The sequence below is a fragment of the Sphaerisporangium sp. NPDC051017 genome, assembly GCF_040683095.1.
In the GTDB taxonomy this organism is placed as follows: Bacteria; Actinomycetota; Actinomycetes; order Streptosporangiales; family Streptosporangiaceae; genus Sphaerisporangium.
In genome coordinates this window covers 1-41030 of sequence record NZ_JBFBCI010000071.1, presented here as the reverse complement: position 1 = coordinate 41030, position 41030 = coordinate 1, and the positions used below count along the sequence as shown (strand labels likewise).

The 41030-nt window shown below is 68.8% G+C and carries 28 protein-coding genes, 3 tRNA genes and 3 pseudogenes; 17 read left to right on the top strand and 17 right to left on the bottom strand.

The features are described from left to right. Positions 1-45 precede the first annotated feature (45 nt). Both AB0M95_RS35525 and AB0M95_RS35520 read right to left on the bottom strand, forming a co-directional pair. Positions 46-1896 (bottom strand): ParB/RepB/Spo0J family partition protein, encoded by a 1851-nt coding sequence (locus tag AB0M95_RS35525; RefSeq protein WP_363774461.1) that lies wholly within the window; start codon positions 1894-1896, stop codon positions 46-48. Between the two features lie 369 nt (positions 1897-2265). Beyond that, positions 2266-2574, bottom strand: a complete 309-nt coding sequence (locus AB0M95_RS35520; protein ID WP_363774458.1) for a hypothetical protein — start codon at positions 2572-2574, stop codon at positions 2266-2268. A 1230-nt stretch (positions 2575-3804) separates the two neighbouring features. Here AB0M95_RS35520 and AB0M95_RS35515 point away from each other — a divergent pair. Together AB0M95_RS35515 and AB0M95_RS35510 are read left to right on the top strand one after the other, a co-directional pair. Beyond that, positions 3805-4557 carry a hypothetical protein gene (locus AB0M95_RS35515; RefSeq protein ID WP_363774455.1) on the top strand — a complete coding sequence of 251 codons (753 nt, stop codon included), beginning with the start codon at positions 3805-3807 and terminating at the stop codon, positions 4555-4557. A gap of 245 nt (positions 4558-4802) precedes the next feature. Then, positions 4803-6158, top strand: coding sequence for a site-specific integrase (locus AB0M95_RS35510; RefSeq protein WP_363774452.1), 1356 nt, complete (start codon positions 4803-4805; stop codon positions 6156-6158). A gap of 68 nt (positions 6159-6226) precedes the next feature. On the opposite strand, the gene AB0M95_RS35505 is transcribed toward AB0M95_RS35510, so the two are convergent. The 7 genes from AB0M95_RS35505 to tmk form a co-directional block, all read right to left on the bottom strand. Then, a tRNA-Thr gene (locus tag AB0M95_RS35505) sits at positions 6227-6300 on the bottom strand. A 238-nt stretch (positions 6301-6538) separates the two neighbouring features. After that, a complete protein-coding gene (locus tag AB0M95_RS35500; protein ID WP_363774449.1) occupies positions 6539-8077 on the bottom strand; it encodes an alpha/beta hydrolase in 1539 nt (512 codons plus the stop codon). A 131-nt stretch (positions 8078-8208) separates the two neighbouring features. Beyond that, a complete protein-coding gene (ricT, locus tag AB0M95_RS35495; protein WP_363774446.1) occupies positions 8209-9054 on the bottom strand; it encodes a regulatory iron-sulfur-containing complex subunit RicT in 846 nt (281 codons plus the stop codon). 259 nt (positions 9055-9313) lie between these two features. Further along, positions 9314-10975 (bottom strand): hypothetical protein, encoded by a 1662-nt coding sequence (locus tag AB0M95_RS35490; RefSeq protein ID WP_363774443.1) that lies wholly within the window; start codon positions 10973-10975, stop codon positions 9314-9316. Beyond that, positions 10972-11502 carry a SigE family RNA polymerase sigma factor gene (locus AB0M95_RS35485; RefSeq protein WP_358518930.1) on the bottom strand — a complete coding sequence of 177 codons (531 nt, stop codon included), beginning with the start codon at positions 11500-11502 and terminating at the stop codon, positions 10972-10974. Before AB0M95_RS35485 ends, AB0M95_RS35490 begins: the two co-directional genes overlap by 4 nt. 71 nt (positions 11503-11573) lie before the next feature. Then, on the bottom strand, positions 11574-12755 hold the full coding sequence (locus AB0M95_RS35480; RefSeq protein ID WP_358518933.1) for a DNA polymerase III subunit delta': 1182 nt from the start codon (positions 12753-12755) through the stop codon (positions 11574-11576). A gap of 9 nt (positions 12756-12764) precedes the next feature. Further along, positions 12765-14822, bottom strand: a complete 2058-nt coding sequence (gene tmk / locus AB0M95_RS35475; protein WP_363774439.1) for a dTMP kinase — start codon at positions 14820-14822, stop codon at positions 12765-12767. A gap of 357 nt (positions 14823-15179) precedes the next feature. Between tmk and efeU the strand changes: the two genes are divergently transcribed. The 3 genes from efeU to efeB are packed head-to-tail and all read left to right on the top strand — an operon-like array spanning position 15180 to position 18500. Next, entirely contained in the window at positions 15180-16031 is an 852-nt protein-coding gene (efeU, locus tag AB0M95_RS35470; RefSeq protein ID WP_363774436.1) for an iron uptake transporter permease EfeU, read from the top strand. 47 nt (positions 16032-16078) lie between these two features. Then, positions 16079-17218, top strand: a complete 1140-nt coding sequence (efeO, locus tag AB0M95_RS35465; RefSeq protein WP_363774434.1) for an iron uptake system protein EfeO — start codon at positions 16079-16081, stop codon at positions 17216-17218. Positions 17219-17249: 31 nt separating this feature from the next. Continuing rightward, the gene (gene efeB, locus AB0M95_RS35460) at positions 17250-18500 is read left to right on the top strand and encodes an iron uptake transporter deferrochelatase/peroxidase subunit (protein ID WP_363774431.1); all 1251 of its coding nucleotides are present in this window, start codon (positions 17250-17252) and stop codon (positions 18498-18500) included. Between the two features lie 242 nt (positions 18501-18742). Here the strand turns inward: efeB and topA are convergent, their stop codons facing one another. Then, positions 18743-21388 (bottom strand): type I DNA topoisomerase, encoded by a 2646-nt coding sequence (gene topA, locus AB0M95_RS35455; RefSeq protein WP_363774428.1) that lies wholly within the window; start codon positions 21386-21388, stop codon positions 18743-18745. Positions 21389-21630: 242 nt separating this feature from the next. Between topA and AB0M95_RS35450 the strand changes: the two genes are divergently transcribed. After that, on the top strand, positions 21631-21816 hold the full coding sequence (locus AB0M95_RS35450; protein WP_184609253.1) for a DUF5703 family protein: 186 nt from the start codon (positions 21631-21633) through the stop codon (positions 21814-21816). Between the two features lie 500 nt (positions 21817-22316). On the opposite strand, the gene AB0M95_RS35445 is transcribed toward AB0M95_RS35450, so the two are convergent. From AB0M95_RS35445 to AB0M95_RS35435, 3 genes are all read right to left on the bottom strand, one after another. Beyond that, entirely contained in the window at positions 22317-24077 is a 1761-nt protein-coding gene (locus tag AB0M95_RS35445; protein WP_363774425.1) for a chaplin, read from the bottom strand. Positions 24078-24684: 607 nt separating this feature from the next. Then, a complete protein-coding gene (locus tag AB0M95_RS35440; RefSeq protein ID WP_363774422.1) occupies positions 24685-25296 on the bottom strand; it encodes a hypothetical protein in 612 nt (203 codons plus the stop codon). 239 nt (positions 25297-25535) lie between these two features. Next, positions 25536-26834 carry a M20/M25/M40 family metallo-hydrolase gene (locus AB0M95_RS35435; protein ID WP_363774419.1) on the bottom strand — a complete coding sequence of 433 codons (1299 nt, stop codon included), beginning with the start codon at positions 26832-26834 and terminating at the stop codon, positions 25536-25538. A 340-nt stretch (positions 26835-27174) separates the two neighbouring features. Here AB0M95_RS35435 and AB0M95_RS35430 point away from each other — a divergent pair. The 3 genes from AB0M95_RS35430 (at position 27175) to AB0M95_RS35420 (ending at position 28624) form a co-directional block, all read left to right on the top strand. Beyond that, positions 27175-27263: transfer RNA gene (locus tag AB0M95_RS35430), tRNA-Leu, on the top strand. A 309-nt stretch (positions 27264-27572) separates the two neighbouring features. Continuing rightward, positions 27573-27839: a hypothetical protein gene (locus AB0M95_RS35425; protein ID WP_363774416.1), complete on the top strand. Its 267-nt coding sequence runs from the start codon at positions 27573-27575 to the stop codon at positions 27837-27839. Further along, entirely contained in the window at positions 27836-28624 is a 789-nt protein-coding gene (locus tag AB0M95_RS35420) for a hypothetical protein (RefSeq protein ID WP_363774413.1), read from the top strand. The genes AB0M95_RS35425 and AB0M95_RS35420 overlap by 4 nt, the downstream gene beginning before the upstream one ends. Before the next feature lie 304 nt (positions 28625-28928). On the opposite strand, the gene AB0M95_RS35415 is transcribed toward AB0M95_RS35420, so the two are convergent. Further along, positions 28929-29012, bottom strand: a tRNA-Leu gene (locus tag AB0M95_RS35415). A gap of 158 nt (positions 29013-29170) precedes the next feature. After that, positions 29171-30892 (bottom strand): hypothetical protein, encoded by a 1722-nt coding sequence (locus tag AB0M95_RS35410; protein WP_363774410.1) that lies wholly within the window; start codon positions 30890-30892, stop codon positions 29171-29173. Between the two features lie 252 nt (positions 30893-31144). On the opposite strand from AB0M95_RS35410, the gene AB0M95_RS35405 reads away from it, so the two are divergent. The 6 genes and pseudogenes from AB0M95_RS35405 to AB0M95_RS35380 all read left to right on the top strand — a co-directional run bounded on the left by AB0M95_RS35405 (position 31145) and on the right by AB0M95_RS35380 (position 39323). After that, complete coding sequence (locus AB0M95_RS35405; RefSeq protein WP_363774407.1) at positions 31145-32146, top strand: IS1380 family transposase; 1002 nt, start codon at positions 31145-31147, stop codon at positions 32144-32146. A 51-nt stretch (positions 32147-32197) separates the two neighbouring features. Next, positions 32198-33130, top strand: a pseudogene (locus AB0M95_RS35400) (IS3 family transposase); the annotation flags it as partial. 513 nt (positions 33131-33643) lie between these two features. Then, positions 33644-34330, top strand: coding sequence for a hypothetical protein (locus tag AB0M95_RS35395; RefSeq protein WP_363774404.1), 687 nt, complete (start codon positions 33644-33646; stop codon positions 34328-34330). Beyond that, complete coding sequence (locus tag AB0M95_RS35390; protein ID WP_363774401.1) at positions 34327-34932, top strand: hypothetical protein; 606 nt, start codon at positions 34327-34329, stop codon at positions 34930-34932. The genes AB0M95_RS35395 and AB0M95_RS35390 overlap by 4 nt, the downstream gene beginning before the upstream one ends. 419 nt (positions 34933-35351) lie before the next feature. Beyond that, entirely contained in the window at positions 35352-35774 is a 423-nt protein-coding gene (locus AB0M95_RS35385; RefSeq protein ID WP_363774464.1) for a substrate-binding domain-containing protein, read from the top strand. A 99-nt stretch (positions 35775-35873) separates the two neighbouring features. Further along, positions 35874-39323, top strand: coding sequence for a hypothetical protein (locus tag AB0M95_RS35380; protein ID WP_363774398.1), 3450 nt, complete (start codon positions 35874-35876; stop codon positions 39321-39323). 47 nt (positions 39324-39370) lie between these two features. Here the strand turns inward: AB0M95_RS35380 and AB0M95_RS35375 are convergent, their stop codons facing one another. Beyond that, entirely contained in the window at positions 39371-39631 is a 261-nt protein-coding gene (locus AB0M95_RS35375) for a hypothetical protein (protein ID WP_363774395.1), read from the bottom strand. A gap of 71 nt (positions 39632-39702) precedes the next feature. On the opposite strand from AB0M95_RS35375, the pseudogene AB0M95_RS35370 reads away from it, so the two are divergent. Both AB0M95_RS35370 and AB0M95_RS35365 read left to right on the top strand, forming a co-directional pair. Continuing rightward, positions 39703-39954 (top strand): annotated as a pseudogene (locus AB0M95_RS35370) (IS5/IS1182 family transposase); the annotation flags it as partial. A 124-nt stretch (positions 39955-40078) separates the two neighbouring features. Continuing rightward, positions 40079-40903: a TrmH family RNA methyltransferase gene (locus AB0M95_RS35365; RefSeq protein WP_363774392.1), complete on the top strand. Its 825-nt coding sequence runs from the start codon at positions 40079-40081 to the stop codon at positions 40901-40903. 29 nt (positions 40904-40932) lie between these two features. Here AB0M95_RS35365 and AB0M95_RS35360 read toward each other — a convergent pair. Continuing rightward, positions 40933-41030, bottom strand: a pseudogene (locus AB0M95_RS35360) (IS5/IS1182 family transposase); the annotation flags it as partial.

Sequence of the window (41030 nt, the reverse complement as noted above, 5' to 3'; positions counted from 1 at the left end):
CACGCACGCCCTGAACAGGGTCAATTACGTGATCGGCATGCTCAATTACGTGATTGCAACCGCCTCACCGCTGCGCAATTCCGTGATCGTCGACACGTCGGCGTAGATGTCGGCGGCGTCGAACTGCTCGGCGAGGTCGGCTATCTCCTCCTCCACGTGGGCGGCCAGGTGGACCTCCTGCGGATCCGCTGCGGCGTCCGCGGGACCGGATGCCGACGCCGGGCCGGCGGAGGCGTCCGGCTCGGCAACGGGGCCCGGTTCGGACTCCTGCGTCCCCTGCGGCGCCTGCTCGACGGCGTCGATCGGCTGGTCATCGTGCTCCTCGGGGTCCTGACCGGCTACCGCCGTCTCGGTACTGGTCTGGTCGGTGTCTGCTTCCTTGATGAGGTCCTCGGCGGGGTTGTCGCCGCGGTAGGGAACGCCGTCGGCAACGGCCTTCTCGATCGGGCTGGGTTCATAGCCGTGCTTGGCGCCGATGTCGGCGATGAACCGCAGCCACGCTCCGGCGTCCTCGCGGGTGCACGGGGAGTACTTGTCCTCGCGCCAGGTGTTGCGCCGCTCCCCGTCACCGGTGATCTCCCGCTCGTAGGCGGTCGCGATGGGGGCGAGCGCGATCATCCACAGGCCCGGCTGGGTGCTCTTGGCCACCGTCTCCGGGGTGGGGGAGCCGAAGGACTCGAACAGACGGGAGTGACGGGCGCCGCCCAGCGCGCGGCACAGCGGCTCGGGCATCGTGACGAGCTGCTCGGTGATGAACCGGGCGATCGTGGATGCCACGTTCCTGGGCGGGGTCTTGAGCATCAGGAACTCGTGCAGCCACTGCTGCCGGACCGTGCCGGCGGCGACCCACGCCTTGTTCCCTTCGACCACGATCTTGCGGTCGGTGTCCGGCTTGGCCTCCTGGGCGGCGGGCGCGACGATGGCGGGTTCGGGAGGGCTGGTGGTACCGGTCTCGGCGAACACGTGGCCGTACTTGACCGGGTCCAGGCAGTAGTGGTTCGGGGAGGCGTTCATCCATGAGCCGAGCGACGCGCCCCGGCCGGGGCAGTCCGCGTGGGCGTCGGAATCCATGATCTGGTCGCCGTCCACCAGGCGGCTCAGCAGCACGGCCCCCTCGGGCCGCTCGCTGGTGACCGTGATCCCGGCCCGCTCCAGCTCGGCCACCATCTTGGCGCGGCGAGCCTTGGCTTCCCGCTCGTCCAGCAGGCGCTGCACCGTGTACTTCAGCGGGCCGTACCGGTTACGGCGGATCACCTCCATCGCCTCGGAGTCGTCCTCGAAGGGCTTGAGCAGCGCCAGCTCCTCCAGCGTCCACTCGTAGTCCATCCCCGCGGCGATCTCCTTGGCCATGTAGTTGAGACCACCGGCCCGCACCCCGGCCTTCACCTCGCCAGCGGACAGGCCCGTGGCCTTGCGGATCTCGGCTCGCGTCATCCCCGCCTGCGCCGCCGAGAACAGCGCCTGCGCCTCCTCATGCACCGTCAGGCTCGTGCGGAACCTGCTGCTGATCAGCATGTGCAGGTACTGAAGACCCTCGTCATCGGCGGTGTCGGCGGAGAAGAAGTACGGCACCGCCGACAGCCCGACCTTCAGCGCGGCGTCCAGGCGGACATTGCCATCCACCACCCGGTACCCGCCACCGGGGTCGACCGTGATCTCCAGCGGAGTGATGATCCCCGCCGTGGCGACCGACCGGCAGAACGCCTGGTCGGCCTGCTTGTCCTGCCGGACGTTCCCTGGGTGGCAGACAAGCAGCTCGACCGGGATCATCGGCCGCTCGGTGTAGATGGAACCCTCGTTCCCTGGTCCGGCGACGTCCGCGTCCGTGACGACGGAAAGGTTGTGCCCGGCAACTGCGTCGTCCGGTGCGTCGGGATCGGCTGTGACTTCGATCATGTGCCCTCCACAGGCTCATCGCGCCGAGCTCGCCGGCCACCGCCCTGCTGCGGCGACCGGGGACACAGGGCTGGTCCCTGCCCGGCTCAAGGCGCCCGCGACGCACGCGGCCGGGAACGCAATCCGGCGGTCCCGGCACCGGCCAAGATGTTTCCGACGCAGGAGGAAAGATCTCTGGGCGGGCCGGGGCGAGCGCAGCGAGAGCCGGTTGCGGGCACGGCAAGGGTGGCGCAGCCTTGGGAGCGGGGCAGGAGCCCTGCGCTCACGGACGCGCGGCGCCTGCGGCAGGGGATCGCGGGGAAATGACGCTGGTGAAGGCGGGGAGGTTACGGCCCTGCGGGGCCTGCTGGGACTTCGTCCGGCTGGATGTCAGTCGTCTCGGGAGACGATCACGGGCTGGCGCTTGATGATGGCGAAGACCGGAGTGGAAGGCCCGACGTAGGCACCGGTGACGTTGTACTCGATCCACTCACCGGCCTCTTCTTCGTCCATGCCCCAGCCCAGAAGGACCCGCAGGCACAGAGCCAGGTCATACAGAGCGACGATCCGCCGGGAGTTACCGAACCAGCCCTCGGCCATCCCGATCAGAGCGTCCTCGAAACCGTCCGCCAGAAGCGCCTCACCGTCACTGCACTCGGCCAGCCGCCCCCGGATCTCCTCGAACGAGGAATCAGTCATGCGCGCCCCCGGCTTTCTTACGCCGGAGTCTGCGGCGCGGGCGACCGCCACAGCCCTGGGGGGCCATCGCCAGAGGCAGCCCGCTCTTCACGTCGCAAGGCTGACCGCTGGCGACCGCAGCCTTGAGCCGATCATGGAATTCCCTGGCCACGGCCCGGTCACGGAACGATCGAGTCCTTCTGCGGCCAGCTACCGTCCAGCGCACTCGGTGAACCAGACCTCTTGGGCCCTCGTGACTGCCGATCCAGTCACAGACCCAAATCTTGTAGGTGACCCCGCTCTGGTGCACGCGAGCGCGGCAAGTTTGGTGGCCGCCGGGTGATGCATTCATGCTGACAACAGCTCCTTCGTTCGATGAGGGTGCACTCTCTCGACGATGGCTTGCCGACCCTCACGCGCCGAGGCGGTCATTCAGAGGCTTGCGCCCCGGCTATCGCGTCACGTAGAGGGATCCCCGGTTCCAGATTTGCACCCTAGTAGATGTAATGAGAGCACTTTATACTCAGATATATGAACTGGTCAATGGAGGACTGCAATCCGGGTGACGGGGCGGCGGTGTCACACGGAGATGTGGCCCTGGCCGGTCACCGCTCCGGTCTCCGACGGGAGCGATCGCCGCACCAGGTGGGCATTTCCTGTGCGCTGCACCGCAGCGCGACCCACCACATAGCGACTGAGACGTCATCTAGGAAGCAGACCCACGCCCTGCCGAGACCGCGACGTCGAGACGCGACAGGGACGTCGGCAGTCGCCGCACGGCCTGTCGTGCTGACGGTTCATCGGCGGTCAACAGCCATCAACGTCGGGGCCAGAGGGCTCGGGCCGATCCGCCAACCAACGCAGAAGGCGAAAGGTCCGTTCGCTGCTCCGCTCCGATCCGTACATACGACGATCACGAGAATCGCGAGTTCAACCGCAGTGACCACAGCCGCAAGCGCCGGAAGCACCCAGGCAGACCCAACGGGAAGTGCGATGCCGGCACCACCCAGCCCCAAGACCCGACCGTAGCTGAGTCGGCGCTGTGGTTCATAAATGAGCGCGTCCGCCTGTCCCTTGCCGCGCGAGCTACCCATCTCGATGCTCCAGCTTGCGTCCAGGCACCGGAAATGAGCGGAAGGCTTCAGGGAGCGGGCCTGCCGTCGCGCGTCGGGCGAATGGCATGACGGCCACGGTAGGGCGTAGACTTCCCCTAGTCAATCCGAACAGGAACTTGTCGATATGCACAGTAACATGAGTGATGTGGTCGCCGACCAGATCCGTAAGCACCGGAGCCGACTCGGGTTGACGCGGGAAGACCTCGCTGCCGAGTGCGCCAAATTGGGCGCGGACCAGCTCACCTTCGCGGCCTTGACCAACATCGAGACTGGCCGCCGCGACGCCTCTGGTCGCCGTAGGCGGGATGTGACAATCGACGAACTGGAAGTCATCGCACATGCCCTTGCGGTGCCGATGCTGCTGCTGGTGTTCCCCCTAGGCGAACTTGACTTGGTCCCGGTTTCCGCCTATCACCAGAGAATTCACCCGCACTTGGCGTGGAAGTGCGCCACGGGCGATGAGCCGCCTACGCACGTACACACTGATGGAACGCCCTATGCCGACCGCTCCACGATAGGGGCAAATGGCACGAGCAGGCTGGAGGCCTGGCGCTCGACGACGCGCCCCATTAAGCTGCACCGCCGCTTGACCGACGAAATCAGTCAACTGCGAAAGGCGACCGGCCGGCTGACTTATTTCGAGCACATTGGTCAAAGCGACTCGGATGAGGCTCAGCACGTGGTGAGGCTGCGCCAGCACCACCTCATCGAGGTGGCCACCATCATCGAGGAACTACTGGAGTCAGGCATGAAAGCACCGGTCTTCGACACCGAGTTGGCCCGCGAACTCGTCGCCACAGGCGTGATCAGCAGGCCTCAGGCACTAATCACCGACGAAGCCGTTCTAGACCTCCTCAACCAAGAACCCCCTGCAACTCCTCCCATCTGACACTAGAGCAAATGACCCTGTGTGTGGCTCTGGAGACTCCGAAGCCATCAACCGGCTACTCCCTCAAAATCGGTCACAGCGGCCCTTGCCGCCTGTTCAATGGCCGCTTCCAGCCGCGCCTGACGCGAACCGGTGCACGTCCGCGCCGATTACCCGGCTACCGGTGAGCGTCCGTCGATATGACAAGAGCCAATTGGTGAAACCTTCAATGCAGATCGCCTCCCCCTAGATGAAAGGCACCCGAAATGACAGAAACTCCCGAACGGGAGCAGCGCAGCCGCAAGCCCAATGGAGAAAGCACCATCTACCTCGGCGCTGACGGCAAGTGGCACGGCCGGATCACGATGGGCACCAAGCTCGACGGTACCCCCGACCGGCGGCACGTCGAGCGCAAGACCGAGGTAGAAGTCGTCAAGGCGCTCAAGGAGCTGACCAAGAAGCGCGACACCGGGCAGGCTGGCAAGGCTGGCCGGGTACAGACCGTGGAGCAGTTCGGGACCTACTGGCTGGACACGGTGCTGCCGATTGCAGACCGGGCACCGCGGACGATTTCCGACTATCGGAGCAAATGCAAGAACTGGATATTCAAGTACATGGGGAAGGTCCGGCTGGACAAGGTCACCGCAGAACACCTGGAAAACCTCTACGCGGAGATGCTGAAGGACGGCCAATCCCCCGGGCATGTCCGCAAGGTCCACGCCGTCATCAGCTCCATGTTCACCGCTGCGGTTCGCCGTGGTGCGGTCGCCAAGAATCCGGCCGAGCTCGTCGAGGTGCCAAAGCTCGGCGACGTCGAGAAGGACGTCCTGACGCGGGAGGAAGCGCGGAAAGTCATTGCCGAGACCCAGCAGCGGCGCAACGCGGCCCGCTGGTCGGTCGGGCTGGCCACCGGCACCCGTCAAGGTGAGACACTCGGCCTGAGGTGGCAGTACATCAACCTCGACACCGGCGTAGCGAAGATCTGGTATCAGCTTCAGCGGCTCACCTGGCAACACGGCTGCGACAACCCGCAAGCCTGCGGAGCGGCCCACCACCGCGAGGCATGCCCGAAGGACTGCACCTCCCACCGGCACCGGCCGGAGTGCGCACCCGGCTGCTACAGGACCGGCCACGTGTGCCCCAAGCCGTGCCCGAAGAAGTGCACCGCGCACGCGAAGGTGTGTCCACAGCGCAAGGGCGGCGGGCTTGTGTTCCGCCCGATCAAGGAGAAGCGCCGCAAGACCATCCACCTGGCACCCGAGCTGGTGGAGATCTTGCGCAGGCACAAGGAGATCCAGGACGTCGAGCGGATGGTGGCCGGCAAGGAGTGGACGGATCACGATCTCGTCTTCTGCCAGCCCAACGGCCAGCCGATCGATCCTCGGGTGGACTGGGATGAGTGGGCCAGCATCGTGAAGGCCGCGGGCCTTCCCCATCACAAGCTCCACGCTCAGCGGCACACCGCGGCGACCTTGGCGCTGGAGGCCGGGATCGCGCTGGCGGTGGTTCAGGAGATGCTGGGGCACTCCGACATCCGCGTCACCCGCGGTTACAGTCACGTAGCGTCGCCGCTGGCTCAGGACGCCGCGCAGAAGATGGGGAAGGCCCTCTGGGGGAACTGAGACGGAAAATGAGACGGAAGATCAAAAAGGCGCCCCTTGGGATCAAGGGACGCCCTGGTGAAACTGTGAGCCGCCTAAGGGAATCGAACCCTTGACCTACGCATTACGAGTGCGTCGCTCTGGCCGACTGAGCTAAGGCGGCGGGCTGCGATGGTGACCGCAGCGTGTGGAAGTCTACAGGTTTTCGGTGGTTCTTGCGCCAGGGCGGGGTGGAGGCGTTCAGGTCAGGGTGGGGTGAGGCGACCAGGACGGGCGGCGTGGGTCGCGTGGCGTTGCGGTGGCCAGGATGGGTGGCCCGGGTCAAGTGCCCATCCAAGGGGGCCGGGTCAGGAGCCCCTCCAGGCCCGGCTTGGGTCGGGTGGCGCTGTGGGGCGGGTTGGTTACGTGGCCTTGGGGCAGAGGGTGCCGGACGCTGGTGGGGTTAGGGAGATCAAGTACTTGTCGACCGCCTGGTCTATGCAGGTGGAGCCGGTGCGGTACGCCGTGTGGCCGTCGCCGTCGTAGCTGAGGAGGACGCCCGAGGAGAGTTCCGAGGCCAGGGACTTGGCCCATTGGTACGGGGTGGCGGGGTCGCGCTGGGTGCCGACGACGAGGATGGGCGGGGCGCCGAGGGCACTCAGGGGTTTGTTGGTGCCGGTGGGCTTGACCGGCCAGTAGTCGCACGGCAGGGAGCCCCACATGACGTACGCGCCGAAGTGCGGGGACTGCTGCTGGGCGGTCTTCGCGGCCTCCTCGTAGGTGGCGATCTTGTGCGGGTAGGAGTGGTCGAGGCAGTTGACGGCCATGTTGGCCTCGGTCTGGTTGGAGTACGTGCCGTCGGGCTTCCGGTCGACGAGGATGTCGCCGAGCTTGAGCAGCATGGTGCCATCGCCGCGGAAGCCCCGGGCGAGGGCGGTCCTGAGCACGGGCCAGCTGCGCTTGTCGTAGAGGGCGGCCAGGATGCCGAGCGTCACCCATGACTCGTCGACGGCCCGCCCGTCGCCGGTGGTGTTGCGCAACGGGCGCTGGTCGGTGGCCTTGAGGAAGTCCGTGAGCCGTGACAGGGCCACGCTGGTGTCGCGCCCCGGGAAGGGGCAGTTCTTGTGGACGAAGCAGTCGGCGAGGAAGGATCGGAACGCGACCTCGAAGCCCTGCGCCTGGGCGGCGTTGACCGTGGGCACCGGCGGGAGGGCGGGGTCGATGGCCCCGTCGAGGACCATGGCGCGGATCTTCTTCGGGAACAGGTCGGCGTAGACCGCGCCGAGGTACGTTCCGTAGGATTTGCCCAGGTAGGTGATGCCCTGATCGCCGAGCGCGGCGCGCAGGACGTCCATGTCGCGGGCGGCGTCGGCCGTGCCGACGTGCGGGAGCAGCTTGGCGGACCGCGCCTGGCAGCCCTCGGCGAACTGCTTGGCGCCCTTGGCGAGGGCGCTGACCTCGGCGGGGTCGTCCGGGGTGCCGTCCAGGCCGATGAACGCGTCGAGCTGCGGGCCGGTCAGGCAACGGACGGGCGCGGACTTGCCGACGCCGCGCGGGTCGAAGCCGACGGTGTCGAACCGCCCGAGGACGGCCGGAGTGAGGACGATGTTCGCGGCGCGCGCGTACTCGATGCCGGATCCGCCCGGTCCGCCCGGGTTGAGGATGATGGAGCCGATGCGCTTGCCCCCGCTGGCGGGGAGCCGGATGAGGCTGATCTGGATGCGTTCGCCGCCGGGGTTGGCGTAGTTCAGCGGAACGTCGAGCTTGCCGCACTGGAAGTCGTCCTGGCACGGCGTCCATGTGATCTTCTGCGTGTAGAACGGGGCGAGGGCGGCGGCGGGCGCCTGGGTGGCCGGCGCGGAGGGGCTCGCGGCCGTGGGCGGGTCGGCCGGGGACGCGCTGTCCACCGGATCGCCCGACTCCCCCTCGGCCGAGCAGGCCGCCGCGAGCAACGCCGACATCACAAGGGCGGTAGCCGTACGGCTACCGCCGGAAAAGCGCATCATGCGCCGACCACCTATCCCCCGTCGCCAGAACCCGAGGAGTTGATCATCCCCACGGCGGTTAGGTTGTACCCCCTCTACCTGGGGTTTCACTCCTCAACCGGCAATAGCCGGTCACCGTACCTCTCGTCGTGCTGCTTGCGCGGCGAGCACACGTCGGCACGGGAGCAGGCGCAGCGCCGACCTCCGTCGTTCAGCCGGACGATCACCGAGTCGGAGGGGACGTTGTGGCCGACGACGGTGCCGGAGCCCTCGGGGGTGTCCACGGCGGCCCCAGTGCGCGGAGCGGACGCCCGGAACTCCTGGTATAGGGGGTGCTCGTACTTCAGGCAGCACATCAGCCGGCCGCACGCGCCCGCGATGCGCAGGGGGTTGACCGGAAGGTCCTGGTCCTTGGCCATGCGGACGGACACCGGCTCGAAGTCCTTGAGGAAGGTCGCGCAGCACAGGTCGCGGCCGCAGGGGCCGATGCCGCCCTGCAGGCGGGCCTCGTCGCGCGGGCCGATCTGGCGAAGCTCGACCCTGGCCCGCAGGTTGCGCGCGAGGTCGCGGACGAGGGCGCGGAAGTCGACGCGGTGGGGGGCGGAGAAGTACACGGTGTAGACGTTGTCGGCGTCGAGGTAGTCGACTCCGACGATCTTCATGGGCAGTTCGTGCCGCTTGATCAGCCTTTTGGAGACACTGCGGGCCTCGGCGCGGCGACGGCGGTTGGTCTCGTCGCGGCCGAGGTGCTCCTCGCCCGCGATGCCGGCGCACACCGGCAGGCCGTCGATGTCCTCGCTGACCCATTGCGGCGCCCAGACGCACTCGGCCACCTCGGGCCCGGCGTCGGTGGGGACGAGCACCTTGTCCCCGACCTTGGGGCTGTGGCCGCCCGGGTCGAGGTAGTAGAGCCTCCCGTAGCGAGTAAAGCTCACGGCCATGATCACGCCCATGGAACCCTCCGCCTCCTCGCCGGTACGGCCGCGGGCTCCTGCCCGAGCCGACGTGAACCACCCCCGGCGCGAGCCTCGCGGATCACGCCGACGCGGTTCTGGCCCACATTACGCGCAGTGCGGTTTACCCAGGCAATACCAATCGTCAACCGGAAGTTGACCTGGCCACAATCGCGGGCCGGGCGACGAAAGCGGCCACGGCCGAGGACATCCCGGCTGTGGCCGCTTCAGATCGCGTCAACCACCTCAGGTCAGACCGTCACCAGGTCACGGAGGGGTAGGTGTGGTCGTCGTGGGTCAGTACCTGGTAGCCGGAGGCGGTGACGGCCGCGATCTCGTCGCCGCGCCGGACGATGAAGCGCTCGGAGGCGCCGTCCACGGCGAGAAGTCGCATTCCGCCCTTCTCGTCCTTGTAGACCGTCTCCAGAAGCCGCCCGTCCGAGGCGTCGAACCGGACGATCGCCGCGGTCGAGGGCTCCACCTTCTCCTTGGTCCCGTTGACCGTGAGGACGACCCGGCCGAGCGAGGCGATGATCCGCGAGCCGTCCGCGTTGAGGCGGTACCCCTGCAGGCCGCCGTTTCCTCCGACCGCCTCTGAACTCAGGGTGATCTTCCGGCTCGTGCCGAGGTCCTCGCCCCCGACGGTCGTGTCAATCAGGTAGACGTCCGGCGAATCGGGCGCCATCTCGACCCGTCCCGAGGGGATGGGCGTGGTGCCCGACTTGCCCGGCCCGGGGGCCTCTCCGGTGCGCGGGTCGACCGCGACGGTGGCCGACGCCGTGGGGACCGCGGGCTCCGCCGGAACGGCCTCGGGCCCCGACGGGGGCTCGCTCGCGGCCCCGGGGGCGCCCGGGGAGGGCGGCACCACGCGGGTCGTCCGCCCTGGGGGCGACGGGGACGCCGGGGTGGCCATGTCCCGGCTCGGCCCCTCACCTGTCCCGTACCCCTGGGCATCGGGCTTGGCCGGGACGGCCGACTCGAGGGTGAAACCGCCGGACGAAGGGGCGGGCACGGAGGTGCCGTCGCCCGACGGCGGCGCGGAAGCGGTGGTGTCGCCGATCGGCGGGACGCCCGGCCCGGCGGGCACGGAGGTGGCGTCGCCCGGCGCGGGGACGATCACGGTGCCGCCGGCCGACGTGTCTGGGCCTGGTGTCTTTCGCGGATCCGTCAGGAGGAACCGCCCGCCCCCCTCGGCGGTGTTCGTCCCGTAGACGCGCACTACGTTCGGGTACTGGTAGGCGACGTACCGCCCGTCGCCGCTCATCGCGACGTTCGTGAAGATCTTGCCTTCCTCCGCCTTCCATGTGCGCGTCTCGCCGGACGCGGTGTCCGCCACCACCAGTCCGCCGGTCCGATCGGTGGCCCGGCACGGCTGGATCGCGTACGCGAGCTTCGAGCCGTCCCCGCTGACCGCCAGGGGGTCGGCCGTCCCCTCGGACAGCTCGATCGGCAGCCGGTCGAACGCCTGGGCGGCGCCGGAATCGTCGACGGTGAGCCGGTAGAAGTGCCCCTGGCACCCGGGCCCGACCGTGGAGACGTAGAAGCGCCGGTTGTCCTCGGCGGCCTGCGCGGACCAGAAGACCTCGTCCTTCGAGGGCGCCGGGACGCTCGCGACCTGCTCGCCGTTCATGCCGCGCACGCTGAGCGAGCCGGTGGAGGCGACGAGGAAGAACTTCGGCACCGCGGCGGGCCCGGCCGCGGCGACCTGGGGCCCCGTGCCCGCGCGTACGGCCACCGCCCCCGCGGTGATGGCCGCGATCACGGACGCCGCCGCGACGACGGGGACGAACCAGGACTTCTTCCGGCGCGGCTCGGGACGTTCCATGCCAGCGGCCGAGAACCTCAGCCCTGGGACGTCGTGGACGGTGTCCCCCACGGCTGTCGTGGCGTCGCGCAGCCTTGCGATGATGTCGTCGTTCACGGATGCTCCCCCAGGAGGCGGCCGAGCGCGTCCAGGGCTCGGGCGGTGGTGGATTTGACGGTGCCCCGGCTGACGCCCATGACCTGGGCGGTCTCCTCTTCGGACAACTCGGCGTAGTAGCGGAGGACGAGCACCTCGCGCCGGCGGCGTGGCAGTTGGTGGAGGGCTTTCAGGACGGCGCGGCGCTCGGCGCCGAGCAGCGCCGCGGCCTCCGCGGACCAGACGGGCGGTTCGTAGGCGCCGGCGAACCAGGACGGCAACCGGCGCCGCCTGAGTACGGTGCGGGCGTTGTTGAGGACGGCGCTACGGAGGTAGACCAGCGCGTTCGCGGGGTCGCGTAACGCGCCGTAGCGGCGGTGGAGGCCGAGGAACGCCTCCTGGACCACGTCCTCCGCGCTCTCACGGTCGCCGACCAGCACGAGCGCGAGCCGGGTCAGCCCGAGCGCGTGGCCCGCGTACAGCGCCGTGATCGCGTCCTCGGCGTCACGTGGATCGGAGGTGCGCTCCGAGATTTCGGAAGCCTGCATGTCCAAGAGACGCGGCAGCCTTCCTCCGGTTGCTCGGCATCCGATATCCGGCTAAAAGGCGGGCAAGGCGCTCACAACCGGGGCCGCCACAACGACAGCGTCAGCGCCTCGACGGCGATCTGCGGGTTGACGTTGGCCGCCAGCCGCTCGCGGCAGAGCATGATCGCGTCGATTCGCCGCAGCGTGTCCTCGGGGGAGCTCGACGAGGCCAGCGCCTCCAGATCGGCGGAGCGGTCCTCGGCGGACAGCTCGACCCCCGCCCCGAACTGCACGGCCAGGACGTCGCGGTAGTAGGCGACCAGGTCGAGCAGGGCCATGTCGAGGGAGTCGCGCTTGATGCGTGTGGCCCGGGACTTCTGCCGGTCCTCGAGTTCCTTCATCGCCCCGGCGCCGCCGCGCACGAGCCCCTTGTTGAGGCCCTTGCCCGTGGACCCCTCGCCGTAGATCTTGCGCAGCTCGGTGGTCTCGGCCTCGTTCAGGTGGGCGGTCGCCTCCTCGGCGTCCTCCGAGGACGTCTTGACCAGCCGCTCGGCCGCCTCCACGCACTCGCCGAGGCCGGTCAGCGTGCGGGGCAGCGCCAGGACGGCGTCACGGCGCCGCCGCGTCTCCTCGTCCAGGGCCAGGCGGCGGGCACGGCCGATGTGGCCGCGCGTGGCGCGGGCGGCGAACTCGGCCGTCTCGAACGACACGTTGTCGCGGGTGGCCAGCACGTGCGCGATGGCCGCCGTCGAGGGCGTGCGCAGCGTCACGACCCGGCACCGGGACCGGATGGTGATCACCATGTCGTCCGGCGAGGGCGCGCACAGCAGCCAGACCGTGCGCGGCGGCGGCTCCTCGATGGCCTTGAGCAGGGCGTTGGCGGCGGCCTCGGTCGCGCGGTCGGCGTCCTCGAACAGGATGACGCGCCAGCGGCCGAGCGTCGGCGCCCCCGAGGCCCTGAGGACGAGTTCGCGGGTCTGCTTGACGCTGTACGAGAGGCCCTGCGGGCGTACGGTCTCGACGTCGGGGTGGGAGCCGACGCCGACCTGGTGGCACATGTCGCAGTGCCCGCATCCGAGGTCGGGGCACAGCAGCGCCGCCGCGAACGCCTGCGCGGCCTCCGAGCGGCCGGACCCGGGCGGGCCGGTGAACAGCCACGCGTGGGTCATGCCCGCCCCGCGCCCGCCGGCGAGGGCCTCGGCGGCGGCCGCCGCGGCGCGCTGGAGCACCGCCGCCGCCTGCTCCTGGCCGACCAGGTCGTCGAAGACTGTCACGCGGCCAGGTTAGTCGCGGATGGCGGGCATCGTGCCGGTGATGGCCTCGGTCTCCTGCGGGACGGGGTCGGGGAGGATCTCGCGGACGCGGTCCTGGACGACCCGGGAGATCTCCTCCTGCGTCTGCGTGCCGTCCACGACCAGGTAGCGGTCGGGGTCGGCGGCGGCGAGCGCCCGGAACTCGCGGCGCACCCGCTCGTGGAACTCCATCGGTTCGGCCTCGATGCGGTCGGCGGGCGAGGCCAGCCGGGCCAGGCCGGTGGACGGCGGCACGTCGATGAGGACGGTCAGGTCGGGCGTGAGGCCACCGGTGGCCCAGGAATTGACCTTGGCGACGTCCTGCGGCTCCAGCTCGCGCCCGGCGCCCTGGTAGGCGAGGGAAGAGTCGACGTATCGGTCGGAGATGACCATCGCACCCCGCTGGAGGGCCGGGCGGATGACCTTCTCGACGTGCTCGGCGCGGTCGGCCGCGTACAGCAGCGCCTCCGAGCGCGCCGACAGCCCGTGGTGGGCGGAGTCGAGCAGGATCGCCCGCAGGCGCATGCCGACCTTGGTGGACCCGGGCTCGCGCGTCTGGACGACGTCGAAGCCCTGGTCGCGCAGCCAGATGGCGACCAGCCGGGACTGCGTGGTCTTGCCCGACCCCTCGCCGCCCTCGAAGGCGATGAACATGCCGCGCGCCGGCTCGCCGCTGTCGGCGACGTACCGCTCGCCCTTCAGCGCGGCCATCAGGTCGGAGCCGATGGGGACCTCGCGCCGGTCGTCCATGTGCCGCAGGGCGAGCACGCCGACGACGATCGCCACGACGGCGCCGATCAGCATGACCAGGCTGGGCCCGTCGAAGCGGTAGACGAGCCCGGCGCCGATCGAGATCGCGTGCTTGCCGAACAGGCCGGACAGCGCGGGCGCGACGGCGACGACGAGCAGGAGCGTGACCCGGGCCAGGGACTGCAGGAACGAGAACGTGCGCCCGCGGATGGCGTCCTCGACCTCGAGGCCGATCAGCGTGTATCCGATGATCCACGCGATGCCCGCGCAGGCGCCGAGCACGACGACGAGCATGACCACGATCACCAGGTTGTGGATGAGCGCGGTGGCCGCGAGGACGATGCCCGCGGTGACGATGGCCAGCCCGAACAGGCGGCGGCGCGACAGCTCGCGCAGCAGGCGCGGCCCGAAGAAGATGCCGAGCGCCATGCCGACGAAGACGGCGGCGAAGACGGTGCCGTACGCGGCGTCGCCCCCGCCGAGCGCGACGACGTACACCTTGGCCACGCCGACGACCGCGCCGCCCGCCGCGAACGCGCCGAGCATGCCGATGACCAGGCCGCGCACCATGCGGTTGGCGCCGACGTACCGCCAGCCGTCGATGATCTGCCGGAGCACCGAGGGCGAGGAGACCTTGGTGGTGTGCTCCTTGGGGATGCTCGTGAGCGTGAAGATCAGGAACGCGGAGACGACGTAGGCGACCGCGTTGAGCACGAGCGCGAGGTGGGCCGGGTGCCAGGTGAAGGAGGGCACCGCCTGGCCGACGACCTCGATGACCACCGACAGGACCGCGAACAGCGCGGCGGCGACCGGCGCGGAGCCGTACGTCACCAGCAGGTTGAGCTGGTTGGCTTCCTCCAGGCGCTCCTTGGGCACGAGGTTCGGGACGGTGGCGTCCTTCGCGGGGACCCAGAACAGGTTCACGCACTCGACGAGGAACGTCGCGATGATGATCCACTGGTAGCTGCCGACCAGCGGGATCGACAGCACGAACGCGAAGCGCAGCAGGTCGCTGGTGAACATCGTCAGGCGGCGGTCGAACCTGTCGGCGAACGCGCCCGCCAGCGGGCCGAGGAGGATCGCGGGGAGCATCTTGACGACGAAGACGCCGCCGATGGCGAGGCTCTGCGCCTGGAACCCCGACCCCTGGGTGAGATAGGCCGCGAACGCGGTGATGGCGATGATGTTCAGCCAGTCGCCCAGGCTGCAGACCGCCATGGCCGTCCACAGCCGGCGGAACGGTGCGTTGGCCAGCACGTGGGGGGGTTTACGGCGCGCGGACCGGCCAGAGGTGGTCATGATGTCAGCGTATCCAGGTGTTCGCTGGGCTGGGCTGGATCGGTGGCGGGGACGCTGCCACGCCTGCCGCTCCAGCCCCCGAGCGTATTACCTTCCCACCGCCTCCGCAGGCGACATGCAGTGAAAGGCCGGATTCCGCCATGTTTCCGGCGCCCCGCAGGCGCGGGCGTCCGGGGTGGCGCGGGCGCGGGCGGGGAACGAGCCCGAAACCGATGTGGCGCGGACGCCACACAAGACTTACCTCGCATGATCTCGGCCTCGCGACACGGGATGGCCCCTGTAGGCCACCCACTTGCCACCGCTAAGGTAATGCTGTCCTAATTTAGGCAAGGCTAAGCAACAATCAGGGAGACCACAGTGTTCGCCAGCTATCTCATCGGCCTCCGGGAGGGCCTTGAGGCGACCCTCGTCGTGTCGATCCTGGTGGCCTTCCTGGTGAAGAGCGACCGGCGTGACAGGCTCCCGTACGTCTGGGGCGGGGTCTCCGCCGCCGTCGCCCTGTCGGTCGGGTTCGGCGCGCTGCTGACGTTCACCGCCGCCCACCTCGACTCCCGGCAGCAGGAGCTGTTCGACGCCGTGGCGTCCATCGCCGCCACGGTCTTCGTCACCTTCATGATCTTCTGGATGCGCACCGCCGCCCGCAAACTCTCCGGCGACCTGCGCGCCAAGCTCAGCGAGGCCCTCGGTCTCGGCGCCGCCGCCGTGGTCGTGATGGCCTTCCTGTCCGTCGCGCGCGAGGGCCTGGAGACCGCGCTGCTGTTCTTCGCCGCGGCCCAGGGCGCCGGCACCACGTCCTCCCCCCTGATCGGCTTCACCCTCGGCATCGCCACCGCGATCGCCCTCGGCTGGGGGCTGTACAAGAGCGCGCTGCGCATCAACCTCGGCAAGTTCTTCACCTGGACGGGCCTGCTGCTCATCATCGTCGCCGCCGGCATCTTCAAGTACGGCGTGCACGACCTCGTCGAGGGCGGCCTGGTGCAGGTGCTGACGGCCCCGGCCTTCGACCTGACCGGCGCGCTGCCGCCCGACGCCTGGTACACCACGCTGCTCAACGGCGTCTTCAACTTCACGCCGCAGCCCACCACCATCGAGACCATCGCCTGGGTCGCGTACCTCGTGCCGGTGCTGGTGCTGTTCCTGATGCCGGCGCGCAAGGGACCGGGGGCGTCGCGCGCGCCGTCCACCACGCCGGCGTCCGCCGCCTCCTGAACTCAGGCCCCAACACCTCGTCTAGAACCATCGTGAACTGGAGAAACATGCGTACCGCCACTGCCATCACCGCCGGCGCGCTGGCCCTCGCCGGGCTGACCGCATGCTCGTCGACGAGCGGCGGCGGCGACACGTCCGCGCAGTCCTCCGGCAAGCCCGGGAAGATCACCGTCGCGGCCTCGGACACCGAGTGCAAGGTCTCCACGACCGCCCTGCCCGCCGGCACCTCGACCTTCCAGGTGACCAACGGCGGCAGCAAGGTCACCGAGTTCTACGTCTACGCGGCGGGCGACCGCGTCATGGGCGAGGTCGAGAACATCGTCCCCGGCCTCACCCGCGAGGTCATCGTCGAACTGCCCGCCGGCGCGTACGAGACGGCCTGCAAGCCCGGCATGATCGGCAAGGGCATCCGCAACCCGCTGAAGGTGAGCGGCACCGCCGCGTCCCTGTCCGACGACGCCCAGCTCGCCCAGGCCGCCAAGGACTACGGCCGCTGGGTCAAGAGCCAGACCGACACCCTGCTGGTCAAGACCCAGGAGTTCGTGGACGCCGTCAAGGCGGGCGACGTCGACAAGGCCAAGACCCTGTACCCGATCGCGCGGACGTACTGGGAGCGCATCGAGCCCGTCGCCGAGAGCTTCGGCGACCTCGACCCCGCCATCGACGCCCGCGAGGACGCGATCGAGCCGGGCGCCGAATGGACCGGTTTCCACAGGATCGAGAAGGACCTGTGGGACACCAAGGACATCAGCAAGGACGGCCCCATCGCCGACAAGCTGATGGCGGACGTGAAGAAGATCGTCGACCGGGCCAACTCCGAACCGCTGTCCCCGCTCAAGCTGGCGACCGGCGCCAAGGGCCTGCTCGACGAGGTCGCCACGGTCAAGATGACCGGCGAGGAGGACCGCTACTCGCACACCGACCTGTGGGACTTCGCGGCCAACCTCGAAGGCTCCAAGGGCGCGATCGCCGCGCTGCGTCCCGTCCTCACCGAACGGGACCCCGCCCTGGTCACGACCCTGGACGAGAAGTTCGCCGCCGCCGAGGGCACGCTGGGCAAGCACCGCTCCGGCGACGGCTGGAAGCTCCACACCGAGCTGTCCAAGGCCGACCTGAAGGAGCTGTCCGACTCGATCAACGCGCTGGCCGAGCCGATCAGCAAGGTCGCCGCCGTGATCGCCAAGTGAGCGGGCGGACCCAGGGGCGCGAGGAGACGCGATGAAACAGATCAACCGCCGCACGCTGTTCGGCCTGGGCGCGGCCGGGGTCGCCGCCGCGGGCACGGGCGTCCTGGCCTCGCGCACCCTCCTGGAGGGTGCGCCCCCGGCCGCCGCGGCCTCGACCTCCGACCCGGTCGCCTTCTACGGCGAGCACCAGGCGGGCATCGTCACCCCCGCGCAGGACCGCCTGCACTTCGTCAGCTTCGACGTCGTCACCAAGAAGCGCGACGAGCTCGTCGACATGCTCCAGGAGTGGACGGCGGCCGCCGCCCGCATGACCCAGGGCAAGGACGCCGGCACGTTCGGCGCGGTCGGCGGCGTCCCCGAGGCCCCGCCGGACGACACCGGCGAGGCGCTCGGCCTGCCCGCCTCCGGGCTGACGATCACCATCGGCTTCGGGCCGTCCCTGTTCGACGACCGGTTCGGGCTCGCGGCCAAGAGGCCCGCCGCCCTCGCCGACCTGCCGAAGTTCCCCGGCGACGCCCTCCTGCCCGAGATCTCCGGTGGCGACATCTGCGTCCAGGCGTGCGCCCACGACCCGCAGGTCGCCGTCCACGCGATCCGCAACCTCGCCAGGATCGGCTTCGGCAAGGTGTCGGTCCGCTGGTCCCAGCTCGGCTTCGGCCGCACCTCGTCCACCTCGCGGGCACAGGCCACCCCGCGCAACCTCATGGGCTTCAAGGACGGCACCGACAACCTCAAGCTCGAGGACGCCGAGATGCTGAAGCAGCAGCTCTGGGTCGCCCCCGAGGACGAGCCGGCGTGGATGACCGGCGGCAGCTACATGGTCACCCGCAAGATCCGCATGAACATCGAGACCTGGGACCGCGCCCCGCTGTCCGAGCAGCAGCAGATCTTCGGCAGGGACAAGGGCGAGGGCGCGCCGCTCGGAAAGTCCCGCGAGTTCGACCCGATCGACTTCAACGCCAAGGGCGCGGACGGCGAGCCCGCCATCGCCATGGACGCCCACGTCCGCCTGGCGCACCCGTCCACACACGGCGGCGCCCACCTGCTGCGGCGCGGCTACAACTACGTGGACGGCTCCGACGGGCTCGGGCGGCTGGACGCCGGGCTGTTCTTCATCGCCTACCAGCGCGACCCGCGCAAGCAGTTCGTCCCGATCCAGATGGAGCTGGCGCGCAAGGACCTGCTGAACGAGTACATCAAGCACGTCTCCAGCGGGCTGTTCGCCTGCCCGCCGGGGCTGCGCGACGCGGGCGACTACTGGGGGCGCACCCTCTTCGCCTGAGCCGTTCGCCCCTTACGCCCCTGGACGCCCACGCCGGGCGCTGGGGGCGTTTCATGTACCGGGCCCTGGTTCCGGCTTCCGATCACGGATTCTCGGACCGCTACGGGCCGCTCAGGGCCGCGGAGAGGGGTTCACGCAGCCGTACGCCGGATAGGTTTTCCACTTTCCCGGCAAAAACGGAAATTTCCGTCGCGCCCGGGTTGGTAGGCATACCTCCGGGCACGACGGAAATTTCGCACACATCAGGACTTGGCGCCCGCCTTGGCACGCGTGCGCTTCGGCGCGGGCCCGCGGGCGCGGCGCTCCTGCAGCAGCTCGGCCGCCCGCTCGATGGTGATCTGCTCCACCGAGTCGTCCTTGCGGAGGGACGCGTTCGTCTCGCCGTCGGTGACGTACGGCCCGAAACGACCCTCCTTGACGACGACCGGCTTGCCGGTGGCGGGGTCGTTCCCGAGTTCGCGCAGCGGCGGCGCGGCGGCCGCTCGACCCCGGCCCCGCTGCTTGGGCTGCGCGAACAGCTCCTTGGCCCGCTCGATCGTCACCGTGAAGATCTCGTCCTCCGAGGTCAGCGAGCGCGAATCCGTCCCCTTCTTGATGTAGGGGCCGAACTTGCCGTTCTGCGCGGTGACCTCCTCGCCGTCGATCCCTCCGAGCACGCGCGGCAGCGAGAGCAGCTTGAGCGCGTCCTCCAGGGTGATCGTGTCCAGGGACATCGACTTGAACAGCGAGCTGGTGCGGGGCTTCGGAGCGTCCTTCTTCGCCCTCTTCTTGCCGTCGGCGGGCGGCTCCTCCTCGGGGAGGATCTCGGTCACGTACGGCCCGAAACGCCCGGTCTTCGCGACGACCTTGTGCCCGCTGACCGGGTCCGTGCCCAGCTCGCGCTCGCCCGAGGGCTGCTTGAACAGCTCCTCCGCCTTCTCGGCCGTCAGCTCGTCCGGCGCGAGATCCTCTGGGACGTTCACCCGCGCGCCGTCGCGGTCCAGGTAGGGCCCGTACCGGCCGACGCGGATGACGATGTCCGTCCCGTTGATCGGGAACGAGCTGATCTCCCGGGCGTCGATCTCGCCGAGGTCGCTGACCAGCTCCTTCAACCCCTGGCCGTGGTCACCGAAGTAGAAACGGCGCAGCTCGGGCACCCGCTGGGCGCGGGCGTTGGCGATGTCGTCGAGCACCTTCTCCATGTCGGCGGTGAAGTCGTAGTCGACGAGGTTGCCGAAGTGCCGTTCCAGCAGGTTGACCACCGCGAACGCCAAGAAGGACGGCACCAGCGCCGTCCCCTTCTTGGAGACGTACCCGCGATCCAGGATCGTGCCGATGATCGACGCGTACGTCGACGGGCGGCCGATCTCACGGTCCTCCAGCTCCTTGACCAGCGACGCCTCGGTATACCGGGCGGGCGGCCTGGTCGCGTGGCCCTCTGCGCCGAGCTCCAGCGCGGTCAGCGGGTCGTTCTCGTGGAGGTTCGGCAGCCTGCGCACGGAGTCGTCGCGGTCGGTGGCCGGGTCGTCCGCGCCCTCGACGTACGCCTTCAGGAAGCCGTAGAACGTGATCGTGCGGCCGCTGGCGCTGAACTCGACCTTCTCGCCGGTCGAGGACGTGCCGGCGATGCGCACGCTGACCGACTCGCCGACGGCGTCCTTCATCTGGGACGCCACCGTGCGCTGCCAGATCAGCTCGTACAGCCGGAACATGTCCGCGCTGAGCCCGGTCTCGCCGGGAGTGCGGAACTCGTCCCCCGAGGGCCTGATGGCCTCGTGCGCCTCCTGGGCGTTCTTCACCTTGCTCGCGTACACCCTCGGCTTGTCCGGGACGTACTCGGCGCCGTACAGCCGCACGGCCTGGCTCCTGGCGGCGGCCAGCGCGGTATCCGACAGGGTGGTGCTGTCGGTACGCATGTAGGTGATGAAGCCGTTCTCGTACAGCTTCTGCGCGACCTGCATGGTGTACTTCGCCGAGAAGCCGAGCTTGCGGCTCGCCTCCTGCTGCAGCGTGGTCGTCCGGAACGGCGCGTACGGCTTGCGCGTGTACGGCTTGCTCTCGACCGAGGTCACGGCGTACGCCGAGCCCTCCAGGCGCTGGGCCAGGGCCCGCGCGGCCTGCTCGTCCAGGTGCAGGACCTCGGCGCTCTTCAGGGCGCCCGTGCTGGCGAAGTCGCGGCCCTGGGCCACCCGGCGGCCGTCCACGCCGGTCAGCGTGGCGCGGAAGCTGCGGGGGTCCTCGTCGCGGCCGGTGTCGAAGAGGGCCTGCAGGTCCCAGTACTCGGCCGAGGTGAACGCGATGCGCTCGCGCTCGCGCTCGACCACGAGGCGGGTGGCGACCGACTGCACCCGGCCGGCGGACAGGCGCGGCTTGACCTTCTTCCACAGGACCGGGCTGACCTCGTAGCCGTAGAGCCTGTCGAGGATGCGCCGGGTCTCCTGGGCGTCCACCAGGCGCAGGTTCAGGCCGCGGGGGTTGGACACCGCGTCCCGGATCGCCTGCGGAGTGATCTCGTGGAACACCATGCGGTGCACCGGGATCTTGGGCTTCAGCACCTCCTGGAGGTGCCAGGCGATGGCCTCGCCCTCGCGGTCCTCGTCAGTGGCGAGGTAGAGCTCGTCGGCGTCCTTGAGAAGCTGCTTCAGCTTGGACACCTGGGACTTCTTGTCCGGATTGACAACGTAGAGCGGCTCGAACTCGTGGTCCACGTTGACCCCGAGGCGGGCCCATGCCTCGCCCTTGAACTTCTCGGGGATGTCCTCGGCCTTTTCGGGCAAATCACGAATGTGACCGATGCTGGACTCCACGATGTAGCCACGCCCGAGGTACCCCGCGATCGTCTTCGCCTTCGCAGGCGACTCCACGATCACCAGGCGGGTTCCGCCGGCGTTGCCGTTGTTGGCTGGCACGCTGCTTCCTACCTCGCTGTTCGCTGTCGTTCTCCTGGCGGTCGCTCCCGGCCCGCCGTGGGCGGCCGGCCGGGTGATCCGTCACAGGCATGAAGGTAACCCGTCGTCGGAAACTTCTCCCCGTCGGACTACCCGGTCACTTACCGGTGTTCCACCTACCTGGACCCGATACCCACGAGGACGCAGAATAGAGCCCAGAGAGTGCCAGCGTCCCCTTGCACACCCTTCGGAGACTAATAGCAGTGCTCGAGTACTCCTATTTGGACCTGTACCTCCCGCGCGGGACCACACGGGAAACCGCCCGCCGGGTACTGACCGAGCATGCCGAGCACGGGCACTGGGAGCTGGACCGTCTGAGGTTGTATCCCGACGGGCGCCGGTACGTCCGGCTGCGCCGGAAGATCCTGCGGGTGGCCAGCACACTGTAATCCTCGACATCCTCGGCACCCCACTGTAAACCCTGGACATGGCTTTGCCCGCCCCGGGCCGCGCCCCCGGAACGGGCAAAGCATCTGTGCTCCGCCGCGCGAACCGGGCCCCACGGCCCTGGGCCGCGGCCTGTGTTCGCAGGCTGCGAAGCGTCTGTGACTCCGCCGCAGGATCACGGCGAAGGGTTTGTGACCCCACCTCGCGCGTTCGCACGAAGTGCTTGTGACTCTGACCTCACGCGTGTGCCACAGGCGTCGAAGACCCCTCTGACCTCACGCGTCCGCACGTAGTGCTCGTGACTCCCGTCGCGCCGCCCGGAGCCGACGATCTATAACAGAACCGCATGGCTCGCGGCCCGTCGTCCGCTCCGTGGCGACGCGCGTGAGCGCTGTCGCGGCGCTCACCGGGCGCCACCCGGCCCCGCGTCGCGTGGCTCGCGACGCGGAACCGGCCGGTCCTACCGGCGGTGTCGCTCCGCCGGCGTCTCACTCCGGGTCGTTCACCTGCGGCGGAGACGGCGGGTGCTCGCGACGAGCGTGGCCGAGGCGGCGAAAAGCGCACCGGCCAGCAGGGCCACCAGCGAGCCCGCGTTCATGCCCGTGACGCCGAGCGGCCGCTCCGCGCTCATCAGGCCGATCTTGTCGCCCGCGAGGGGCAGGGTGCCCGTCGCGGAACGTCCACCGGCGATGTCCCCGGCGGGCGCGCCAGAGACGATCTTGCTGACGGGGGCGAGCGGGTCGCCGGCGGAGGCTCCCTGGGCCGCCGGGAGGCCCGGGGTCACGGGGAGCTCGGGAAGGCCGAGGGGCCTCTGGCGACCACTGGTGGCCGGGAGCTGAGGCCCCCCCGCCAGGCTCGACTGGTGGCTCGGCGCGGCCGGCCCGCGCTGCGCGGGGAACGCCGGGACCAGCGGCATCTCGGGCAGCAGACCGAGGCCGGGCCGCTTGTCGGCGGTCACGTCGCCCGAGCTTCGGGCCCAGTGCCCGGCGCCGTGCCCGGCGCCCTGGCCGCCCACGCTCGCACCGCCCAGGCAGCCCGCGGCGGCGTCTCCCAGCACGGCGACGGCGTTGCCGCACACGTTGATGGGCGCGGTGATCGGGGCGACGACCTGGTTACCGCCGAGCACGCTGTGACGGCCGTCCGTCCTGTTGCCGCCCGCGCCGCGGCCGCCGCCGCCCTTGACCGTCGCGCCCCCGGCGCAGTGCGAGAACGCCCGGCCGATCACGGCCACGGACGTGCCGCAGACGTTGATCGGCGCGGTGATCGGGGCCACCACCTGGTTCCCACCGAGCACCGACGCGTACCCGGACGTACGATTGCCGCCCGCGCCGCCGCCGATGCCCGCGGCCGGGGCGCTGACGCCGCCCGGGCAGGTCGCGGCGCCGTTGCCCACGGCGTTGCCGCACACGTTGATGGGCGCGGTGATCGGGGCGACGACCTGGTTACCGCCGAGCACGCTGTGACGACCGTCGGTGGAGTTGCCGCCCGCGCCACCGCCCCCGCCGGGGCCGTTGTAGCCGTCGCCGCCCCTGGTGACGGTCGCGCCGCCCCGGCAGCCCGAGAACGCGTGGCCGATCGCGGCCACCGAGGTGCCGCAGACGCTGACCGGCGCGGTGATCGGGGCCACCACCTGGTTGCCGCCGATCACCGACCCGCGCCCGGACGTACGGTTGCCGCCCGCGCCCTGCCCGCCGCCGACCTTCGCCGTCGCGCCGCCCCGGCATCCGGCGGCCGACCGGCCGATGACCGCGACGGCGTTGCCGCACACGTTGATGGGCGCGGTGATCGGGGCGACGACCTGGTTACCGCCGAGCACGCTGTGACGCCCGTCCGTCGAATTGCCGCCCGCGCCGGCCAGGCCGCTGCCGCCGCCCTTCACTTCGGCCCCGCCCCGGCAGCCCGCGTCGGACAGCCCGATGACCGAGACCGCGTTCCCACAGGCGTTGACCGGCGCGGTGATCGGCGCCTTGACCTGGTTGCCGCCGAGGACGCTGCCGTCGCCGTTGGTGGTGCCCGGGGTGGCGGACGCGCCGGAGCCGCCGTGGACGGACGAGCCGCCGCGCGAGGAGGCGGACGCGCGGCCCGCGACGCCGACCGCGTTGCCGCTGATGTCGACGGGAAGGGTGATGGGCAGGTCGATCTGGTTGCCTCCGCCCACCGAACCGGTGCCGGAGGTGTCGGCATAGGCCGTGCCGCCGCTGAAAGCCAGGACGCCGACCGCCAGAAGTGCGGCGGGAGCGGAGCCCTTCGCCCACGTACGCATAATTGATTCGCTCCTTGTTTTCTGGGGGGATTTGTTTTCTTGGGGGGAGTTCCTGACACACCCGCGTGGTGGACGGCCTTCCTGACGGGCGCCGGGTGTCCGGCCCGTCTCAGGGCCGTCCCACCGTGACGCCGTTAGCCGCCGTGACGCCGTGGCTGGCGTGGCCGCCGTGACGCTGTGAGGCGCCGTGGCCGCCGTGCGGTTCGAGATGTCGCCGGGCGACGACGTGCCGAGTGCCACCGCCCGGAATGGCATGCCGGGCGCGGGTCACGCACACGGTCGTGTGCGCCTTTCACGGGACGTCGGTCACTGGAAATCTCGGTTCATAGCGGGATTTCGCCTGGTGGGACCGGAGATGCGAGGTGCCCATCACAGGTGCCGCCACTGGTACCGCCGCCGGCCACCGTGACCACAATGACCGTCGATAACCGTCGACGCGGATGCGGGAGATGACGCGTCACCCGCGCGGAGACCGCTCACAGCTCTCCCGAAGAGTCGTCTCCGAGGCGTCACTCTCGTGAAGAGCCACCATCGAGGAGAGCTGTGATCTGCGGCGCGCTCCGCGACCGGCCGGCCCCAGCGGGCCCGTACCGGCAGAGGGCGGGGATCAGTCGGGAGAGAAAGAGGGATCGTCCGCGGCTGTGCGGACGACGGGGGCGGGCGCACTCGCCCTGACAGCGGGCGCGACCACGAGCCTCGGGTCGAAGACGGACCGCGCGACGTCCCCCAGACCCGGCCCGAACGGGCCGGAACCACCACCCCGGGGCACGATGCCGTCGGCCCCCGCCGAGTGATCGGCGGTGGATGGCGTGGGATGTGCGGGCTTGGACTGGCTGGTGAGCCCGTCCACACTGCGTCCCGCCATCGCCCCGGCATCGGCCGAGGCGGTGTCGCTCACCGTGGGGAAACCGCCGGACGGAGCCGGCCCGGAGGCGACAAGAGGCGCATGAGGTGGTGGCGCGAAGGCGGGACCGCGCGCCGCCGCCGACGTACCGGCGGAGGCGCCCGCCACGGCCTGGGACTGGCTCGCCGCGACCGGGGAGACCTGGACGTCCTCGCCCGCGCGGCCGGCCGCGGCGACGTGCCCCGAGGGGACGTGCGGCTCCGCGGACGCCGTGCCGGCGAGGCCGAAGAGCAGGCCGAGGACCCAGCCGACGGCGATCAGACCGCCGACGGCCAGCAGACGACCGAACCGGGAGCCGGCCACGAACCGTGCCATCCGGACTTCCCGCGTCGCGATCGTCTGAGCCCGATCGCCCGAAGCGGCCGCGGGCACGCACCGAGCCGCGGCGGGCGACTCGCCCACCCGCGGTCCCAGACCGGTGCGTGCCACGCGACCTCCCCGAACACCCTCGATCAGCCCAGCTTTCGCAGGGCTGATCGTGTACACCAACCCCTCAACGGAAAGTTACCGTATCAGCACGAGCAGTGAACGGCAAAGCATTTCCCTGGAACCGGTCAGCACGCGTCCAGGAAGCGGTCAAGGACGCGCACGCCGAACTTGAGCGAGTCGATCGGCACGCGCTCGTCGATGCCGTGGAACATCCCGGAGAAGTCCAGGTCGGCGGGCAGGCGCAGCGGCGCGAACCCGAACCCGCGGATGCCCAGGCCGCTGAGCGCCTTGAGATCGGTGCCCCCCGACAGCGTGTACGGCACGGCCCGCGCGCCCGGATCCTCGGCGAGCAGGGAGTCCGCCATGGCCTTGACCAGCGGGCCCTCGAAGGCCGTCTCCAGCGAGATGTCGTGGTACACGAACTCCCTGGTGATGTTCGGCCCCATCAGCTCGTCGATGGTCGCGAAGAACTCCTCCTCGTACCCGGGCAGGAACCGCCCGTCCACATGCGCCGTCGCGACCTGCGGGATCACGTTCGCCTTGTAGCCGGCGTCGAACATCGTCGGGTTGGCCGTGTTGCGCAGCGTGGCCCCGATCATGCGGGCCAGCGGGCCGAGCTTCGCGGCCGCCGCCTCGGCGTCGTCGGCCTCCACCTCGATGTCGAACGCCTCCTTGAAGAAGTCGCGCACCGTCGGCGTCAGCCGGATCGGCCACTCGTACCGGCCGATGCGGCCCACCGCCTCGGCCAGCTCGGTGACCGCGTTCTCGCTGTTCAGCATGGACCCGTGCCCGGCGCGCCCGGTCGCCGTCAGCTTCATCCAGGCGATGCCCTTCTCGGCGGCCTCGATGAGATACAGACGGTTGCCCTCGCCCACCGAGACGCTGAACCCACCGACCTCGCCGATCGCCTCGGTGCAGCCCTCGAACAGCTCCGGATGCTCGGTCGCCAGCCACTGCGCCCCGTACGCGCCCCCGGCCTCCTCGTCCGCCGTGAACGCGAGCACGACGTCCCTCGGCGGCCTGCGCCCCTCGCTCAGCCTCTGACGCACCACCGCGAGGATCATGGCGTCCATGTTCTTCATGTCCACCGCGCCCCGACCCCAGACGCACCCGTCGGCGACCTCGCCGCTCAGCGGATGGTGCTTCCAGTCGGAGGCGTTGAAGGGGACCACGTCGAGGTGCCCGTGAAGCACCAGCCCGCCACGGCCGGAATCCTCGCCCTCGATGCGGGCGATCACGCTCGCCCGCTTGTGATCACTCTCCAGGATGCGCGGCTCCAGCCCGACCTCCGCCAGTTTCCCGGCGACGTACTCGGCGGCCACCCGCTCCCCGGGGCCCGTGTTGTCCCCAGGATTTGTCGTATCTATACGGATCAGGTCGCGGCACAGCTCGGCGACCTCATCCTCACCTTTGAACACGGACATGCGTGCTCCTTCGGTCCGGGTAGGGGCTGACCCCACCATCCTGCCGCCAGAACCCCTGTTCCCCCTACTCAGGCACCCCCTCCCGCCCACGCGCTCACCCCCGCCGACCTGCCCGCGATCAGGTCCGTCCGCCGGCGACCACGCCCACCCGTCCTCCCGCCCACCACCCGCGACCACGCTTACCCCCGCGACGCCCACAGTCCTCCCCGCCCCCGGGCCCTCGCGGACACGTCCCTCCGCCCCCGGCGGCCGCCCGGATTCGCGGTATGACGCACTGCCCGGAGTTTGCTAACCTGGTGCAGCCGACGCGGGAAGACACTCCCGCGTGCAGGCACCACTCGTCCGGGTGGCGGAATAGGCAGACGCGCTAGCTTGAGGTGCTAGTGCCCTTTACGGGGCATGGGGGTTCAAGTCCCCCCTCGGACACCAGTACGTGGCAGGCCTGCTACATCAGAGGTATCAGTGGTCAAGTGGGCTCTACCACGGGCGGACGCCTGAGGTAGAGCCCGTTCGTGTGTCCGGGCCGGGGTTGTTCTGATGAGGGCCCGGACGGTGGCCCCGATCGTGCCGCCGGTGCTCCCGAGCACTGCGAAGGCCGGCAGTCCTGGCGGGGCATCTGTCGCGCGGGGACCATTGCCGCTCCCGTCGCTGATCTCCCGTCGCATGGCGTCCACCGTGTATGGGCTCTCAGCGGTCGATGATCGGGGCCGCGTCGCTGATCGCGTAATCATGCAGGCGTTGGGCTGGCCCGCTGGGCTACGCCTGGCCATCACCGAATCCGGCGGGATTCTCGCCGTGCTCCCCGACCCCGATGGGTCGTTTCAGGTCACCAACCAAGGCCACGTGAGAGTGCCGGTCCCGCTGCGCCACCGCTGCGCCCTGGCCGCTGGTGATCGCGTTCTCCTCGCCGCTGACCCGCTGCGGTCGCGCCTGTCCATCTACCCGCCCGCAGCACTCGACACCCTTCCATCCCAGCCCCTCGACCTGACGGGCGGCGCCCAATGACCACCACTACACCGCAACCCAGCGCCGCCGAGATCGACGCCGCGCGTCTGCTCTTGTCCCGGTTGGGGGTCTCCCCCGCCGATCTACTGGCGGCGGCCGAGGACCGTGCCCCGGCCCCGACGTTCACCGAGTACGTCCCCGTGGTCAGCGCCGCCGTTTCCGATGCGACCCGCCGCGTGTATGGCTCCTACTGGAACCGCGTAGTGGAGCATTGGGGGTCGCGGCGGATTGACGAGCCCACGCCGTCTGAGATTCAGCAGCTCGCCGAACACCGAAAGGCGAACCTGGTCATTCGGCGCAGCGCGCGGGGTGGGCACGCCGCAACCGAACATCTCATCTCGGCGTTGCGGTGTCTGTACCGGCACGCCGAAAACGACGGCGTCATCGCGCCCGGGATCAACCCGGCGCTGAAGGTACCCAAGCCGAGGCGTCAGCCCAGCATGCGGCGGGCGGTGCCGGACACGTGGCTAGCCGAAATCAACCACGTCGCCGCGACCACCGGCAACGACCCCGCGCTTGACACGCTTATCCTGCGAACCCACACCGAGACCGCGTGCCGCCGAGGCGGCGCCCTGGCTGTGCGCCCGAACGACCTTGACCCCGAACAGTGCCTCGTCCGGCTGCGGGAAAGGGTGGCTCCACGCGGTGGCAACCCGTGTCACCGACGCTCATGGCGCACCTACAACAACACGCCGAACAGCGCGGAGCGCCCCCAAATGGACAGCTACTGCGCTACGCCGATGGTCGACCGATCAGCTCACGCCGTTACGACCATCTGTGGGTGAGGATCGGCAAACACCTACCGTGGGTCGCGGCCCAGCAGATCAGCGCCCACTGGTTACGGCACGACCACACTCACCTGGGTGGAAAGGAATTTCGGCTACGCCATCGCACGCGCCTACGCCGGGCATACCGACTCAGCAAACGCAGGCGTAACCGCGACCTACGTCCGCGCCGACCTACCCGAAGTAGCCGCAGCACTCGCCGCCCTCACAGGCGAACCCCACCCACTCGCCACACACTGAAACCGCCCTCAAACACGTGTGTGCCCCGGCAAAACAACTGCCGGGGCACACACGTATTCATTAGTGCCCGAGGCGGGAGTCGAACCCGCACGCCCGCTAGGGCACCAGATCCTAAGTCTGGCGCGTCTGCCAATTCCGCCACTCGGACATGGCCAGTCCAGAGGATATCTGACGCTTAATGGACAGCGCCATTCGACGGGCCACACATGTCGCCCTTCACGCGAACGCAGGCTTGGCGGAGTTTGTACTCGCTCCGATAGAAAACACGATTGGCCGTTAGGGCTTCCGCTTGGCGATCTTCTTGGGTTACCTTTCGTCGCCGTCCGTTGAGCCCTCTTCGTTGATCCGTGACGCATCTCCCATGAGGGCCGTGAGCGCGGCAAGGCAGGCGGTGGCGCGACTTACCACCGATTCGAAGGCTTCGATGTTGGAGAGGCCGGAAATTTCTAGCGCCGCCCGGACTTTGGGGGCACGAGATCCGGCGAGATGCGCAATTCCTCCACCGGAACGGAAGTCATACAGTTCACGCAGGATTGCTGTGATGTTCGAGGTATCGCCGAGATCTTCGGCGTAGCGCTGAAGAAGTTGCAAGGATCTCTCGCCCTTCTCGACGGTCTTTAGATGCGCCTTCAGTGGTGCGGGGTCGATGGCGTCAACTAGAGCTTTGGTCAGGACGAGCAGTGGCCCGCCGAGGGAGGCTGGATCGTTATTCAGCGGACCGATCAGAGAGTCGAATTCGGCCCCGATGTCACCGGTGAGGGGTTTCCAGATCGGCGCACCTAGTAGCTTGGCCGAGGTGTCGGCCGCTGCGGCGCGCGCCCGTTGCAGATCGCCGACGACGTTCTTTGAGCTGGCCCATTGGTTTAGGAAGTCGCGACGGTAGCGGCCTTCGTCCATTTCGCCTTCGGGTGGCACGTTGTGGGTCCGCCAGTGTCCCCACTCGTCTGAGGGAAGACTTTGCCCGAGGTCGCCTAGGTAGACCTCGACGAGGCCCGCGCTGTTGAAGGAGATGTCCAGACCCCACAGGTCCAGGCACGACAACCGTGAAGCGGAGAGTCGATATCGACTCGGCTCGGCGGCGTACGGTTGGAGCACTTCGCGCTTGAAGTAGGCGGGCGTCAAGAAGTGAAGCCGGGTACCGTCCTTGTCGAAGTAGGTTCCGAGTTGGTCCGGGTCGCAAGTGTGCGTGAGCGGCTGGCCGGTTTCAGGGTCCATGGCATAGATGAACGTCGGGTAGTCACGATCCTGGGCTCTCTCCTCGAAACGAGGGGCACGGGAATTTCTTAGCCCGCCGATCAGGTATTGCCCCAGCAGTCGAGAGAACGCCGGCCGGTCGCCCATCGAGGGCTCGTGTACGGCGTGAAAGTCAATGTGTGCCCACTCGTTCCTGAATGTGTCGTCGACTCGTTCAAATTCTGGATCGTTGGTTTTCGGAACCAAGTCAAGCTGAACAATCGCTTGCCGCTTGTACGCTGCAAGAAACTGGCGAAACTCAAGCGCCCGAACTTCAACCTTCCAGGCGCCTTCCGAGATTTCCCACCGAACGAGGTCTTGGTCTCGCCCCGCGCGGTTGAGGTACATCCAACCCGAGCCGGTTGGGACGGCATCAAAATACCACAAGAATGGAAGACTGATCTCTACCACTGGCATTGGCGAACCGCTGGGGCGCCGCACGTGGACAAAGAATTCAACGCGGACGCTCCTGTCCGTTTCTTCCAAGCCGTTGTCGAATCGTCCGTCGTCCCAAATGCTGACTTTACCCAAGTCGCGGCCGGCCCACGTCGTGGTTTCCAGCGCTTCGGAGGCTTGCTCAGTGTTGACTAGAACGCAGCCCCTGCCGCCGTGCTTCGCTTCTGTGAAGAAGTGCTCCTCGACGACCAGCCATCCTGATGGGTTGTTGGTTACAACTCGCAGATCATCGAGCAACCACAACGCGGCCGGGTAGTCGCCGGCAGGCTTAGACCACAGGTTGGCGAGCGTGTCTCCCCTCGGCGGTTCGAGGTACCCGGGGATCGAGGGCATACTCATGCTCCAAGAGTAGAGCCAAGCCCTGACTCCCCTCAGCGATCCACCGGGCCCACACCCCGCCCAAGCCGTGGCAGCGCGTGGGCCTCTGCTGGGACGGCCGCGAACACCCAGTACACGACGTCATTGGACTAACCTCGCGCTTTCACCGAGGAGAACGTCTGGTTGATCGTTTAGAAGCGAAAATTGCCTTGAACTGGGAGGATTGGACTTGCTGAGGGTCCTGTCCACGCCATTTCGAAAGGCACTTTTCCGATGCAGTCTATCGGTCGTCGCTCCAAGATCGTGGTGTCTTCGGACGGCAAGGGCTTGGTCGGCCAGGCCGGCGGCTTGCTGCTGGTGGAAGCGCTGAGGGTGACCGGCCTGGACAACGGCCTGTCGCAAGCGTTGGAACGGTGGCGTGCACCGCGAGCGATCCACGATCCCGGAAAGATCGTGGCCGACCTCGCCCTGACACTCGCGTTGGGCGGGGACTGCCCCGACATCGCGGTGTTACGGTCCGCACCGGAGTTGTACGGGCCGGTGCCCTCCGATCCCACGGTGTCACAGCTGGTCAAGACCCTTGCTGATGCGGGACCCAAGGCGTTGCGGGGGATCCGCGCCGCCCGCGCGGCGGCACGGGCCAGGGCCTGGACACTGGCGGGTGACCGGGCTCCCGGGGCGGACGGCACGCTGATCCCGGTGGACCTGGACGCGACGATCGTGATCGCGCATTCCGACAAGCAGCACGCGGCTCCGACCTGGAAACACACCTACGGCTTTCACCCGATGACCGCGTTCATCGACCACGGTCAGGGCGGGACGGGAGAGGCCGCCGCCCTGCTGCGCCGCGGGAACGCCGGGTCCAACACCGCCGCCGACCACATCACCGCCGGACGGCCCGGTCTCAACCAGATACCGGTCCACCTGCACAAACAGGTACTGATCCGGACCGACTCGGGGGGCGGCACACACGCCTTCCTCGACTGGGTGACCGCCCGGCGCCTGAAGTACTCCATCGGGTTCAACCTCACCGGCGACATCTGCTCCGCAATCCTCGACCTGCCCGAGGAGGTGTGGGAGGTCGCCTACGACGCCGACCGGCAACCCCGTGACGGCGCATGGGTCGCCGAACTTACCGGCATGCTCGATGTGTCGTCCTGGCCCAAGGGCATGCGGGTCATCGTCCGCAAGGAACGCCCTCACCCCGGCGCGCAGCTACGCTTCACCGACATCGACGGCACAAAGGATCGCCGAGCTCGAGCGCGAGAATCGTGAATTGCGGCGGGCGAATGAGATCCTGAAGGCCGCAAGCGCTTATTTCGCCCGGGAACTCGATCCGAAACTGCCGCGCTAGTCGAGTTCATCGATTCCCACCGGGACCGGTTCGGTGCCGAGCCGATCTGTGCCGCCCTGGGGTGTGCGCCGTCGACATATTGGGCGGCGAAGAAACGCGAGCTGGTTCCGTCGGCTCGTGCGGTGCGTGACCAGCAGCTGAAAAAGGAGATCGTGCGGGTGTGGGAAGGCTCGGGCCGGCGGGTGTACGGGGCGCGGAAGGTGTGGGCGCAGCTGAACCGTGAGGGTGTCGAGGTGGCCAGGTGCGCGGTGGAGCGGCTGATGCGTGAGCTGGGCATCGCCGGGGTGTGCGCGGTCCGTAAGCGGCCCGCCACCACGGTGGCGGGCGTGGATCGGCCGGGTGATCTGCTGGAACGGGACTTCACCGCGGACGTGCCGGACTGCCGGTGGGTCGCGGACATCACGTATGTGGACACTGCTGCCGGGTGGGTGTACGCCGCGTTCGTGCAGGATCTGTTCTCCCGGGCCATCGTCGGATGGCAGGTCGCCGATCACCTGGCGGCGGATTTGGCATTGGACGCGCTGGAAATGGCGATCTGGTCGCGTGGCGGCATTGATGGTGGCCTTGTTCACCATAGCGACCGCGGTGTGCAGTACACCTCGATCCGGTACGCCGAGCGGCTGGATCAGATCGGTGCGGCCCGTTCGGTCGGCAGTAAGGGCGATTCCTTCGACAACGCCGCCGCTGAGTCGCTCAACAGCCTCTATAAGAAGGAGCTCATCGATTTCCGTGGAGGCTGGAAAAATGTGATTGATGTGACGATCGCCATAATGGAATGGGTGGCGTGGTACAACACCGAAAGGCTACATTCTTACTGCGGGAACATTCCCCCGCTAGAGTACGAGGAAGCGTTCCACCGGTCACGCGGCACAGCACCCGTGTCGGTCGAGAACCAGTTGATCTAGCCTCCAACTTCGCCGGGGCGGTCCAAGCGTCCCATCCCCGGTCTGCGCACCGACGGCGAACGCGGCACCCATCGGCGGGGTGAGATGGTGCTGGGTCCAGGCGACGAATGCCCGCGCGGTCTGGATCGTCACCGGTGAAATCACCAGCCGGCGATTCTCCGAACGCTCCGGGCTGTTCAGGCCCTCGCGCTTGTTGACGATTGTCTGGTTCTCATTCCTGCTTTCCATCGTGTTGTCGGGACACGTTTCTCCGGATGCGTACGCCGGTCTGGTCCGCTGGACGGTCCGAAGGCGCATGACCAGGACAGCAGGGGCCTCAGAGACTACTCAGAGAGCTAACCCTCAGATCAGGCTCTGAGGCGAGCGGCCAAATCTCTGAACAGTGCAGAGATCGCGAACGGCGGGCTATGAGAAATCTCTGAAGCGGAGCTCTGAATCAGCTCTGAGCAAATTCTGAGGCGGTGCGTACACCGGTTTCGAGACCAACGGATTCCTCTCGGACTGGAGCAGAAAATGAGCGCCGATCCCGTCACCGGTTCACCGCTGGACACCGCGGAGACCTCGTTCCGGCTGCTGGCGACCGGGCCGAGTGCCCTGGCCCTGGACTGCACCGCGCTCGCCCCCGGCCTCCCCAGGGGCGAGGTGAACCTGCTGGAGCTCCGCATGCTGCTTACCGCCCGGCACGTCACCCACGACACCCGCGACGCCGTCTGGCGGGAACTCGTCATCCGGTCGCGGGAGCGCAAAGGCGCCTGGACGATCGCCGCCGTCGGCATGGCAATGCCAGCCCTCCGCATGATCGCCGCATCGCTGACCCGCGACCTCCCCTGCGGCGACCCTGCCGACGTCGACTCCGAGATCCTGGCCGGCTACCTGCAAACCCTGCGCCGACTGGACATCGACGCCCCTGGCATGCGCCCCCGGCTGTGCCAGGCGGCCCGGTACGCGGGCGAGCGCACCGTACGGCACATCGTCTCCCAGGCCGAGCGGCGGCAACCCCCGGACGAGTCGCCTCCCCCGCCACGCCCCCTTAACCGGCCCCACCCCGACCTGGTGCTGCTCGACGCGGTGACCTCAGGCGTGCTCAGCGAACTGGACGCCGAACTGATCCTCCTGACCCGGCTGGGCGACCTGCCGCCGCGGCAGTCGACTGGCACGACGCCCCCGGCACCCACTGCCTCATCCACAGCAGGACGGTGAGCTCGGTGGAGGTCGTACGGCGAAGTCGACAGGCGCAGGGCATGACGTGGGCGGTGTATGTCGGCATCCCGCCGGCGTTTCTCGTACTCGTCCTGATGATCAGCGCCGCAGCCGACAGCGAGACCTTCAACTGGCAGGCCGGACTGATCCCGCTCGGGGTGCTCGTCGTCGGCTGGTTCTACCGGCAGCGGAGCCGGTATCGCCCGACCCGATGGGCGAGCGCCGGTGCGATGACCGGCGGCGTCACCGGCCTGTTCACCGTGTTCTACACGATCGTCCTCGACGGGTCTGAGGTCCTGTTCCTGCCGGGGGCGGTGGTCGGCGGGCTGATCGGCTACGGCATCGGCTGGTACGGCGAGCGCACGCTGATGTACCCGATCACGCCGGAGCTCGCGGACACGCCGTACGTCCTCACCTTCCGGATGCGCGGCGGGGCGAGGCTGCGACTGGTCCTCGACGACCGCACCATCAGCCTCCAGACGAGCATCCGGATCAGAACCGCCGAAGGCGACAGCACGAGTATGCGCGCTACGACGTACCTCCTGACCGCCGTCGAGGGAACGAGCGACGTCATGCTCTCCGGCGCCGTGCAGCTCACCTAACCCCTCGCAACCGACAAACCACCCCTCAGCAGGCCCGGCCCCGCCCTGCTCCTCCGCGCTGGCGGAGCCGACTGGACCCTCCCACACGACGACGCCACGATCCTCGCGCAGCTCATCACCCGCCGCGCCGACGCGCGTGAACACGCTACGAACGAGCGGTGAGCAGATCCGTCATCGAGCTGTTGTGGAAGCGGGGAGTGAGCCGGGGAGCGGAATGACGATCGCGGTCGAGCAGTTGGGGGTCCGGCCGGCCCGCCGGTCGTGATCGACGGCTGGCGTACGTCGATGCGTGTGTGAGTGAAGCTGACTGCTCTGTACTGTTTAGCGTTAAAACTTCAGGCTCTGGGTCGACCCCTTGACGGCGCAGGGAGGACTCACTAGCTTGCTGCCAGACTTTTTAGGTCTTTTTAACGTTAAATATCTGGCTAGGGGATGGCGATGGTTCCGCAGCACACGTCTCGGGGGCCCGCGCCGCATGGGCATGTGACGTTGGTGCAGGTGGCACAGCGGGCGGGGGTGTCGGCGCAGTCGGTGTCGAATGCCTTGAACACCCCCCCGCCACCGCACTGGTCCGCGCGTCCGACACGCTCGCGCTCGGCGTGATGCGCGCCCTGCACGAGCGCGGCCTGCGGCCCGGGGTCGACGTCGCGATCACCGGGTACGACGACTCGCCGACCGCCGCCCTGGTGAGTCCGGGCCTGACCACGCTCCGCCAGCCGATCGACGAGGTCGGCCGGCACCTGATCCAGGCCGTCGACCACTTGATGGCCGGCGATCCCCGCGACCTACAACACGTACTGCTGGAACCGGAGCTGATCGTCCGCGGCTCCAGCCTCCCCTGACCCGCACCCGCGAGCCGTAGTACCGACCGAACTCCCGGCACGCGCCCGAGTCGCTGCTCCGGCGCGCGTCACTGTGCCAACCGCCTGAAGGGACACAAGATGAGAGCCGGACCCAGAGTGCTCGCGGCCGTCGCCGCTGGGGCACTCGTGGTGACCGCAGTGGTCTCCACCTCCGCAGCTTCGGCGGCAGCGCCGCCGGCCGACCCGTTCGTGGTGAACGTCGAGAACCTCCCGAGCGGCCGCGCGAACGCCGGCGCCATGGACCTGACCACGTACGGCGACCTGGACTGGGTGCATGTCACCGGGTCCGGCGTCGACCGCAAGGCCGGGACACCGTCGATCACCGTCGACGACCTGAACCCCGTCGGCGGCCGGACCCAGCTGAGCGACAGCCCGGTCGCGTTCGGCTGGTCCGACGGTGCCGCACCGACCTCGGCATCGGGCGTCACCACCGGCGGTGTCTTCAACTACGACACCACGACCGTCGGTGACACGACCGCCCACGACGCCGGCTACCGGATCACGGTGCCCGCCGCGGCCTCGCCACGGCGCCTGGTGTTCGTGGGTGGGATCTGGCAGGCCACCGGCGCCGTCACCGTCGCAGCGGCCGACGGCAGCGGTACGGCGTACACCACGCCGATCACCGCCGGCGGGACAGCGGCCGTGAAGCGCTACAGCGTGACCATCCGCCCGGGTGAAGGCGTCGTGGTCACGGCCAAGTTCGCCTCCAAGCTCCAGGCGGCCGGGAACCTGTCGCTGTCCGCCGCCGCACTCTCGCTGGTCAAATCCGCGGCCGACCCGAGCCTGACCGCGACCGCCGCACCGGTCTCGATGAACCTGACCGTCGACGGCCCGAACGACTGGCTGCACCTCGACGGCTCGACGGTGAACCGCCGTACGGGCGTCCCGGACTCGACGCCCCGGCTGGCAGTCACGAACCGGCAGGCCGGCGGCGCGATCGGCGCCCAGAACGACAACCCGGTCAGCTACTCGTGGACGAACGGTACGCCGACCGCGGCCGAGCCGGGCACGCGTCACGGCGGCATCTTCTTCGCCGACGGCGCGAGCCAGAACGTCGACCTGACCGCGCCGTACGGCTACGACCTCACCGTCCCGGCCGCGGCCGAAGGCCGTACGGTGCGCTTCGTCTCCGGCGCCTGGCGCGCCACGGCGAAGATCTCGGTCTACCTCAACGGTGCGACCACGCCGACGTTCGTGAGTACGGATCTGGTCAGCACCGACGCCTCGGTCACCAGGATGTTCGACCTCACCCTCGGCGCCGGCGACTCCGCCAAGATCAGTGCGCAACTGCTCCGTAAGACGAACGGCTCCGGCAACGTCACCCTCGCGGGCGTGGCCCAGGCGAGTACGTCGGCCGACGGCTACCGCCGCCTCACCCAGGACCTGCTCACCCAGGCCGGTGCCGCCGACGTGTACGCCGCGACCGCGACCGCGCAGAAGCAGCTGTACAGCGAGATCACCTCGGCCAAGTCGACCCTCGCGAACAACTCGGCCCAGCGCGACGAGCTGCGGCTGTCGTACCTGTTGCTCAAGGCAGCCTTCGACGAGGCCGTGTCGTCGGCGGCCAACGCCGAGTACACCAGCGTGACCAACCCGGGGCTCACCTCGTCGTTCGGCTGGGAGGGCGACCTGAACGCGCCGATCGCGTTCATCGACGGCAGCTACCGGCTGCGCAGCCGGGGCAACGCGATGATCACCTTCGGGGTCCCGAACATCCCGGGCAAGATCAAGTGGTACAACGCCGAGGGCTACCTGCCGGCGTTCGTCAGTGAGTACGCCAAGGACGGCCTCGACCTGAAGGTGCAGAACTTCGCCGACCTGGTCGTTGTCGGCGGCAACCGCTTCGAGGTCGCGTACTCGCGGATGACGGTCACCAACACGACCGCGAAGCAGGCACGGCTGCCCCGGGTCTCGAACCAGCTGACCCCGCTGACCGCGGCGGCCGACCCGGCCGTGACGACGATCGACGCCGGCCAGACCGTGGTCCGCGACTACGCGGTCGCCGCCGACCGGTTCGACGGCACGTACGACTGGCCGACCGCGACACAGCTGCAGCAGCTCGGTGGCCTCGACCAGCACTACGCCCACATGCGCCGGTACTGGAACACCCGGCTGTCGGCGATCGCGGACATCACCGACCTGCCCGACAAGCGGCTGATCAACGCGTACAAGGCCGGCTACATCTACACGCTGATCATCCGCGACGACGTCAACGGTGAGAAGCAGTTGCACGTCGGCGAGAACGGGTACGACACGATGTTCGACCACGACACGATCGGCATCGTGTCGACGCTGCTGACGATCGGCGACTTCACGTACGCGAAGGACTACCTGTCCACGCTGCCGGCACAGCTGCAGTACGACGACGCGAAGTGGAAGTACAGCTGGCCGTACGCCCTGTACCTGCAGCGCACCGGTGACAAGGACTTCGTCCGCAGCCGGTTCGAGACGATCAAGAAGAACACGCACACGATCGAGACCGACCGGATCGACGGCGGCAAGGGGATCATCAAGCAGACCGACGCGATCGACTCGCGCGGGTACTGGACGATCGACAACTGGTCGGCGCTCACTGGTCTGACCACCTACCGGTACCTGGCCACGGCGCTCGGCGAGACCGACGAGGCGGCGTGGGCGAAGGCGGAGTACGACGACCTGCTGAAGGTCGCGACCGACCGGATCGACCAGACCATGCAGCAGTACGGGCTGGACTACATCCCGATCTCGATGGTCGAGCCGAACGAGACCGGTCCGCGCAAGGACCCGCGGGACGCGAACTGGGCCTCGATGTTCCTGTTCGGCCGGTGGGCCTGGGACGGCTACCTGTTCGGCGCCGAGCAGACCGGCACGATGATCGACAAGATCGACGCCACCTACACGCACGGTTTCGACCGGCGTAAGGACATCTCGGACTCGATCTACAACTTCGGCGGCTACCCGCACGGGTACTTCTCCAGCGCGTACAACGCCGGGTACGGCAGTTCCGCGCTGCGCGGTGAGCAGTACCGGGACCTGGGGATCAAGGCCTACCAGTACATGATCGACAAGGCGATGAGCGGTCCGTTCGGCTGGTGGGAGGGCGTCGACTACCCGAGCGCGAGCTCGCCGTGGGACATCGACCACGCCCGGGGCGGCGGCGGTTCGAACCAGCACATGTGGGGTCAGTCGACCGCCACCAAGGTGCTGTTCGACTCGCTGATCGCCGAGAAGTCGGACGGGTCGCTGATCATCGGCCGTGGCGTACCGAACGAGTGGCTCCGGACCGGCCAGAAGATCGGGCTCGACCGGTACCCGGTGCAGAGCGGCGGCCGGGTCGGCTACCAGCTGAAGACGGCCGGCAAGGCGGTGCTGATCAAGTTCAGCGGTGACGTGTCGGACGTCGCGGCGTACAGCGTCGAGCTGCCGGCGTTGCGGGACAACATCGTGAACGTGTCGGCCAAGGGTGCGGTCGTCGACCAGAAGGCCGGTACGGTCCGGGTTCCGGCCAGCACCAAGAACCTGACGATCGTCCTGCGGCACACCGTCTAGCAGAGCCGACGACGGCCCCGGACCCGACGGTCCGGGGCCGTCTGCCGTTACTGGGCGGCCTTGGTGAACTCGGTGGTGTACGTCTTGCCGAGGTCGATCTTCGACTTGTTCGCCTTGACCGTGTCGCTGAAGGTACCGAGCACGTCGAGCACCGTCTCGGGGCCGCCCGCCGGCATCACGCCGTCGGTGGTGAACATCGGCGACGAGTCCTTGATCGACTGGATGTACAGCGCCTTGTCGTCACCGGCGTAGTCGGCCGGCATCTTGTCCGCGATCTCCGCGGCGGATTGCGTGGAGATCCACTTCATAGCTTCCCGTGATCATCGACCAAGATAAACAGGTCAAACTGCGCTGCAGCCGACAGCCGTTCGGCAAGCTCGGTCACCACGACCACGACAAGTACCGCCGCCTGGTCCGGGAGTTGCAGATCCGGCCGCTGATCGCCCGCCGTGGCACCGAGCACGGATCTGGCCTGGGCAAACAGCGATGGGACGTCGAACAGACCTTCGCCCTGTCGCATGCCTTCCGGCGGCTGCGCATCCGCTGGGAGATCCGCGCCGACATCCACGAAGCCTTCGTCAGGCTCGACTGTGCACTGATCTGCTGGCGACGCCTCACCTCATTGCGTTAGGAGCTCTAAGGGGAAGTGTGGCGCGCGACCTCCGGGACTGCTTTCTGAGAAATGGAATCAGCCACTAGGTCGTGGTGTGGGAAACTGCGCGTTTGCTGGTGGAAGACGAAGATTGGGGCGTCGGGTGGGGGGTGTGCTGCGGGTTTCGCGGCCCAACGCGCAGTTTCAGCAGTGGGAGGCGCTGTTGCGGAACCGGAACAGGCGGCAGCGGGCGGGGGAGTTTCTGGTGCAGGGCGTCCGGCCGATCAGTCTGGCGGTGGAGCGCGGCTGGCCGGTGCGGGCGCTGATTTATGACGCTGAGCGGCCGTTGTCGCGGTGGGCGGCCGGGATGCTGGAGCGGGCCGGGGCCGACCGGGTGGCGATGGCGCCCGAGTTGCTGCGCCAGCTGAGCGGCAAGGAGCAGGAGGTCCCCGAACTGGTGGCGGTGGTGGCGCTGCCGACCGATGATCTGTCGCGGATCGCGGTGGTGCCGTCATTCGTGGGAGTGGTCTTTGACCGGCCGACCGGGCCGGGCAACATCGGCACGTTGGTGCGTTCGGTCGATGCGTTCGGCGGCGGGGGGCTGATCGTCACCGGGCATGCCGCTGATCCGTACGATCCCAAGGCGGTGCGCGCCTCCACCGGGTCGCTGCTGGCGGTGCCGGTGGTCCGCGTCCGCTCGCACCGCGAGGTGCTGGAGTGGGTGCACCGGGAGCGGGCGGCCGGTCATCGGCTGAGCGTGGTCGGCACCGACGAGAACGGCGCCGCCGACATCGCCGAGGTCGACCTGACCGGCCCCACACTGCTGGTGATCGGGAACGAGACCTCCGGGCTGAGCGCGGGCTGGCGGGAGGGCTGCGACGTCATGGCACAGATCCCGATCGGTGGCGCGGCCAGTTCGCTGAACGCCGCATGCGCCGCCACGGTGGCGCTGTACGAGGCCGCCCGCCAGCGTGGCCGCCGGTCTTAGAACTCCTAACAAAGTGAGAGGTTGACCAGTCAGCGCCAGCAGATGATGCCGCAGGCCAGGCTGAGGAAGGCCTCGTGGATGTCGTCGCGGATCTCCCAGCGGATGCGCAGCCGGCGGAACCAGTGCA

Excerpts from the sequence above, each read along its gene's own strand:
- efeO (WP_363774434.1), top strand. The coding sequence starts at position 16,079 with ATGCGTACCGCCACTGCCATCACCGCCGGCGCGCTGGCCCTCGCCGGG.
- AB0M95_RS35440 (WP_363774422.1), bottom strand. The coding sequence starts at position 25,296 with ATGGCACGGTTCGTGGCCGGCTCCCGGTTCGGTCGTCTGCTGGCCGTC.
- AB0M95_RS35410 (WP_363774410.1), bottom strand. The coding sequence starts at position 30,892 with ATGAGTATGCCCTCGATCCCCGGGTACCTCGAACCGCCGAGGGGAGAC.
- tmk (WP_363774439.1), bottom strand. The coding sequence starts at position 14,822 with ATGACCACCTCTGGCCGGTCCGCGCGCCGTAAACCCCCCCACGTGCTG.
- ricT (WP_363774446.1), bottom strand. The coding sequence starts at position 9,054 with ATGGGCGTGATCATGGCCGTGAGCTTTACTCGCTACGGGAGGCTCTAC.
- AB0M95_RS35380 (WP_363774398.1), top strand. The coding sequence starts at position 35,874 with ATGAGAGCCGGACCCAGAGTGCTCGCGGCCGTCGCCGCTGGGGCACTC.
- AB0M95_RS35445 (WP_363774425.1), bottom strand. The coding sequence starts at position 24,077 with ATGCGTACGTGGGCGAAGGGCTCCGCTCCCGCCGCACTTCTGGCGGTC.
- AB0M95_RS35375 (WP_363774395.1), bottom strand. The coding sequence starts at position 39,631 with ATGAAGTGGATCTCCACGCAATCCGCCGCGGAGATCGCGGACAAGATG.
- AB0M95_RS35525 (WP_363774461.1), bottom strand. The coding sequence starts at position 1,896 with ATGATCGAAGTCACAGCCGATCCCGACGCACCGGACGACGCAGTTGCC.
- AB0M95_RS35500 (WP_363774449.1), bottom strand. The coding sequence starts at position 8,077 with ATGTCGGCGTTGCTCGCGGCGGCCTGCTCGGCCGAGGGGGAGTCGGGC.
- AB0M95_RS35485 (WP_358518930.1), bottom strand. The coding sequence starts at position 11,502 with ATGCAGGCTTCCGAAATCTCGGAGCGCACCTCCGATCCACGTGACGCC.
- AB0M95_RS35435 (WP_363774419.1), bottom strand. The coding sequence starts at position 26,834 with ATGTCCGTGTTCAAAGGTGAGGATGAGGTCGCCGAGCTGTGCCGCGAC.
- AB0M95_RS35405 (WP_363774407.1), top strand. The coding sequence starts at position 31,145 with ATGCAGTCTATCGGTCGTCGCTCCAAGATCGTGGTGTCTTCGGACGGC.
- efeB (WP_363774431.1), top strand. The coding sequence starts at position 17,250 with ATGAAACAGATCAACCGCCGCACGCTGTTCGGCCTGGGCGCGGCCGGG.
- AB0M95_RS35520 (WP_363774458.1), bottom strand. The coding sequence starts at position 2,574 with ATGACTGATTCCTCGTTCGAGGAGATCCGGGGGCGGCTGGCCGAGTGC.
- AB0M95_RS35510 (WP_363774452.1), top strand. The coding sequence starts at position 4,803 with ATGACAGAAACTCCCGAACGGGAGCAGCGCAGCCGCAAGCCCAATGGA.
- AB0M95_RS35395 (WP_363774404.1), top strand. The coding sequence starts at position 33,644 with ATGAGCGCCGATCCCGTCACCGGTTCACCGCTGGACACCGCGGAGACC.
- AB0M95_RS35420 (WP_363774413.1), top strand. The coding sequence starts at position 27,836 with ATGACCACCACTACACCGCAACCCAGCGCCGCCGAGATCGACGCCGCG.
- AB0M95_RS35515 (WP_363774455.1), top strand. The coding sequence starts at position 3,805 with ATGAGTGATGTGGTCGCCGACCAGATCCGTAAGCACCGGAGCCGACTC.